General features: G+C 45.6%; 58 protein-coding genes and 1 tRNA gene (2 of these 59 running past the window's edge). 45 read left to right on the plus strand and 14 right to left on the minus strand.

What is annotated here, in order from left to right:
- Positions 1-340: the 3' end of an acetyl-CoA hydrolase/transferase family protein gene (locus tag ACMQ5W_RS05370; RefSeq protein ID WP_419024015.1), read on the plus strand. 1,064 nt of this gene lie to the left of the window's left edge; the window shows 340 of its 1,404 coding nt (coding positions 1,065-1,404); its start codon lies off the left edge, out of view; its stop codon occupies positions 338-340.
- Positions 341-430: 90 nt separating this feature from the next.
- Here the strand turns inward: ACMQ5W_RS05370 and ACMQ5W_RS05375 are convergent, their stop codons facing one another.
- Positions 431-1,375 carry an AEC family transporter gene (locus ACMQ5W_RS05375; RefSeq protein ID WP_148492997.1) on the minus strand — a complete coding sequence of 315 codons (945 nt, stop codon included), beginning with the start codon at positions 1,373-1,375 and terminating at the stop codon, positions 431-433.
- Between the two features lie 184 nt (positions 1,376-1,559).
- On the opposite strand from ACMQ5W_RS05375, the gene ACMQ5W_RS05380 reads away from it, so the two are divergent.
- Both ACMQ5W_RS05380 and ACMQ5W_RS05385 read left to right on the plus strand, forming a co-directional pair.
- Positions 1,560-2,525 carry a sodium:calcium antiporter gene (locus tag ACMQ5W_RS05380; RefSeq protein ID WP_148492996.1) on the plus strand — a complete coding sequence of 322 codons (966 nt, stop codon included), beginning with the start codon at positions 1,560-1,562 and terminating at the stop codon, positions 2,523-2,525.
- A gap of 63 nt (positions 2,526-2,588) precedes the next feature.
- A complete protein-coding gene (locus ACMQ5W_RS05385) occupies positions 2,589-3,566 on the plus strand; it encodes an alpha-hydroxy-acid oxidizing protein (RefSeq protein ID WP_419024017.1) in 978 nt (325 codons plus the stop codon).
- A 53-nt stretch (positions 3,567-3,619) separates the two neighbouring features.
- Here the strand turns inward: ACMQ5W_RS05385 and ACMQ5W_RS05390 are convergent, their stop codons facing one another.
- On the minus strand, positions 3,620-5,482 hold the full coding sequence (locus ACMQ5W_RS05390) for a helix-turn-helix domain-containing protein (protein ID WP_419024019.1): 1,863 nt from the start codon (positions 5,480-5,482) through the stop codon (positions 3,620-3,622).
- Positions 5,483-5,839: 357 nt separating this feature from the next.
- Between ACMQ5W_RS05390 and ACMQ5W_RS05395 the strand changes: the two genes are divergently transcribed.
- The 6 genes from ACMQ5W_RS05395 (at position 5,840) to ACMQ5W_RS05420 (ending at position 13,687) form a co-directional block, all read left to right on the plus strand.
- Entirely contained in the window at positions 5,840-8,218 is a 2,379-nt protein-coding gene (locus ACMQ5W_RS05395; protein ID WP_419024021.1) for a glycyl radical protein, read from the plus strand.
- Between the two features lie 20 nt (positions 8,219-8,238).
- Positions 8,239-9,174: a glycyl-radical enzyme activating protein gene (locus tag ACMQ5W_RS05400; protein ID WP_419024023.1), complete on the plus strand. Its 936-nt coding sequence runs from the start codon at positions 8,239-8,241 to the stop codon at positions 9,172-9,174.
- 34 nt (positions 9,175-9,208) lie between these two features.
- Positions 9,209-10,621, plus strand: a complete 1,413-nt coding sequence (locus ACMQ5W_RS05405; RefSeq protein ID WP_419024025.1) for a Na+/H+ antiporter NhaC family protein — start codon at positions 9,209-9,211, stop codon at positions 10,619-10,621.
- Positions 10,622-10,897: 276 nt separating this feature from the next.
- Positions 10,898-11,887 carry a C-terminal binding protein gene (locus tag ACMQ5W_RS05410; protein WP_419024027.1) on the plus strand — a complete coding sequence of 330 codons (990 nt, stop codon included), beginning with the start codon at positions 10,898-10,900 and terminating at the stop codon, positions 11,885-11,887.
- Positions 11,884-12,645 carry an SDR family NAD(P)-dependent oxidoreductase gene (locus tag ACMQ5W_RS05415; protein WP_419024029.1) on the plus strand — a complete coding sequence of 254 codons (762 nt, stop codon included), beginning with the start codon at positions 11,884-11,886 and terminating at the stop codon, positions 12,643-12,645. Before ACMQ5W_RS05410 ends, ACMQ5W_RS05415 begins: the two co-directional genes overlap by 4 nt.
- Before the next feature lie 22 nt (positions 12,646-12,667).
- Positions 12,668-13,687 (plus strand): zinc-dependent alcohol dehydrogenase, encoded by a 1,020-nt coding sequence (locus ACMQ5W_RS05420; RefSeq protein WP_419024031.1) that lies wholly within the window; start codon positions 12,668-12,670, stop codon positions 13,685-13,687.
- A gap of 71 nt (positions 13,688-13,758) precedes the next feature.
- On the opposite strand, the gene ACMQ5W_RS05425 is transcribed toward ACMQ5W_RS05420, so the two are convergent.
- Positions 13,759-14,670 carry a D-2-hydroxyacid dehydrogenase gene (locus ACMQ5W_RS05425; RefSeq protein WP_419024033.1) on the minus strand — a complete coding sequence of 304 codons (912 nt, stop codon included), beginning with the start codon at positions 14,668-14,670 and terminating at the stop codon, positions 13,759-13,761.
- Between the two features lie 1,333 nt (positions 14,671-16,003).
- On the opposite strand from ACMQ5W_RS05425, the gene ACMQ5W_RS05430 reads away from it, so the two are divergent.
- From ACMQ5W_RS05430 to ACMQ5W_RS05475, 10 genes are all read left to right on the plus strand, one after another.
- Positions 16,004-16,549: a manganese efflux pump MntP family protein gene (locus ACMQ5W_RS05430; protein ID WP_419024035.1), complete on the plus strand. Its 546-nt coding sequence runs from the start codon at positions 16,004-16,006 to the stop codon at positions 16,547-16,549.
- A 118-nt stretch (positions 16,550-16,667) separates the two neighbouring features.
- Complete coding sequence (gene rph, locus ACMQ5W_RS05435; RefSeq protein WP_148492984.1) at positions 16,668-17,375, plus strand: ribonuclease PH; 708 nt, start codon at positions 16,668-16,670, stop codon at positions 17,373-17,375.
- A gap of 44 nt (positions 17,376-17,419) precedes the next feature.
- Positions 17,420-18,019, plus strand: coding sequence for an XTP/dITP diphosphatase (locus ACMQ5W_RS05440; protein WP_419024037.1), 600 nt, complete (start codon positions 17,420-17,422; stop codon positions 18,017-18,019).
- A gap of 5 nt (positions 18,020-18,024) precedes the next feature.
- Positions 18,025-18,864 (plus strand): YihY/virulence factor BrkB family protein, encoded by an 840-nt coding sequence (locus ACMQ5W_RS05445; RefSeq protein WP_419024039.1) that lies wholly within the window; start codon positions 18,025-18,027, stop codon positions 18,862-18,864.
- Positions 18,857-19,459 carry a TIGR04100 family radical SAM protein gene (locus tag ACMQ5W_RS05450; RefSeq protein ID WP_419024041.1) on the plus strand — a complete coding sequence of 201 codons (603 nt, stop codon included), beginning with the start codon at positions 18,857-18,859 and terminating at the stop codon, positions 19,457-19,459. The genes ACMQ5W_RS05445 and ACMQ5W_RS05450 overlap by 8 nt, the downstream gene beginning before the upstream one ends.
- Positions 19,460-19,483: 24 nt before the next feature.
- Positions 19,484-20,146, plus strand: a complete 663-nt coding sequence (locus tag ACMQ5W_RS05455; protein ID WP_419024043.1) for a DUF1287 domain-containing protein — start codon at positions 19,484-19,486, stop codon at positions 20,144-20,146.
- Between the two features lie 18 nt (positions 20,147-20,164).
- Positions 20,165-21,064, plus strand: coding sequence for a diacylglycerol/lipid kinase family protein (locus ACMQ5W_RS05460; protein WP_419024045.1), 900 nt, complete (start codon positions 20,165-20,167; stop codon positions 21,062-21,064).
- Positions 21,061-21,708 carry a phosphatase PAP2 family protein gene (locus ACMQ5W_RS05465; protein WP_419024047.1) on the plus strand — a complete coding sequence of 216 codons (648 nt, stop codon included), beginning with the start codon at positions 21,061-21,063 and terminating at the stop codon, positions 21,706-21,708. The genes ACMQ5W_RS05460 and ACMQ5W_RS05465 overlap by 4 nt, the downstream gene beginning before the upstream one ends.
- A gap of 171 nt (positions 21,709-21,879) precedes the next feature.
- Positions 21,880-23,055 carry an NlpC/P60 family protein gene (locus ACMQ5W_RS05470; RefSeq protein ID WP_419024049.1) on the plus strand — a complete coding sequence of 392 codons (1,176 nt, stop codon included), beginning with the start codon at positions 21,880-21,882 and terminating at the stop codon, positions 23,053-23,055.
- Between the two features lie 18 nt (positions 23,056-23,073).
- Positions 23,074-24,207: an NlpC/P60 family protein gene (locus ACMQ5W_RS05475; RefSeq protein ID WP_419024051.1), complete on the plus strand. Its 1,134-nt coding sequence runs from the start codon at positions 23,074-23,076 to the stop codon at positions 24,205-24,207.
- Positions 24,208-24,276: 69 nt separating this feature from the next.
- Here ACMQ5W_RS05475 and ACMQ5W_RS05480 read toward each other — a convergent pair whose 3' ends face one another.
- Complete coding sequence (locus tag ACMQ5W_RS05480; protein WP_148492975.1) at positions 24,277-25,074, minus strand: ion transporter; 798 nt, start codon at positions 25,072-25,074, stop codon at positions 24,277-24,279.
- Between the two features lie 153 nt (positions 25,075-25,227).
- Here ACMQ5W_RS05480 and ACMQ5W_RS05485 point away from each other — a divergent pair, with 153 nt between their 5' ends.
- Genes ACMQ5W_RS05485 through ACMQ5W_RS05495 form a run of 3 tightly spaced genes read left to right on the plus strand, consistent with a single transcriptional unit; the run spans position 25,228 to position 26,088 of the window.
- Positions 25,228-25,425, plus strand: a complete 198-nt coding sequence (locus ACMQ5W_RS05485) for a helix-turn-helix transcriptional regulator (RefSeq protein WP_148492974.1) — start codon at positions 25,228-25,230, stop codon at positions 25,423-25,425.
- Between the two features lie 3 nt (positions 25,426-25,428).
- Positions 25,429-25,869 carry a hypothetical protein gene (locus ACMQ5W_RS05490; RefSeq protein ID WP_148492973.1) on the plus strand — a complete coding sequence of 147 codons (441 nt, stop codon included), beginning with the start codon at positions 25,429-25,431 and terminating at the stop codon, positions 25,867-25,869.
- Between the two features lie 18 nt (positions 25,870-25,887).
- A complete protein-coding gene (locus tag ACMQ5W_RS05495; protein WP_419024054.1) occupies positions 25,888-26,088 on the plus strand; it encodes a hypothetical protein in 201 nt (66 codons plus the stop codon).
- Positions 26,089-26,187: 99 nt separating this feature from the next.
- Here the strand turns inward: ACMQ5W_RS05495 and ACMQ5W_RS05500 are convergent, their stop codons facing one another.
- Together ACMQ5W_RS05500 and ACMQ5W_RS05505 are read right to left on the minus strand one after the other, a co-directional pair.
- Complete coding sequence (locus ACMQ5W_RS05500; RefSeq protein WP_419024056.1) at positions 26,188-26,337, minus strand: hypothetical protein; 150 nt, start codon at positions 26,335-26,337, stop codon at positions 26,188-26,190.
- Complete coding sequence (locus ACMQ5W_RS05505; RefSeq protein ID WP_419024058.1) at positions 26,338-27,714, minus strand: sigma-54 interaction domain-containing protein; 1,377 nt, start codon at positions 27,712-27,714, stop codon at positions 26,338-26,340.
- Positions 27,715-27,971: 257 nt separating this feature from the next.
- Here ACMQ5W_RS05505 and ACMQ5W_RS05510 point away from each other — a divergent pair, with 257 nt between their 5' ends.
- Positions 27,972-29,141, plus strand: a complete 1,170-nt coding sequence (locus tag ACMQ5W_RS05510) for a M20 metallopeptidase family protein (protein ID WP_419024060.1) — start codon at positions 27,972-27,974, stop codon at positions 29,139-29,141.
- An 84-nt stretch (positions 29,142-29,225) separates the two neighbouring features.
- On the opposite strand, the gene ACMQ5W_RS05515 is transcribed toward ACMQ5W_RS05510, so the two are convergent.
- On the minus strand, positions 29,226-30,380 hold the full coding sequence (locus ACMQ5W_RS05515; protein WP_148492969.1) for a 3-phosphoglycerate dehydrogenase: 1,155 nt from the start codon (positions 30,378-30,380) through the stop codon (positions 29,226-29,228).
- 128 nt (positions 30,381-30,508) lie between these two features.
- Here ACMQ5W_RS05515 and serC point away from each other — a divergent pair, with 128 nt between their 5' ends.
- From serC to ACMQ5W_RS05550, 7 genes are all read left to right on the plus strand, one after another.
- Positions 30,509-31,600 (plus strand): 3-phosphoserine/phosphohydroxythreonine transaminase, encoded by a 1,092-nt coding sequence (serC, locus tag ACMQ5W_RS05520; RefSeq protein ID WP_419024062.1) that lies wholly within the window; start codon positions 30,509-30,511, stop codon positions 31,598-31,600.
- A 73-nt stretch (positions 31,601-31,673) separates the two neighbouring features.
- Positions 31,674-32,885 carry a cofactor-independent phosphoglycerate mutase gene (locus ACMQ5W_RS05525; protein WP_419024064.1) on the plus strand — a complete coding sequence of 404 codons (1,212 nt, stop codon included), beginning with the start codon at positions 31,674-31,676 and terminating at the stop codon, positions 32,883-32,885.
- Between the two features lie 80 nt (positions 32,886-32,965).
- Positions 32,966-33,814, plus strand: coding sequence for a D-alanyl-D-alanine carboxypeptidase family protein (locus ACMQ5W_RS05530; protein WP_419024066.1), 849 nt, complete (start codon positions 32,966-32,968; stop codon positions 33,812-33,814).
- A 23-nt stretch (positions 33,815-33,837) separates the two neighbouring features.
- Positions 33,838-35,142: a D-alanyl-D-alanine carboxypeptidase family protein gene (locus tag ACMQ5W_RS05535; protein WP_419024068.1), complete on the plus strand. Its 1,305-nt coding sequence runs from the start codon at positions 33,838-33,840 to the stop codon at positions 35,140-35,142.
- Between the two features lies 1 nt (position 35,143).
- Positions 35,144-36,979: an excinuclease ABC subunit UvrC gene (gene uvrC, locus ACMQ5W_RS05540; RefSeq protein WP_419024070.1), complete on the plus strand. Its 1,836-nt coding sequence runs from the start codon at positions 35,144-35,146 to the stop codon at positions 36,977-36,979.
- Between the two features lie 75 nt (positions 36,980-37,054).
- The gene (locus ACMQ5W_RS05545) at positions 37,055-37,342 is read left to right on the plus strand and encodes a DUF1292 domain-containing protein (protein WP_067540874.1); all 288 of its coding nucleotides are present in this window, start codon (positions 37,055-37,057) and stop codon (positions 37,340-37,342) included.
- Between the two features lie 340 nt (positions 37,343-37,682).
- Positions 37,683-39,062, plus strand: coding sequence for an NAD(P)/FAD-dependent oxidoreductase (locus ACMQ5W_RS05550; protein ID WP_419024072.1), 1,380 nt, complete (start codon positions 37,683-37,685; stop codon positions 39,060-39,062).
- A 74-nt stretch (positions 39,063-39,136) separates the two neighbouring features.
- On the opposite strand, the gene ACMQ5W_RS05555 is transcribed toward ACMQ5W_RS05550, so the two are convergent.
- Positions 39,137-39,508 carry an iron chaperone gene (locus ACMQ5W_RS05555; RefSeq protein ID WP_419024074.1) on the minus strand — a complete coding sequence of 124 codons (372 nt, stop codon included), beginning with the start codon at positions 39,506-39,508 and terminating at the stop codon, positions 39,137-39,139.
- 261 nt (positions 39,509-39,769) lie between these two features.
- Here ACMQ5W_RS05555 and ACMQ5W_RS05560 point away from each other — a divergent pair, with 261 nt between their 5' ends.
- Complete coding sequence (locus ACMQ5W_RS05560; RefSeq protein WP_419024076.1) at positions 39,770-40,231, plus strand: hypothetical protein; 462 nt, start codon at positions 39,770-39,772, stop codon at positions 40,229-40,231.
- Positions 40,219-40,776, plus strand: a complete 558-nt coding sequence (locus tag ACMQ5W_RS05565; RefSeq protein ID WP_419024078.1) for a hypothetical protein — start codon at positions 40,219-40,221, stop codon at positions 40,774-40,776. Before ACMQ5W_RS05560 ends, ACMQ5W_RS05565 begins: the two co-directional genes overlap by 13 nt.
- A gap of 291 nt (positions 40,777-41,067) precedes the next feature.
- On the opposite strand, the gene ACMQ5W_RS05570 is transcribed toward ACMQ5W_RS05565, so the two are convergent.
- Positions 41,068-41,152 (minus strand) — tRNA-Leu (locus ACMQ5W_RS05570).
- Positions 41,153-41,411: 259 nt separating this feature from the next.
- On the opposite strand from ACMQ5W_RS05570, the gene ACMQ5W_RS05575 reads away from it, so the two are divergent.
- The 12 genes from ACMQ5W_RS05575 (at position 41,412) to ACMQ5W_RS05630 (ending at position 51,306) form a co-directional block, all read left to right on the plus strand.
- Positions 41,412-42,206: a MerR family transcriptional regulator gene (locus ACMQ5W_RS05575; protein ID WP_419024080.1), complete on the plus strand. Its 795-nt coding sequence runs from the start codon at positions 41,412-41,414 to the stop codon at positions 42,204-42,206.
- Positions 42,203-43,084 carry an ABC transporter ATP-binding protein gene (locus tag ACMQ5W_RS05580; RefSeq protein ID WP_419024082.1) on the plus strand — a complete coding sequence of 294 codons (882 nt, stop codon included), beginning with the start codon at positions 42,203-42,205 and terminating at the stop codon, positions 43,082-43,084. The genes ACMQ5W_RS05575 and ACMQ5W_RS05580 overlap by 4 nt, the downstream gene beginning before the upstream one ends.
- The gene (locus ACMQ5W_RS05585) at positions 43,065-43,781 is read left to right on the plus strand and encodes an ABC transporter permease (protein WP_419024084.1); all 717 of its coding nucleotides are present in this window, start codon (positions 43,065-43,067) and stop codon (positions 43,779-43,781) included. The genes ACMQ5W_RS05580 and ACMQ5W_RS05585 overlap by 20 nt, the downstream gene beginning before the upstream one ends.
- Before the next feature lie 55 nt (positions 43,782-43,836).
- Positions 43,837-44,097, plus strand: coding sequence for a DUF3795 domain-containing protein (locus ACMQ5W_RS05590; protein ID WP_419024086.1), 261 nt, complete (start codon positions 43,837-43,839; stop codon positions 44,095-44,097).
- Positions 44,090-44,782: a GNAT family N-acetyltransferase gene (locus ACMQ5W_RS05595; RefSeq protein ID WP_419024088.1), complete on the plus strand. Its 693-nt coding sequence runs from the start codon at positions 44,090-44,092 to the stop codon at positions 44,780-44,782. The genes ACMQ5W_RS05590 and ACMQ5W_RS05595 overlap by 8 nt, the downstream gene beginning before the upstream one ends.
- Positions 44,783-44,812: 30 nt before the next feature.
- Complete coding sequence (locus tag ACMQ5W_RS05600) at positions 44,813-45,208, plus strand: SRPBCC family protein (RefSeq protein ID WP_419024090.1); 396 nt, start codon at positions 44,813-44,815, stop codon at positions 45,206-45,208.
- Positions 45,205-46,344, plus strand: a complete 1,140-nt coding sequence (locus ACMQ5W_RS05605) for a DUF3658 domain-containing protein (RefSeq protein ID WP_419024092.1) — start codon at positions 45,205-45,207, stop codon at positions 46,342-46,344. The genes ACMQ5W_RS05600 and ACMQ5W_RS05605 overlap by 4 nt, the downstream gene beginning before the upstream one ends.
- 75 nt (positions 46,345-46,419) lie before the next feature.
- Positions 46,420-47,061 (plus strand): GyrI-like domain-containing protein, encoded by a 642-nt coding sequence (locus ACMQ5W_RS05610; RefSeq protein ID WP_419024094.1) that lies wholly within the window; start codon positions 46,420-46,422, stop codon positions 47,059-47,061.
- Complete coding sequence (locus ACMQ5W_RS05615; RefSeq protein ID WP_419024096.1) at positions 47,058-47,495, plus strand: SufBD protein; 438 nt, start codon at positions 47,058-47,060, stop codon at positions 47,493-47,495. The genes ACMQ5W_RS05610 and ACMQ5W_RS05615 overlap by 4 nt, the downstream gene beginning before the upstream one ends.
- An 84-nt stretch (positions 47,496-47,579) precedes the next feature.
- A complete protein-coding gene (locus ACMQ5W_RS05620; RefSeq protein WP_419024098.1) occupies positions 47,580-48,437 on the plus strand; it encodes an AraC family transcriptional regulator in 858 nt (285 codons plus the stop codon).
- Between the two features lie 160 nt (positions 48,438-48,597).
- The gene (locus ACMQ5W_RS05625; RefSeq protein WP_419024100.1) at positions 48,598-49,485 is read left to right on the plus strand and encodes a MerR family transcriptional regulator; all 888 of its coding nucleotides are present in this window, start codon (positions 48,598-48,600) and stop codon (positions 49,483-49,485) included.
- 93 nt (positions 49,486-49,578) lie between these two features.
- On the plus strand, positions 49,579-51,306 hold the full coding sequence (locus ACMQ5W_RS05630; RefSeq protein WP_419024101.1) for an ATP-binding protein: 1,728 nt from the start codon (positions 49,579-49,581) through the stop codon (positions 51,304-51,306).
- Between the two features lie 70 nt (positions 51,307-51,376).
- On the opposite strand, the gene phnX is transcribed toward ACMQ5W_RS05630, so the two are convergent.
- From phnX to ACMQ5W_RS05655, 5 genes are read right to left on the minus strand one after another with little or no spacing between them, the layout of a single operon-like run.
- Positions 51,377-52,162 (minus strand): phosphonoacetaldehyde hydrolase, encoded by a 786-nt coding sequence (phnX, locus tag ACMQ5W_RS05635; protein WP_419024103.1) that lies wholly within the window; start codon positions 52,160-52,162, stop codon positions 51,377-51,379.
- Entirely contained in the window at positions 52,162-53,253 is a 1,092-nt protein-coding gene (gene phnW / locus ACMQ5W_RS05640; RefSeq protein WP_419024105.1) for a 2-aminoethylphosphonate--pyruvate transaminase, read from the minus strand. Before phnW ends, phnX begins: the two co-directional genes overlap by 1 nt.
- 21 nt (positions 53,254-53,274) lie before the next feature.
- Positions 53,275-54,291, minus strand: a complete 1,017-nt coding sequence (locus tag ACMQ5W_RS05645; protein WP_419024107.1) for an extracellular solute-binding protein — start codon at positions 54,289-54,291, stop codon at positions 53,275-53,277.
- 6 nt (positions 54,292-54,297) lie between these two features.
- On the minus strand, positions 54,298-55,941 hold the full coding sequence (locus tag ACMQ5W_RS05650; protein ID WP_419024109.1) for an ABC transporter permease subunit: 1,644 nt from the start codon (positions 55,939-55,941) through the stop codon (positions 54,298-54,300).
- On the minus strand, positions 55,934-56,713 hold the full coding sequence (locus tag ACMQ5W_RS05655) for an ABC transporter ATP-binding protein (RefSeq protein ID WP_148492945.1): 780 nt from the start codon (positions 56,711-56,713) through the stop codon (positions 55,934-55,936). The genes ACMQ5W_RS05650 and ACMQ5W_RS05655 overlap by 8 nt, the downstream gene beginning before the upstream one ends.
- 161 nt (positions 56,714-56,874) lie before the next feature.
- Here ACMQ5W_RS05655 and ACMQ5W_RS05660 point away from each other — a divergent pair, with 161 nt between their 5' ends.
- Positions 56,875-56,909, plus strand: partial view of a helix-turn-helix domain-containing protein gene (locus ACMQ5W_RS05660; protein WP_419024111.1) — the 5' end (the start) only. 550 nt of this gene lie beyond the right edge of the window; the window shows 35 of its 585 coding nt (coding positions 1-35); its start codon is at positions 56,875-56,877; its stop codon lies off the right edge, out of view.

Here is a 56,909-nt window from a genome sequence, read left to right on the forward strand (position 1 = left end):
GGACTTTGTCATGGGTGCCTTTAAATCTAAGGGAGGAAAGAGCTTCCTTTGCACGCCGTCAACCAGAATCTTAAAGGATGGCAGCAAGGAGTCCTTAATCGTGCCGGTACTGCCCAAGGGCAGCATTGTATCCACACCGCGGAGCGCAGTCCATTATATCGTAACAGAGTATGGAGCAGTCAACTTAAAGGGCAGAAATACATACGAAAGAGCGGAACTGTTGATTTCCATTGCGCATCCTGACTTTAGGGAGCGGCTCATAGAACAGGCGAAGGAAATGGGCATTTGGAAAACCTCCAGTAAAGTTCGGAGTGTGTCCCAGCTGCTGTCCATCTTGTGAGGTGTATCGAGACGAGAGAATCATCAAAATAGGGGAAGAAAAAACGGCTGCTCTGGTAGACTGATAATCTGCTGGAGCAGCCGCTCGTATTTAGTAATAATAGGACATGAGGAAAACAGCGATGACCGGGATGGTGACAAGTGACGTAAAAGTGGTCAGGGAAACGATTTCGGCCAGAGTATGGCTGTTCTTTCCCTCCTGCTCGGCAATGGCTACAGGAGCTACTGCCGTTGGAAATGCAGATGCAAAGATCATGACGACTTTCACATCGGTGTATAAGAAATCCATCTGATTGACGATGAGGAATGTAATAGCCGGAATGACCAGCATTGCAGTCATGTTCGTCAGCAGGATGTATTTGTTTTTCAGTATGTTTTTGACGTTGCTGGAACCAAGCTGCATGCCGACCAGCAGCATGGACAGAGGGATGGTAGCGTCGCTGAGAGACTGAATCACATCGTCCAGCACGGCAGGCGGTTTGATGCCGGCTAACAACATGATGATGCCGGCGATGACTGCAAAGACGCAGATATTGCACATGGATTTGAGAATCCGCTTGGGGTCAATCTTCGCCTCTGCACCGATATTGAGAAGCGGAGGAACCGCTCCGTACATGTACAGATTGAGCAAGATATTGTGCATGACCATCAGATAAAAGATGTCACCGCCAAAGATGGCTTTTGTGACAGGAAAACCCATGAATCCGCTGTTGACGGTGGTAATTGCCACGATGTACATGCCACGGTCTTCTGACGGCTTAAATTTAAATATCTTTACGATCAGAGCGGAGAAGAGGGTGCTTGCAGTGAAAAAGATGACAGCACCTGCCATGGTTTGAACCGTGGCGGTGATAACGTCCGCAGAAAGCGTTTTAGAGTATATAGATGAAATAGCCATGCATGGTGCCGTGATGCAGAGCATGAGTTTGGTGATATGAGGAATCGCCTCATTGGGCAGAATTTTAATTTTGTTTGCAATAAATCCGATGAAGATCATGATAAAAATTGCAAATACTTTACCGAAGACTATAAGCATAATTTGATGTCCTTTTTATTAACATGGAATAGAAAAAGTATATCATATTTTTCCAAGAAAGACCATAAAGTTTCTATTAGAAGTCCGAAGAAAGGACAATTTGAATCCTCTCAGCGAATTGACATTCTTTGGTATCTATGATAAATTATTATTTAGTATTTTCGAGTGATTAAGGAGTATATCATTGATTTATTTAGAATATCTGGCGGCTGCCGCAATTGTGGTTATTTTATCAATAAAAGCATCTAATTATATTGACTTGCTTGACAAGAACACAAAACTTTCTGGTGCGTTTTTGGGAGGCATCATGCTTTCCGCTGTCACGTCTTTGCCGGAATTGTTTACAAGCATTTCAGCAACGGTGCTCTTAGATCGGCCAGGCTTATGTATGGGCAATATCCTGGGCAGTGATCTTTTTAATTTATTAGCAATTTCTGTGATTATCCTTATTTATTTTAAAGGGTTTTCTAAGGGAAGAGTTTCCAAGAGCTATAGAAATGTAGCCTTTTTAGTGTTTCTGATTTACATTTTTATCGGGCTGAACTTTATGAATGTCGTCAATGTGAGGATTTTGAATCTGAGTATCACATCGGTGCTGATTTTATTGGTTTATGTTTTGGGAGCAAAATATCTGGCAGTTGCTAACGATGTAGATACAGACGAAGATGCTCTGGACTATCATGCAAGCATGTCTACCAAGCTTTCCATCAAACAGATCGGCTTTCGCTTTTTTCTGGCCAGTGTGGGAATCATCGCCTTCAGTATCATCATTACTTATTTGACAGATCAGATTTCTGTCAAGCTGAATCTCGGTCAGGGACTTGCAGGCGCACTTTTCTTAGGCGTTGCCACATCACTGCCGGAGTTATCTTCGACAATCACGTTGTTTAAAATGAGAAACTATAATATCGCAGTCGGTAATATCATCGGCAGCAATTTGTTTAACTTCATCATTTTGGCAATCGCTGACGTATTATCCCTTGGCAGCGGCGTCTACGCTTATCCGGACGATAAGACCATGTCACTGTTGCTGTTCGGCTGCATCGCAACACCGCTTTTCTGGATCATGTTAAGATTTAAGAACCGGACGACACAAGGTCTTTGCTCTGTTGGCATTATCTGTTGTTACGCAGCGTTCTTGTTAGTATAAAAGCTGATATCGTCTCCGACGATATTTCCCGCATAGATGAAAGAAAGGAAGGTAGTAGTTAGTATGGAAGGATTTTGTAAAGTATGTCCAGAGTGCAATGGAAAAGGTTGTAGAAATCAGATTCCAGGTCCAGGGGCAAAAGGTATCGGTGATACAGCGATTAGAAATTATGACAAGTGGAAAGAAATCCGTGTCAACATGGATACGCTGACAGAAAAACGGGAGGTTTCCACTGCATTGGAACTCTTTGGCAAAAGCTTTGCTGTACCGGTATTTGCCGGTCCTGTAGGTGCAGTAAATATGCATTATGGGGACAAGTATAACGACCTCGAATATAATAATATTTTAGTTCCAGCCTGTAAGGAAAAAGGCATTGCAGCGTTTACGGGGGACGGCATGGATCCCGAGGTCATGAAAGCTGCCGGTATCGCCATCAAAGCAGTAGACGGCTGCGGCGTGCCGACAATCAAACCGTGGAATAAAGCTATGATCGACGAAAAGATGGACATCGTGAAAGAGGCGGATGCCTTTGCTGTCGCCATGGACATCGACGCTGCCGGCCTTCCATTTTTAAAGAACTTCCAGCCTCCGGCAGGAAGCAAATCCGTGGCAGAACTGAAAGAAATCATTGCAGGCGCGCAAGTGCCTTTTATTGTAAAAGGCATCATGACGCCAAAAGCGGCCTTGAAAGCAAAAGAAGCTGGAGCGGCGGCAATCGTAGTTTCCAATCACGGCGGACGTGTTCTCGATCAGTGCCCGGCTACAGCAGAAGTGCTGGAGGAAATTGTGCAGGCAGTAGATGGTTCTATGAAGATACTCGTAGATGGCGGAATCCGCAGCGGCGTAGATGTATTCAAAGCCCTGGCATTAGGCGCTGATGCAGTATTGATTGCCAGGCCTTTTGTCAATGCAGTTTACAAAGATGGCGCTGAAGGGGTCAAGGCTTACGTAGATAAAATAGCGGCCGAACTGGCTGATACCATGGCCATGTGCGGTGCCTACAGCTTGGCTGAAATAAACCGGGACATGTTATTCAAATAAGCAGTAACAAAAGAGCATATCCAAAATATGCTCTTTTTTAGTGTCTTTTTCTATTAAAGCAGAGGAACTTTGTTGATTACGATAATATTGATGCCGGCGCCAGCGATGGCTGCATTGATATTGAGTTTCTCTTCAATGTTCTCAATACTGACCTGTGTCTGCGGTTCTGTGCTGAGCAGATGAATCCATTCATCTGGAAGGGGGAAACTCTCAGGAAAACCCAGATGCGCCATATGTGCGAAGATTGAATTGGCATTTGACACTGCATATTTGGCGATGACATATTGGCCAGGACTGACGGGAATGCTGAAATCGACATTGAGTTCATCCATAAAAGCGTTAATCACGTCGTTGGTCTCGTATACGCCGGCACTGCGCGTAGCTAGATGTTGTATGTCGTCGTTGTAATTTAAGACTACGATGACATAAGCATCCTCAATTTCAGAATCATTCTTTATCACGTAATAATATTTTCCCCAGTAGAGCAAAGCACCCTTCATATTCTGGAGCAGGCGGTAAGCATAGAAAGCCGGTTTCGGTACTAAACACGAAGTCAGACAGCCTGAACAGCCTTTCAGAACTTTCAGAGGATTGCCTTGATCGCGCAGTCTGCAATGGAGACTGTTTTCTTTTGATGCAAAAAATGTCTGGAATATCTGGACGACGGCGGCGATAGAATCATGTCCCGATGAAATATTACTGCAGCGTTCATTTTCTGAAAGAATTGAAACTTCATATCCCAAAAATGTCAGTCTGTTGCAGATCAGAGCCGATGTGGTTTCGCTGTCACCCGGATGGACAGCGAGTACGACTTTGGAGGCATTGAGTTCATAGAGCATATTGAACAATCTTTCGCCCAGCACATTGTAATCTTCATGTGTGATGACCACTTCCAAAGAACGGTGTATCTCTGCAATTGGATCGACATCTGGAACCACGTCGACATGGAGATGAAGGTGATTGATGATTGAGGAACTATTCTCCTGGTCCGTTACAGCTGAAAGGCATCGTTTGATCAGACTGACAGCTTGATTTTCAGATAACGGGTTGAATCTTGCCGGTCTCGATGCACTGAGAATATGCGACAAAAACAACCGACGGTGTTCTTCTGGAGAATGTCCGAACCATTTGATGAAATACTTTTCGTAGTAGGATGTAGTAGAAAATCCCACATCTTTTGCAACAGCACTGATCTTACGGTCATTCTGCAAGAGCAGAATCTCCGACATTTCTATCCTCGCAAAACAGAGAAACTCCTGAAAACTGATACCCATGTAATCCCGTATGAGATGAGAGAGGTAAAATGTGCTCAGATGCTCCATTTTGGCGAGATCATTCAGAGTGATCCTGTTGGCATGGTTTTCGTACACGTAATTGATAATGCGGCTGATTCGTTCGACAATTACGGGATTGTCATTCTTGAAGTGTATGACGACATCATCTTCAAAGGCAAAGAGATTAAAATACTGATTGAGGTATTTGATGACTTCGATCATCTGGTAGATACAGGTATTTTTATAATTGAAACTTCTTCTTGAAAAATCCAGCAGAATGTGGAGGAGTTTTTTGCGGAGCGTATCCAGTTTTGGATGCTTGTCATTATTGACATAGGTCATGAAACATGCCTTGTTCAGAGTTGGAAAATACTGCGTGAAAAAACGATTGCTGACTTGTATGATGGCTACGACGTTCTCTTTCTCGGTGGCAGTCAGGCCATGGACTTCATGACCGTTATTGGTAAAAATATCGCCTTCCTTCAGAAGATAATGGGAACATACGTCTTTTGCGCGAATTTCTCCCTTGAGCACATAGACAAACTCAACATCCTGATGGTAATGAATGGGATATTCTGTAACCCTGGCAATTCTGATGTTGATTGGAAAGTCATCAAGATAGGTTGTTTTTTCAAATAGCATGCCGAATACCTCCTTAGACGTTCTATGGATACATTATATACTAGATCAGAAATCGGAGAAAAGCTTTTTTTTGTTTTTTTTAGCAAAGTAATCAGCGTTTACAGCAAAGTAATTAACGAGAATGAGCGGTTCCTTTTGATCTCCTGAAAGCCATGGGGAGGGAACTGTAAGCATGCAATCATGTGGATTTCCCCATGATTGCATTTAAAAATATTGAGATATTTCTGAATTTCCCGGAAGAATTGTCTTGAATTTCCAATCAACAACGCAATTGTAAAAATTAGCAAGGCAATTCTTGTCTGCCACGCTGAATTTATATATCATGATAGAAGATGAAAAAACGGAGGGAGGATGACAATGTTAACAGCGAGAGTGAAACGGATGAAAGAGAAGTATTTTGATACCATCCCGCAAATTACGGCAGAGAGACTGGTGCTGGCAACCCGTGCATATCAGAAGTTCGCCGGTGAAGCAGTTCCCATTTTCAGAGCCAAGGTCGTAAACTACATTATGGAAAACATGACAACGCTGATCATGGATGACGAACTGATTGTAGGCACAGCGACCAATGCGTACAGAGGTGCCAATCTGCATCCGGAATTTCAGTCAAGTTCCTGGTATATCAGTGAAATTGACGAATTCGGAGCAAGGAGCAAGGACCCATATTACATTTCACCAGAAGATAAGAAGACCATTCTTGAAACATTGAAATACTGGGAAGGCAAGTCCATGGAGGATCTGTCGGAGACAGCGATGCCAGCCAAAATTCAAGAGCTGGAGAAAGACGATATTATATGTGTAGGTCTTGAAAATGGAGTTTCAGGCGAAACGACGTGTGACCACGAAAAGATTCTCACCATCGGTCTCAAAGGATACATGGAAGAGTGCCAGCGCAACATCGACAGCATATTGCCGCAGTCGATGGAGGAACAAGCGAAGGTTGATTTTTGGAAGGCGTGCATCATCCAGTGTCAGGGACTGATTACTTACGCCCATAGAATGGCAGAAGAAGCCGAAAGAAAGGCTGCTGAATGCACGGATGAGAAGAGGCGTAAAGAACTTCTGACCATTGCGGAAAACTGCAGAGTCGTTCCTGAGAACCCACCGCAGACCTTCCAGCAGGCGCTGCAGGCAGTGTGGTTTGTACATGTGTATTTTCACATTGAAGTCTGCACCACTGCATGCGGATTCGGCAGATTTGACCAGTACATGTGGTCGTTCTATGAGAAGGACGTGATAAAAGAAAAGAATATCACAAGAGAAGAAGCCCTGGAAATGTTGGAATGCCTTTATCTCAAAACATGTGAAGTGTATGAAGTGAGAGACAGCTGGTACGCTACTGCCTTTGCAGGCTATCCTATGTGGCAGATTTTAGTCGTAGGCGGACAGACGCCCGACGGCAGAGATGCCACCAATGACTTATCCTATCTTTGCCTGGAAGCAGCAGATGAGCTGCAGGTCAAACAGCCTGTCATGGCACTGCGAGTCTGGGAAAAGACCCCTGAAGACCTGATCAAGCTGGGCTGTAGGATGATTCAGGAGGGACAGGCGAATCCGGGATTCTTTAACGATGATATCGCTATCAAAATATCACTGGGCAAAGGCAGAGGAAGTACGTTGGAAGAAGCGAGGGACTGGACTATCGTAGGCTGTATCCAGCCGGCTCCTGGCGGCGGCAGTGCCGATGGTTCACCAGATGCCGGATACGTTAACATGGGCAAGATGCTCGAGTTCGTTCTCCATAACGGCGTTGACCCTGCTACTGGCAAGCTAGTGGGACTTGAAACCGGAGACCCGAGGGAATTTAAGAATATCGAAGAATTTAAGGATGCACTGAAGAAACAGATTCTCCATCACTACGACATGATTCGGACCGGCTATAACCTGATGCAGAGCATCCATATGAACAGATATCCTGTGATTTTTGCATCCATGGTCACAAAGGGATGCGTTGAAAGCGGCAAATCTGTGCAGCACGGCGGGGCAAAGTTCTCAACTGCCGGCTTATATGTGACAGGACCTGCCAACCTGGCAGATTCCATCGCAGCAGTAGAAAAGTGCGTATTTGAAGATCAGGATCTGACGATGGATGAACTGATCAAAGCTTGTGATAACAATTTCGAAGGACAGGAAAGACTTCGGCAGCTTCTGCTCAATAAGCCTGAGAAATACGGCAACAACCAGGAACACGTAGATGGCATATACAAAGAAATGATGGATTACATCGCAGATCACGTACAAGAGTGGAACGATGCAAGAGGCGGATGGTACGCTTTCGGCATCGACTCACAGACGATGAATATTCCACACGGTCAGGTAACGGGAGCACTTCCAGACGGGAGATTGGCAGGAGAACCTCTTTGCGACGCATCTTCCCCGATGATGGGCAGAGACATGCATGGTCCCACAGCCACTGTGAAATCGGTTGCCAGCATGGTGGACGAGACATTACATGAAGGCGCGCTGTACAACCTGCGTTTTGACCCTAAGGGTGTCCAGGGTGAAAAGGGCTTGGAAATTATCGAAGGCGTGATCAAGACTTACTTTGAGGACGGCGGCCAGCACATCCAAATTAACGTCGTCGATAATGAAACTCTCAAAAAGGCACAGGAAAAACCTGAAAATTACAAGGGCCTTATGGTTCGCGTAGCAGGTTATATGGCATATTTTACAGAACTCGATAAAAGTGCGCAGGATGCGATTATTTATAGGACCCCGCATTTGTCAGAAAACTAATACGACGGGAGGATGTTTCAATGAGTCATGTGCCTGAAAGTCTTCTCGTGGGAAGTCTGCAAAAATTTTCTGTCGAAGACGGACCTGGAATCAGGACGACCATATTTTTAAAAGGCTGCCCCCTCAGCTGCAAATGGTGTCATAACCCTGAGCTGATCGACCCGCAGCAGCAGCTGATCAGATCACCAAACAACTGTATCGGATGCGGATACTGTGCCAAAATATGTCCGCAGGGAGCGGTGACAATAACCTCAGAAAAGGGCGTAGTCATTGACAGCGCCAAATGTGACATGTGTCTTGCATGTGCAGATGAGTGTTATGCGCAGGCCTTAAGGCCAGTAGGAAAAGCAATGACCATAGAAGAGATACTGCGCGTGGCGGAACAGGACAAAGGCTTCTACGATAACACAGGGGGCGGCATTACAATCAGCGGGGGAGAAATCCTCATGCACAGAGAATTTGTAAGCGAGTTGATCGATGAAGCGGGACTGCGGGGCATCAACGTGTGTCTCGATACATCTGGCTTTGGCGATTCACAGGCTTTGATGGAAATAGCGCTCAAGGAAAATGTCACAAATATCCTTTACGACATGAAGTCCATCGATGACGAGGTACATAGAGCGTACACGGGAGTCAGTAATCAGCTGATCATTGACAATCTGAAAATGTTAGCAGCAGATATACGAACGAGGGAGAAACTGATCATGAGGATGCCCCTCATCAGAGGCGTAAATGACACAGAAGATATCATAACGCGCACAGGGGAGCTCTACAGGAGAATCGGCATCAAGCTGGTAAATCTGCTTCCGTACCATAACCTTGGCATCAGCAAGAAGCGGAACATGGGCGGGGTACAAGAGGAGTTTGAACAGCCGACGGAAGCGCGCATAAGCGAAATAGAGATTTATTTTAAAAATGAAATAAATTTAAAGGTGGAAATTTTGGGTAGAGTATAAAAATTTATTGCTAGTTTAAGAGAAAGGAAAGGCTATGGACGGGACTAATTTAGGAATCATCACCTTAATTCCAGCGCTGAGTTTCTTAGCATTTGCGCTAATCACTAAGAAGTGTATCCTGAGCATCATGCTATCTGGTATGTTGGGATACATACTTTACTACAAAGCAGGTTTTTTCATGCCGATGATGGATGCCTTGCAGGAAGCCGCATGTGACGCGGACAATAACTATATTGTAATCATCTGTCTGCTGTTCGGATGCTTTGTACAGCTGCTCAGGCAGTCAAAGGGAGCGGTAGCAGTAGGCGATTTAGCTAGGAAGTATATCAAATCAGAAAAACAAGTATTATTCTTGACTTGGTTATGTGGAATTATCATCTTTATCGACGACTACCTCAGCATTCTGGTTACAGCAAATTGCGTACTTACCCTCTCTGATGAACACAAAACACCGAGAGAAATGCTCTGCTACATCATCAATACGACGTCAGCTCCTGTTTGTCTGATCATACCGATTTCGGCATGGGTCGTATTCTTCTCAGGGGTCTTTGAACAGCAGAAGGAAGCTGCGGTAGTGGGGGACAGTGCGATGAGCATTTATTACCACATCATGCCGTATTTCTTTTATCCGTTCCTCTGCGTCATCTTCGTACTCCTGGTAATTGTGGGAATCGTCCCTAAAATGGGAGGCATCAAGAAAGCCTATCAGAGAGTTGCAGAAACTGGACAGCTTTGGCCGGCATCGAGTAACATGCAGAACCAGGGTGACGAACTGGGCGAAGTAATGGGAGCGATTTCTGATGACAGTGCGAAGGAAGAGAAGGAAGTAAAACCACATCTTTGGACCTTCATCGTGCCCATGGCAGTGGTCATCATCGTAACATTATGGCTGGACGATATTCTTTACGGTGTGAGCTGCGGTATTTTTGCCTGCTTTGTACTGTTCATTCCAACCAGGATCATGAGCCTTGGCAAATTCTGCGACGCCTGTTATAAGGGTCTTGAAGATATGCTGTTCATCGCAGTCGTACTGGTCGTTTCATTGTTCTACAGGGAATCAATCGGACTGATCGGTTTACCTGACTACCTGATCGAAGTTGCAGGTCCATATATGAGTGCTGCATGGCTTCCGGCTATCGCATTTGTGCTGATCGGCCTGGTATGCTTTGCGACAGGCAATATCTGGAGCGTTCCTGCAGTGTGTACGCCGATCATTCTGCCGCTGGCGGTTTCAAGCGGCGCGAGCATCCCTCTCACACTGGGTGCGATTATTTCAGCTGCCTGCTTTGGTGCACAGGCTTGCTTCTACTCAGATGTGACCCTGCTGTCCGCCTCGGCTTGCAGAATCAATAATGTCGATTATGCTGTTGCACAGCTGCCATACATAGGAATTGTGACGGCAATCTCATTTGTCGCATATGTTATCGCAGGCTTTGTAATGTCATAAAAAACCAGTCTCGCAAGGATGTGTTAGAACCCGCTGAAAACTCAGCGGGTTTTTCTCTGCCTATTCGCTGTGTCTGTGACAGTTGCCACCACTCTTCTATGCAGAAAAACATGCGATGCAAAATAACATCAGAAAATGAAGATGACATACACTGTGCAGAAAGGGCAGTATCTGAAAAATGCCCCTTTTGATGCCATCCCATTGGGGACCTTAAGTTGGTACGTTCTTTGCAATATATTTCAGCAAATTGCTTGATAGAGAGGGAGGAAACGTATCATGGCGAAATATAAAGTAGTAATTACAGACAGAGAGTATGAGAACATCGACAATGAACTGAGAATATTGGCAGAACTGAAAGATGTAGAGGTACTGGACTACCAATACCGCGATGAGGAAGAGGTCATCAAAGTTGCAAAGGACTGTGACGCCTTGATCATCCAATATGCAAAGGCCACTAAGAAGGTCATTGATGCTTTAGACCACTGCAAGGTGATTGCAAAATATGCCACAGGCATAGATGGAATTGATATTGCTGAAGCTACGAAAAAGGGTATCTGCGTTACCAATGTCAATGATTACTGTGCTGATGAAGTGTCTACCCATGCTGCAGCATTGCTGTTAGATGTGGTGAGGAGAACGCAGGAATTTAACAGCAGAGTCAAGGCGGGACAGTGGTACCGAATGGGGATAAAGATTCCCAGTTTGAGAGAAAGTGTCGTCGGCGTGGTCAGCTTTGGCAGAATTGCCAGGGCCTATATCGATAAAATCAAACCTTTCTGCAGCCAGATATGGGTCTATGATAAGTTTGTTTCTGAAGAAGATATGGTCAAATATGGTGCGGTTCCGAAATCTTTTGATGAAATTTTGGCAGGCGCCGACTATATCTCTGTGCATGCGCCGCTGACAGAGGAGACGCATCATATGTTTCATCGAGAGGTTTTTAAGAGGATGAAACCTAGCGCCGCTTTGATCAACGTGGCCAGAGGTGCCCTCGTCAAAGAGGAGGACCTGATTTGGGCCCTTGCCAATGGAGAAATTGCCTTTGCAGCTCTGGATGTTCTCGAGAATGAACCGCCGCAAGAGGACTGTCCTCTGCTGCACATGGATAATGTAATTGTCACACCGCATACAGCGTGGTATTCGACGGAATCGCAGAAAAAACTGCAGTCAACTGTCGCAGAAGACGTGGTCAGAGTGCTGCAGGGAAAGATACCCGTCAATCTGGTGAACAAAGAATTGACATCATTGTTTGAGGTGGAAAAATGAGGTGTTTTGATCTGACAGGCAAAAAAGCTCTGGTTACAGGAGGCACGAGAGGTCTGGGCAGAGGAATGGCAGAAGGTCTGATGGAAGCAGGTGCAGAGGTGGTCATCTGTGGAACTAGTGAGAAGGTGGATATCGTCTGCGAAGAGTTTCGCAAGAAAGGTTATTGCTGCCACGGATTGATCATGGATTTGCGCCGGAGTGACCATCTGGTAGGCGCCTTTCACGAAGCAGTAAAAATGTTGGGCTGCCGATTGGATATTTTGGTCAACGCCGCCGGGGTGCAGAAGCGGAACTCCAGCGAAGTTTTCACAAAAGACGACTGGGATACTGTGCTGGCCGTTAATCTGACAGCGCCCTTCCTTCTCTGTCAGCTGGCTGCGAAACAGATGATAGAGCAGGGGAAAGGAAAGATCATCAATATCTCTTCTATGCTGGCGTTTTTCGGGGGACAGACTGTGCCGGCATATGCGGCCAGCAAAGGAGGGCTGACGCAATTCAGCAAGACGATGTGCAACGACCTGGCGGCAAAGGGAATCAACATCAACTGTATCGCGCCGGGTTATATGGATACGGATATGAACACAGCTTTAACCGATAGACATAATCCCAGATTCGAAGTAATTAAAAACAGAATCCCTCAGGGACGTTGGGGAACGGCAGAAGACCTGAAAGGCATCTGTGTTTTCCTGGCATCAGAAGCGTCTGACTATGTCAACGGCGCGGTTATTCCTGTAGACGGCGGATATCTGGTCAGATAAGTGACAGAAAGGAATTGAGATCATGAAAGCACTGGTATATACAGCACCGGGCAATATGGAACTGAAAGAATGGAAGCTGCCAGAACTAGAGCCCGGTTTTGCTAGGATAAAAGTAAAATATTGCGGAATCTGCGGCAGTGATATGGGCATCTATGCAGGAACACATCCGAGAGCCGAGGCACCGTTGATTCCGGGACATGAATTTGTCGGCATCATTGAAGAAATCAATGGCAGTAAAAGAGGATTCTGCAAGGGCGATCGAGTCGTACCTTTCCCTCTGATTTCCTGCGGGCACTGTATTTCCTGCCGCAGCGGCAGGCCTTATATCTGTCAGACTCTGCGCCTCATCGGAATCGACTTTGACGGAGGCATGGCAGAGTATGCGGTCGTTGACGAGAATCAGCTGGTAAAGGTAGACGACAGGCTGCCAGACCCTATCGCAGCGCTGATCGAGCCTTTTGCTGTGGCAGTAAGGGCTGTCCATCAGTCAAAATTTACTTTCTTAGACAACGCACTGGTCATGGGTGCTGGCCCTATTGGAATTCTAACTGCGCTGGCCCTTCGTCGCAGCGGGGCGTCAAAGATCATTCTTTCCGATATCGACGATAGAAGGATTGCCCTCTGTAAGAAGATGGGCTTTGACTGTGTCAATTCCGGGGATGTCTTTCTGCCGGACTATATAAGTGATGAGACTGGGGGTGATGGAATGGATTTTGTCTTTGAGTGCAGCGGCACGGAACCTGCAACTTATGAGGCGACAAATCTTGCCAGAATGCAGGGGACTGTCTGCATGGTGGGAATCCATAAAAAACCCCATGTATCCAACCTGCCTGAGTTGAGTTTTAAGGAACAGACTTTGGTAGCTACACGAGATTACTCGCGGCAGGAATTCGAGGGTGCAGCAAAATACGCTGTAGAAATGAAAGAAGAACTGGAGCAGCTGATTTCGCATATCATACCTTTGTCACAGGCAGAAAACGTGTTTGAATTGATAAAGAATCAAGAGGGTGAAACTGTCAAAGTGCTGATTGATTGCAGATGAGTTTTCTCGTTTTAAAACCCAGCCACATATGAACTTGTATGGCTGGGTTTTTTGATGGCGTCTGTGCATCATCACACAATTCTGTTTAATTTTCCGCCCTCGAGAAAGCTTTGAAGGTTATCGGCACAGATATCGATCACTCTTTGCCTTGTTTCCCTTGGCATCCAGGCGATATGAGGCGTTAAGATGCAGTTTGGAAGCCCGATCAGAGGATGGGGTTTCACTGGCGGCTCTATGGCGATGACATCGAGAGCGGCAGCTGCCAATTTGCCTGATTTAAGCGCAGCGGCTAGGTCCTCTTCGTTAATCAAAGCGCCTCTGGCAGTGTTTATAAGTATCGCGCCGTCTTTCAACTGACTGATAAAGTTTCGGTCAACAAATTCTTCGTTTTCTGATGTCAGAGGACAGTGCAGGGTGATAAAATCAGAGTTCATGACCGCCTCTCTATCACGGCTGTAAACGTTAATTTTCATACCAAAGGCTTCTGCAATACGGGCCACTCTTTTGCCGATGTTTCCGTAACCGATGATGCCTAGCGTTTTGCCGTCTAACAAGGTAAGCGCACCTTCATCAAAAGTAAAGTCCTTGCTTTCGTACCATCTTCCTCTTTGTACGGCGGCGTTATATCTGCCTGCCAGGTTGGTCAGTTCTAAAATCAGGGCAAAGGTGTGCTGGGCCACTGCTTCTGTGGAATAAGCAGGCACATGGCAGACTGCAATACCGTGTTCTTTGGCAGCCTGAATATCAACGTGATTGTAACCTGTCGCTGTTACACCGATAAATTTCAAATTGGGGCAATGCTCTATGATTTCTCTGGTAATTTCACATTGACTGACAAAAATACCGTCATTATCACCGATACGGGTGATGATTTGGTCGTCTTCACTACGGTCATAGTTATAAAAATCTCCAATTTTTTCGATTGGTGCCCACGAGAGATCGCCAGGATTGATAGAATAACCATCTAAAATTATTGATTTCATTGTATTTATTACTCCTTGATTCATAATACTAAATACGATGTTAAGGTTGTCCTCTAATGTGCCCTTCCTTAAATATCGCATCGTGGCAATGCTGTTAGAATTGTGGATTCATTAAATCATGACTCTTCCTTTGAAAATACAATCGAAAGCCATGATTCAATGAGTTCAACCTTGCGGCAACGCCGTAAAATCGTGAACTCATTATACCATGGCTCTTCCTTTGAAAATACAATTGAAAGCCATGATTCAATGAGTTCAGCCTTGCGGCAACGCCGTAAAATTGTGAACTCATTATAACGTGTCCAACCATAAGTCATCATATCGGAGGACACGTTTCAATAAACGCTTCCTCTCAGCAAAGCTGTAAAAGAGTTGCGTTTATTATACCACAATCTTTTACCTTGTGCGATTCTTCTATGGAAATATGATAGGGTTCTGGCGGACTGCAGCAAGTTTTGAGAAATCTAAAGAAAGTCCGCAATTGAGATTGGCAGAAAAAAAGCACGGGACATTTTTTTTGAAGCTGTCATCTGCGGACTACAAACGGGGGTATTTCGGCTAAACTAGTCCGCAATCGAGATTGGCAGAAAAAAAGTACAGGACATTTTTTTTGAAGCTGTCAGTTGTGGACTACAAACAGAGGTATTTCGGCTAAACTAGTCCGCAATCAAGATTAGCAGAAAAAAAGTACGGGACATTTTTTTTTGAAGCTGTCAGTTGTGGACTACAAACGGGGGTATTTAAGCTAAACTAGTCCACAATCGAGATTGGCAGAAAAAAAGTACGGGACATTTTAAATGGTGTATGGTGATTGCAGACTGAGTACGAGGTCATATGCAGTAATTAATACTTCTGAAGTGCTAAAAGTTTGAGTCAGCCTTAAACTTGCGGTTAACACTGGAAAATGTTATAATAAACGCTATAATCTAAACAGCTACGCCGGAAGGAAGCGTTTATTGAAACACGCCTTTCGATTTAAATGATAAAATGAGAAGTCGTGTTATAATAAACACTATAATCCAAACGGCTAAGCCGCAAGGAAGCGTTTATTGAATCATGACTCTCGATTCTATTTTCAGTGGAAGAGTCATGGTATAATGAGTTCACGATCTTACGGCGTTGCCGCAAGGTAGAACTCATTGAAACACACCTCTCGATTTAAATGATAAAATGAGAAGTCGTGTTATAATCCCGTTGCTTTCAAAATAAACTTAGTTGAGAGAGTGGTGCGCCTCGGGGAGGCGCTTTATCTGCCAGCAAGCATCGCGGTCTTTGACGTGCGAGACTTGCCAGGAGCTTTGCTCCACTTTAAATCAACTTAAGGAAGTGAAGTATGGGATTATTTGAGGTTTCGCTTATAGGAGTGGGGCTTGCTATGGATGCTGCCTCTGTGGCAATGACCAACGGAATGGTCTATAAGAAGCTTTCCATGGGCAATTACATATCAATGCCGTTACTTTTCGGTATATTTCAGGGAGTCATGCCTTTAATTGGCTTTTATGCAGGTACGCTTTTTGCGGGAATCATCATGAAATATAGCGGAATTGTTATATTTGCAATATTGGCGATAATAGGCGGCAATATGATTAAAGAAAGCCTGTCAAAAGAGAGCGGCGCAGTAGAAATAAAAAATTTGACGATGACGATTTTGATCTTTCAGGCAATCGCTACCAGTATCGATGCCTTTGCCGTAGGCGTGGGGTTTTGTGCCATCTGTGTTGATATCTTACCGGCAGTGTCGATCATCGCAGTGATTACCGCATTCATGGTAGCGGGTGCGATAGCCGTCGGCAAAAAGTTTGGTGATATATTCGAGAACAAAGCAGAATTTTTGGGCGGTATTATTTTGATTATCATAGGAGTCAAAGGCTTATTATGACAGACACAGGATGTCTGCTTTCCCCTATGGACGAATGAAAATGCGGGTCATCTGCTTTTTCCAACAGAAAATGACATTGCAAAAATAGAATAAACAGGATAGATAAAGGAGCGTTAGTATGAGAACAGATAGAAAATTTGATGAGACAAGAGCAGTGAAAATTACGGATCACTACCTGATGAGCCCGCAGGGTTCTGTTTTGATAGAAATGGGGAACACAAAAGTGATATGCACTGCATCTGTCGAAGATTCGACGGCAAAACACCTGGTGGGAACAGGGAAAGGCTGGGTCACTGCGGAATACGCTATGCTGCCAGGCTCCACAGGAACCAGGAAAAAAAGAGAAAAGGGAAAAGCTGATGGCAGATCTGTAGAAATACAACGGCTGATCGGACGCTCCCTGAGATCTGTAGTGGATATGGAAAAGCTGGGAGAGCGGACTATTTGGATTGACTGCGATGTAATTCAGGCTGACGGAGGAACCAGAACCGCTTCCATCACCGGCGCTTACGTTGCAATGGTGCAGGCCATGCAATGGATGAAGGAAGAGGGAATGATTGAAGAACTGCCAGTTACAGGATATGTGTCTGCCATCAGTGTTGGCATTGTCGAGGGAGAGAAGTTGCTGGATCTCTGTTATGCAGAGGATTCTCATGCGAAAGTGGATATGAACATCGTCATGACGGACAGCGGTGAATATATTGAAATACAAGGGACAGGTGAAGAAGCGCCGTTTTCAAAGAGCGACTTGTTAGAGTTATTAGATCTTGCAAGCAAGGGGTGCAGAAAACTTCATGAGATTCAAAATCAATTATTATGTGAATAATAAATATTTAATAGTAAGGAATTAAGAAAGAAAAAGGAGCAGTTATGGACACGATTATCGCAGCTTCGAGAAACCAACACAAAATTGTAGAAATCGAAGCGATTACGAAAAAGTTTGGAATGTCGATTATTTCCAGAGATGAGGCGGGAATACCGAAGATTGAGATTGAAGAGGATGGAGAAACCTTCGAAGAGAATTCATTCAAGAAGGCTAATGAAATCATGAAGATGTGCGGCAAGACCACCATCGCAGATGATTCCGGCCTGATGGTCGAATACCTGGGAGGAGCTCCAGGCGTTTATTCAGCCCGATTCGCTGGAGAAGACTGTAATGATACAAAAAACAATGATAAGTTGATTTCCTTGCTGGATGGGGTGCCATATAAAGAGAGAAGAGCAAAATTCGTATCTGTCATTACGATGGTCTTCCCTGACGGTACGTCTTTGACGGCCAGAGGTGAATGCGAGGGACATATCATCGATACGCCGGTTGGAGAACACGGCTTTGGATACGATCCACTCTTTGTACCCGATGGATTTCAGCGAACTTTTGCCCAGCTGCTTCCAGAAGAAAAAAATCAGATCAGCCACAGAGCGAAGGCTCTGCTGGAATTAGAACGACTACTGGAAGAAAGGAATTCCTAATTAATATGAAGACAAGATTCGCCAAGATGGTGGTTTTGGGAATTAAACAGTTCAGAGATCCGTATTACCAAGGATTTGCGGCGCAGATGTCCTTTTTTATCATGTTATCTCTAGTACCTACGATTATCGTTTTATCGCAGCTTTTAGGTGTCCTGGATATTCCCCTGGATTTTATGGATGACTGGGTCAACAAGTATGTCTCTCCAGACATGGCGGGAACTTTGAAGGACATTCTGCAGGACAGCGGCAAATCGTCTGCAGCCACATCCAATATCGTCATGATCATTATGGCGCTGTGGGCTGCATCGAGGGCCCAGTTCTCCATGATGAGGATTGCCAATTATACCTATACCAGTGGAAGAACGACAGGTAGTTTTTGGAGGGAAAGAATCAGGTCGCTGAAGACCATGGCTTTGACCTTGTTTACGCTGGCTTTTGTGGCAATTATTCCTGTATACGGCAAATTGATATTGCAGACCATATTCGGTCAAATTGTGGAAGGTACGCTGATTGACACTTTGTGGACATACCTCAGATGGCCTATCGCCGGTGCATTGTACTTTTTAATGGTTTCCTACAATTACTACGTACTGCCCAATGAAAAGCTGAAGTTTCGAGAAATCGTGCCTGGAAGTATCTTCGGCGCAGTGGGAATGTTGGTCGTGACGATGGTCTATTCTATTTATGCTGCCCAAGTGGCTAATTACAATATTATCTATGGATCTTTAGCTAGTTTTGTAGCTTTGCTGTTTTGGTTTTATTTTTTATCATGGGTACTTTGTCTGGGCATCTTGTTCAACAAAGTCTGGAAAGATACGAGAGAAGGAGGGACTCCCAATGTATGATGAAATTGGAGATGTTTTGTACGATTACGGCAGAGGTCTTTATGCCAATATTACCAATCGTTGCCCCTGCAGATGTGAGTTTTGTATCAGAACCATGACGGATTCTCTGGGATCAGCGGATTCCCTTTGGCTGAAGCGGGAACCCAGTGTCAGTGAAGTCATCGACATGCTCGCGGACTGGGACTTGTCAAAATACGATGAATTGGTTTTCTGCGGCTATGGAGAACCGATGGAGCGGCTTGAAGACCTGTTAGCCATTGCGAAATACGTAAAAGAGAATACCCATCTGAAGATCAGAATTAATACCAATGGACTTTCTGATTTGATCAACGGAAGAGAGACGGCGCCGGAACTTGCCGATATTGTCGACACAATTTCCGTCAGCCTCAACCAGTGCAGCGCAGCAAAATACGATGCACTCTGCCATCCGTCATTTGGAGAGGACGCGTTTGATGCGATTTTGCATTTTACAAAAGAGGTGCAGAAATATGTGCCAAAGGTGGCCATGTCGGTGGTCAATGTGATTCCGCAAGAAGATGCCGATGCCTGCCGCAAGATTGCGACAGATTTAGGTGTAACGCTGAGAGTCAGGTAATATGCAGGAAAGGAAATACTTGCCATGAGACATAAAAAGAAATATAGAATGAAACCGAGATTTTTTGTCATTCTGGCTGTGCTCGTCGGTCTGATTGCAGGAGGCATATTGTACTTCAACTTTCATTCTGACAGTAAGGCAGAAAACGATGAAAAATCTGCACAGCTTGATCAGGGCTATCAAATCATGTTGGCTTCGAGAATGTACATCTGCAATAAAGACCTGCGTTATGATGATAAGTATTACGCGGGAGGATATCCGCCGGAGGATATCGGCGTATGTACCGACGTGGTTTGGAAGGGTTTCCAGGGAATCGGCGTCAACCTCAAGAACCTGGTGGACAAAGATATCGCAGAGAACATCGAGGCTTATAGTGATGTGATTTCGGTAAATGCAGATCCAAACATCGACTTTAGGCTGGTGCCCACCTTGGAAGTTTTCTTCCAGCGGAATGCAGAGAATCTGACTACAGATGTTGATAATCTGCTAGCATGGCAGCCGGGAGATATCGTAACATTTGAATCCAGCCATGTGGCAATTGTATCGAGTATTAGAAACATATGGGGAAGACCGTACATCATCCAGCATGGGAAAGATCCGGCGGCGGAAGAGGATCGTATTTTTGCCTCTGACGGCATGGAGATTTCTGGCCATTTCAGGTGGCCTCTGGTCAAGAAATTGAACTAAGGGAAGGAGTAAGAGATTGTGAAAAGGGTGTTAATCATTTTGAATCCCTGTGCGGGGACAAAACAGGCAAATAAATATTTTGTCGATATCATCGATATCTTTTGCCGTGCAGGGTACGAAACTGTGGCGGCGACTACAGAAAAACGAGGCGACGGAACTGAGTTTGCGCGCAGCCGGGCAAAAGACTTTGACCTAATCGTGTGCATTGGCGGTGACGGAACCTTTAATGAGGTGATTGCAGGCGTCATCGAATCGGGAGAAGATGTGCCGATCGGGTATATTCCGGCGGGCAGTACCAACGATTTCGCCAATAGCCTGAGCCTGTCGAAGAACGTGGTACAGGCAGCGCGGGATATTGTAGGCGGTGTTCCAAGGTCTCTGGACATCGGCTGCTTCAACGGGAGATATTTTTCCTATGTTGCTTCCTTCGGAGCCTTTACCAGGGCTTCTTATGAGGCTCCACAGAGCATTAAAAACGCCCTCGGCCACCTGGCATATATTCTGGAGGGAATTAAGGACATCCCTTCGATCAGGCCAGAAAAGATTCGTCTTAAAATGGAACAGGGCGTCTATGGCGGCGACTATCTCTTTGGTGCAGTCAGCAATTCTACCTCTGTGGGCGGTATTCTGACCCTCTCTGACGAACTGGTGGATATGAATGACGGTATGTTCGAAGTGCTGCTGATCAAATCGCCGTCGAATATTTTGGAACTGAACCAGATTTTGTTGGCTCTGACTAAGCAGAACTATCAATCTCCGATGATTTCTTTTTTTAACAGCAGTGAAGTGGAGATTACGGCAGACCCATCCATGCCGTGGACCTTGGACGGAGAATATCAAGAAGGCAGTGAAGCGATTACAATCAAAAACCTGCACGGGGCGATCAAATTAATGGTTCCAGAGGACGATGAAAAATGATCGGCAGGGGAAAAAGATTAAGAGATTATAAGCACGTTTTTTTAATATTATATGTTCCCGTATATTTGATCAGCTTTTTTCTGATAGAAATGCTGGTTCCTTCTGATGGGAACTACTGGGTATCCTATTGTCCCTTAGATGATTTCATTCCATTTAATGAATACTTTATCATACCGTACTGTCTATGGTATCCGTTTCTCATTTTGACAGGAATTTATTTGCTGATCAAAGATGTGCCGGAATTTAAACGATATATGTACTGCATCATGATTGGATTTTCCTTTTGCCTCGTCTTTTACCTGTTGTTTCCCAATGGACAAGACCTGCGGCCGCAGACCTTTGCGCGGGAAAACATCTTTGTGTCAACAGTGAAAGCGATTTACGCTGCAGATACGAATACAAATGTAATTCCCAGCATGCACGTCATCGGTGCGGTTTTTGCAGCTGTCAGCATCTGCAGGACAAAGGCTTTGAGACAAAAGTGGGTCAAGGCGGCGGCAGTCATATTAGCGGTGATGATTTCCCTTTCTACTTGTTTTATCAAGCAGCATTCTATTCTCGACGTGTTTGCAGGTATCGTCGTGACGTTGGTTGTTTATGCGATTTTTAGAATATTTATAAAAATGAAGTTAAGAAAATCTTAAGAATTCTTAAGAAACTATGAACCGATATAAACGTTGAAATTTAAACGTTTATATCGGTTTTTGTTTGTGAAAGTTATGTGAAGAATCTTCAGGATTATTGACTTCACGATGCATATAAAGTATGATAATACCTGTGAGACAATTGAAAAACATGAAAAGGAAGATAGTATTATGACAAATCATTTTCAAACAGGAGTCAATACTAAAATCAAAAGGGTGTTTAAAGCAACTGCCTCAGTTTTATTGATTGCCGTCATGGCTTTCGCAATGCTGTTCGGTTCCAGCAGCTATTCATTTGCTGCTGAAGGTGCAGACGAGCTTTGGGCAATCACAATTGGAGATGAAGAAGTATTATATGTTGATTCGCAAGAAGCAGCAGAACAGGTAATAGAGGGGTTAAAAGACTATTATCTGACAAAGGGTTCGACCGTACTCGATGTACAGTTTGAGCCGCAGATCCAAATTAAGAAAGTCATCAAAACCACTGGAGATGACTACGCTGCACAGAGTGCAAATACGACAGATGTCGGAGATGCAGTTGAGCAGTTAAGTGAGGGAAAGGTTGAATACTTTGTCTACAAGACAGAAGAAGGCGATACGCTGGAATCTATCGCGAAGGACAAGGGAATTTCAGCAAAGAAACTGGTTACCCTGAACTTTGGGGAATATGATGCCGATGAGACCATCAAAGAAGGTACGTATCTGGTATTATATGCAGAAGTTCCATATGTGGAGGTAACTACAGTTGAAAAAGTAACCTCATCGAAGTCAATTGACTATGATACTGTGTATAAGAAAACCAGCTCGCTGAAGAAAGGTACTTGCAAAATCAAGACCAAAGGCGTGAAAGGTTCTAAACAGTTGGTACAGCAGGTCACAAAAGTAAATGGTGAGACGACAGATAGTGAGTTGATTTCATCAAAAGTGGTAAAACAGCCTAAGGACAAGGTCGTTCTGAAAGGGACAGGCACTGTAACAGCAAAAGCAGGGGTCACTTATGATTTTGCTGAAGGTTCTGAGGTTGTAGAATACGCAAAGGAATTTGTGGGTAATCCTTATGTCTATGGCGGAACAAGCCTGACAAAGGGTGCGGATTGTTCAGGATTCGTGTATTCTGTTTATAAGCATTTTGGCGTAAACCTTCCGCGCGTTGGTCAGTCCAGCGTCGGGAAAGCAGTCTCATATAAAAACGTGAAAAAGGGTGATATCTTGATTTACTCTGGACATGTTGCCATCTACGCCGGAAATGGAAAAGCAGTACATGCAGTAAATGAAAGATTAGGCATCCGCGTTACAAGTGTCAACTATACTGGCAGTGTAATTGCAGTCAGAAGAATTTTCGACTAAGTTTTAAAAGGATTTTTTATGAATATTTTAGAACAAATTAAATCAAAAAAATATGTAATTGCAGGGGCTTTAGTCCTTGCAATTGCTGTTTTAGCGGCAGCAGTATTCACTACTGTCAAAGCCTATGCGGAGGAAGAATATTGGGCTGTACAGATCGGCAGTAAAACTGCCTGTGTACTCAACTCCGAAAGCAGCGCCAAGAAAGTGATTAAGAACGTAAAGAATCACTACACCGCAGAAGGCGCGAAAGTAAAAGCAATATCTTGTGATCCGGCGATGAAAGTAGTAAAGAAAACCTATAAGGCGTCTAAACGGCCGAAGGTTTCCACTGTCGATGACGCCGTAAACTACATTCTCACGGGGACAAAAAAACGGCTTACTTATACCGTAAAATCTGGTGATAGTCCTTGGACGATCGCCGCAAAATACGATTTGTCTGTTAGAGAAATCTTGAACATGAATGAAGAGAAAGACTTTTCTACTCTTTATCCAGGTGATAAGCTGAAATTGTATCGGATGAATCCCATGGTGACGGTCACAGCCACGCAGCAGATCACTTCGGAAGAAACCATCGAATACGAAACCGTGACAAAAGAATCTTCCGAGGTTTTGAAAAATACCACTGTCGTCGAGCAGAAGGGTTCTAACGGTAAGAGACAGGTGACAAAAGTAATCACTACTGAAAATGGCAAGACAGTAAAGTCGAAGGTAGAGGAATCGAAAGTCATCAAATCACCGCAGAAGAGAATTGTCGTCAAAGGAACTGGTATTCTGCCGGCACCGACGGGCGGAAAAACCTATCAGGGTGATGGACAGGCAGTAGCGCAGTATGCGCTGAAATTTGTAGGCGGACCGTATGTTTACGGAGGCGTCAGCTTGACTGACGGAGCGGATTGCTCAGGATTTGTTTTATCAGTCTATAAATACTTCGGTATTACCATGGCTCACGATGCAGGTGTCATGAGAAGCTATGGAAGAGAAGTTTCCTTAGCTGAGGCGCAGCCGGGAGACCTGGTGTGCTATTATGGGCATGTAGGTATCTATATTGGCGGGGGACAGATTGTTCACGCCGTTAACGAAAGAATGGGCATTGCAGTGACTGGTACGGGATATATCGGCCCTGTGATGACTGTCAGACGCATAGTAGAATAATTTTATAGAACGCATAAAAAATGAGACGGGTTTTGCTTATACCGTCTCTTTTTTATGCGTTCTAAATTGTTAATCCAGTTTGTGCCCGCAATTGGGGCAATAATGTGTTTCTTTTTCTTTTGGTTTGGGCCTCATCTGCTCTACAAATCCGGCGGACAGAATACCAGTAGGTATAGCGACCATGCCAACGCCAAGGAAGGTCATAATCGCACCGCATACTTTACCGGCAAAGGTGATGGGGACGATGTCCCCGTAACCGACGGTGAGCAAAGTATTGATCGCCCACCAGAAACCTGAAAAGGCGTTATCAAATACTTGCGGCTGCGCCGTGTGTTCCAGGCTGTACATCATCAGTGAGGCTGCTATCATCAAAATTAGAACGATGAAGATGGAGGACAGCAGCTGCCCTCTTTTCTTTTTTAAGACGCGTCCGATGACCTGTAGCGGGTCAGAGTAGTGGTGGATGCGGAAGATGCGCAGAATCCTGATGATTCTGAACATCCGCAGGGCCACTGCAACCCGGGGAAAGAAGAAGGGCAAATAATACGGTATGCAGGATAGGAAATCAACAATGCCGGCCCAGGAAAAAATGAACTTGCGCCTGGCCCTGGCCACGGTAACGCCTTTATATAAATAAGAGGCTGTCCAAATTCTCAGGATGTAGTCCACGGTAAAGAACAGGACAGTGATACCTTCCACAAGACTTAAGATGTCTAAATATGGGCTGGACTGGGGAAAGGTTTCAAAAATTGCGATAAAGATGTTGACGGCGACGGCAAACATCAGAGCGATATCGTAAGTCCTGCTGGGAATATCGTCAATACTGCCTACTTGTATAATCGTAAAAATCCGCTTTTTCTTGTTCAATGGAAACTCCTTCTAGTGCTGTTTTATTTTATTTTACCATAAAAAGGCGGATAAAAAAACGATATTTGATGTAAAGTTAGCTTGACATAAGATAGATAAAGGTGTATAGTCTATGTAAAGTTAACTTTACATAGTGAAAAAGGGGTCTGACATATGAAAAACAGATTGGAAGAAATTCGAAATGCCCGGGGCATCAAGCAGGATGAACTGGCAAAGATATTAGAAGTATCCAGACAGACCATCAGTTCGCTGGAGAATGGGAAATATAATCCCTCGATTATTCTAGCTTTTAAAATTGCCAGGTATTTCGATAGGACCATTGAAGAAATTTTTATTTATGAGGAGGAATAGAACATGTTATGCAAATTTGGAAAACAATATAAAAAGGTATTGAGCGGAATGGTAGTATTGGGAATAGTGTCGCTCATATTCGGCATTCTTTTTGCCAGAAGCCTTTCCGACGATCAAAACAACCTGCAGATGCTGGCGGGGATGTTCACTGGTGCAGGCACTGGAATCATCGCCGTGGCAATTTTCTTTTGGATTCGGAGCAAGATTGTTTCGCCGGAGAAATTAAAGCAGAAAGAAATCGAGAAGAACGATGAGCGTAATATACAGATTTCACGGGCGGCTTTGTCGGTGGTAGCGATGACTTCGAACCTGACCTTCGCTGTTTTGGCCTTTGTGCTGATGGGCATGGGTTACATGGTTCCGGCCCTGATTATGGTGGCCTGCATTTATCTGCAAGTTGCAATCTTTCTCATCGCCAATAGAATCATCTCGCGCAAAATGTAATCGGAGTGAGGTACGCTTATGAAAAAACAAATGAGAAAAGAAATGAGAATCGGTCTGCTGCTTTTCGCCGCGACTATGGTTTTAAAAAATTTCGGCATCTTACCTGAGTTCCTGCACAGTATGTTCCTTGGCTTAGCTATCTGCTTTGAACTGATTGGTGTTTTATCTGAGGAGAAATATCGACGGCTCAAAGCATGGAAAAAATCGATTTTCAATTAAGAACAATGGTATTTTAATAAAGGGAGGCACTGACCGCTGTGCCTCCCTTTAGGTATTATATAAGAAACGGATTTCTTGCTAGATCTCAGCAAAATCGATCTAGCAGTTTCCGTCAAAGATTGCCGCTGGCATGGCATAATCATCGTCCAGAGTGTATTCTCCCTGCTTTTCTGCCTGGTAAGCCGATGACGGCTCACAGACGGATTCGCTGCCATTACTACAACCGAAATAGTTCCAAAAACATTCCATTTATAAATTGTATTTTCTAAGCTTTTGGTTGAGAGACTGCCTGGTGATGCCCAGATAATCCGCTGCAGCGGTCAGGCTTTTATGGGAGCTGACGGCCTGTAGAATCAGTTTCTTCTCGTAAGCATCCATGGTGCTCTTGAGGCTGCCTTCCCAGAGGATTTTTTCGGCGGCATCTTCGTCTTCCAGCTCCGGCTTTGTCAGATTGAACTCGGACAGGAGATAAGAAGGCAGGGAACCAATGTCGATGACATCTCCATCACAGAGATTGAAAGCACCCTCGATGATATTGCGGAATTCTCTCACATTGCCTGGCCAGGCGTAGGTCTTGAAAATCTCCATGACTTCCTTTGAAACGCCAGTGATGTGTTTGTGCATGGAAGTATTATAGAGGGAAATGAAATAATCGGTCAGCAGGGGCAGATCTTCCAGGCGGTCCCGAAGGTCGGGCACATCGATGGTCACACTGCCCAGTCTGTAGAACAGGTCAGGACGCAGGGTTCCGTCCTGGATGCACAGGGAAGGGCGCTTGTTGGTGGCCGCGATGATCCGCACGTTGACGCTGACAGGATCCACGCCGCCAATCCTGGTAATCTTCCGCTCCTCCAGCACGCGAAGGAGTTTGGCCTGTAAATTGATATCCATGGAGTTGATCTCATCGAGGAAGATGGTGCCGCCGTCGGCACTTTCAAAGATACCGGCTTTATTTTCAGCGCCAGTGTAAGCGCCTTTCACGGTACCGAAGAAGATGCTTTCCAATAGTGTGGCAGGAATTGCCGCACAGTTTTGGGAGATGAACTTCTTATTCTTTCTCTCACTTGCTGAATGAATGGACTGTGCGACCATCTCTTTTCCAGTACCAGTCGAGCCATAAATCAGCACAGAAGAAGAAGTGGTAGAAACTCTGCCAATCTGAATGCGCAGGTCCTGGGTCTGTTTGCTTCTGCCGATGATATCTTCGACGGTATAGAGATCTTTTACCTGAGGAACAGCATCGCTGTATAAGTTGATTCCAGAGACAGTGAAGTTCTTGTCCGGGAAGGTGGCGACACTGACGGCGCCGATAATTTGATTATCCTGCTTGATGGGAAAGGTGTTGTCTATAATCTGAAAGGTTTCTCCCGTGGAAGTGGTCAGCGTCTCTTGATTGTTCATAGTGGTCTCGCCTCGTTTGATTGCGGCAATCAAGGTGCTGGTCTGCGGATTCAGGGTTGGATATATTTCAAAGATGCTTTTCCCGATGGCGCGTCTCTCGTCCAAGGGGGACAAATCGGGTTTGAATTGACGTATGTAAACTACTTTTGCCTCTTGGTCGATGACGATGATGCCGTCGGCATAATTCTCCATATTGGTTATTGTGTCTAAGTATTCCTCAATCATTTGCAGTTCTCCTTCTTAATGGCAACCATTGTGTTAAAAACAGTATACCGCAAAATAGAAAAGGTGTAAATATTTTTTTACAAGATTTGGTCGTAATTTACGAGTTTGTAAAAATTAGTTTACATAATATTTTGATCTGTAATGGAGGGGGCGCTGCAACCCTTGGAAATACAAGGTTTATAAAATAAGGAGGTGATTGGCATTATTTTTGCACTATTTGTCGGTGTCGATAAAAGAATAACTGCAGGAGAGGAAGCATGAAGAACGAGTTTATAAAGGCAGCAAAACATCTAGAACCGCAAATTATCCGCGACCGGAGACACATTCATCAATATCCGGAAGTAGGCATGGAGGTTCCCAATACCTACGCTTATGTAAAAGAACGTTTAGAACAAATCGGATGTGAGACCATAGATTGTGGCAAATACGGCATTGTAACTACCATAGGAAATGGAGGGAAGACCATTTTGCTCAGGGCTGAGCTCGATGCGCTGCCCACAAAGGAAGAAACCGACATTCCATTCCGATCACAAAACGGAAACGGCCATCTCTGTGGCCATGACATACATACGGCCATGCTTCTTGGGGTGGCAAAAATTTTAAAAGATCGAGAAGAAAATCTGAAGGGCACGATAAAGCTCATGTTTCAGCCTGGTGAGGAACTGGGGATCGGAGCCAAGGTCATGATTGAGCATGGCGTATTAGAGAATCCGAAGGTAGATGCCTGTCTGGCCATTCATATGATGCCAGATGAGCGCAATGGGCACTTTTTTCTCAAGAAGGGTATCACCTGTGCCTACCTTGATGGTTTTATGATAGAGGTCACTGGCAAAGGCGGTCACGGTTCCAGACCAGAAGAAACGATAGATCCCCTCAATGTGGTGGTAGACATGTACAGCATGATTAAAGGTGTCGTAGACAGAGAAACCAGCGCCTTTAACCCGGCGGTCTGTACTATCGGCGTTCTCGGAGGCGGCAGTGCAGCCAATGTCATTCCCCAGAAAGCCGTGTTAGAAGGGACATTGCGATGCTGTGACTCAAAAATCAGAGAACGCATGATCGATCGAATCATCATCTGCGCCAACGCCGCTTGTCAAGCAGCGGGTGCAACCCACAGTCTGAAGCTGATTTCCACGCCAGGCATGTATAGCGATCCCGGACTCTGTGACGATATGAAAGACTTTGTCTGCGAAATAAATGGAGCTGAGAAAGTAGCCGAGGTGGAGCTGCCCCTTCTCGGTTCAGAGGATTTATCATACATTTCGGAGAAAGTTCCGACGATGCTGATGTGGATGGGTGCAGGAGATGTCGGTGCGCCCACTTCTCATAGTGCCGACGTGTATTTCGAAGAAAATTACCTCTATATGGGAAGTGCCACTCTGGCGTACTGCGCGGCGAAGTGGCTGGAATCATCGTGTAGAGAATAGAATGAACCTCCTGATAAATTAATATAAAGATAGTTGTATCACAAAAGCCGGCCTGAAAAGGCCGGCTTTTGCATAGATTGCGTTTTATTTTTCGTCTGGCTGAATGACTCTGACATGAAATACTTCGTCTACCTTTGGTACTGAAGTGACTGTGTCATCAGTAGAAATCAGCGCATAACCGTATTCGCCGCGGACACCGCCGATGACGGCGTTGATATTGATATCAGCGAACATAGCTGCAGCAAGTTTGACTGGATTAGGTTCGCCCTTTGTCATGATCGCGATTCTGTTGTCTCCTCTGACAGGTCCCAAAGTTACGGCTGGGAAGTTGACGGAGTTTGTAATATTGCCGTTCTCGATGTAATCCATGATTTCCTGTACAGCCATCGTCGCGCAGTTGTCTTCTGCTTCTGCTGTGGATGCACCCAGGTGGGGCAGAACGATGACGCCTTTTTTCCCGAAAGTGCCGTCTGTAGCGAAGTCTGTTACGTATTTGCCCACTTTGCCGTTTTCCATGGCGGCCAATAAATCGGCTTCAACAATCAGGGTATCTCTGGAGAAGTTGAGCAGAACTGTATCATCCTTCATCAGTGTGAATAACTCTTCGTTGAACATGCCTTTGGTGGAAGCCATGGCAGGAACGTGGATGGTTATGTAATCACAGAGTGGCAGCACATTTTTGATGTCCGGCATAAAGTCCACGCAGGAATAGAGACCGTGGGCTGATTTGACGCCGAAATACGGGTCATAGCCTACTACTTTCATACCCAGGTCCACTGCGGCGTTGGCTACCATGACACCGATGGCACCCAGACCGATGACGCCCAGGGTTTTTCCCTTGATCTCTGAACCAGCAAATTGTCCCTTGCCTTTTTCTACCGCTTTGCTTACGTTCTCTGTTCCTTCTAAAGTCTTTGCCCAGGCCAGGCCTTCAGGGATGTTTCTAGCTGCCAGAAGCATGCTGGCGATGATCAGTTCCTTGACGGCGTTGGCATTGGCTCCCGGCGTGTTGAATACGACGATGCCTTCTTCTGCACATCTGTCCAGTGGAATGTTGTTGACCCCTGCGCCGGCTCTTGCGATAGCCAGCAGGTTCCTGCTAAATTCCATTTCGTGCATGTCCTGGCTTCTCACTAAGATTCCGGAAGCACTAGAGACATCATCACAAACCGTATATTTATCAGACAGGTGAGAGAGACCTACCGGTGAAATCTTGTTAAGTGTTGCAATATTGTACATAATCAGTACCTCCTAATATTTGTAATTTAAATTGAATTATAACACTTTGTCGCTTTACTTTCAAGAAGTAAAGTGATATAATATTTTGCGTATTAAAATAAAGAGAAAAACTAATGGAGGGCGACGAAATGACAAACAATAATCGTGTATTTAACTTTTCCGCTGGTCCGTCGATGTTACCGCTGAACGTAATCGAGGATGCAGCAGCAAATCTGGCCGACTACGAAGGCTGTGGCCAGTCTGTAATGGAAATGAGTCACCGTTCAAAAGAGTTTGGAAAAATCATCGAAGATGCAGAAGCTAACTTAAGAGAAATCATGAATATCCCTGACAACTACAAAGTTATGTTTTTACAAGGTGGAGGAACTCTTCAATTTGCAATGGTGCCGCTGAACCTGCTCAGAGCCTCTAAAAAGGCTGACTACGTAGTGACAGGGTCCTGGGCTAAGAAGGCATACAAAGAAGCGACCAAGTTCGGCGATATCAAAGTCATCGCCAGCTCAGAAGAAGATACATTTACATATATTCCGGAGATTACCAAGGAAGATATCAGACCTGATGCGGACTATGTCTATGTGTGCTACAACAATACCATTTACGGTACGCACTATCCATATATTCCTGATACTGGTGATATTCCACTGGTTGCAGACATGTCAAGCTGCATCCTCAGCGAAGAGATTGACGTGAGCAAATTCGGACTGATCTTTGCAGGCGCACAGAAGAACGTAGGCCCGGCAGGTATGACCATCGTCATCATGAGAGAAGACCTCTTAGGCTTTGCCGATGAAAAAGTCCCGACTTATCTGGACTACAAGACCCATGCAGACAATGACTCCATGTACAATACCCCTCCTTGCTTTGCAATTTACATCGCTGGAGAAGTGTTCAAGAACATCAAGAACATGGGCGGCGTCGGCGCGCTCAACAGCGTCAATACAGAAAAAGCCGGTAAGCTTTATGACTATATCGATGCCAGCGACTTTTACAAATGCCCGATCAGAAAGAAAGACAGATCTTTGATGAACGTGGTATTTGTAACAGGTGATGCTGATCTGGACAAAAAGTTCGTTGCAGAAGCGAAGGCGGAAGGCATGGTCAATCTCAACGGACATCGTTCTATCGGCGGAATGAGAGCAAGTATATACAATGCTATGCCGATGGAAGGCGTAAACAAGCTGATCGAATTTATGGAGAAGTTTGAAGCTGCGAATAAATAATTAACAAAGAGAGCTTTCCTGTTTGCATCGGGAGAGCTTTTTTTAAGAACAGTGGAATAAGAAAGGAATACATATGAAATATTTGATTTTGGTTCCAGACGGAGCCGGAGATGAAAAGATAGATGCCTTAGGCGGCAAGACGCCTCTGGAAGCTGCTGATATGCCGTTTATAGACGGTCTGGCTGCAAAAGGAGAAGTAGGTATGGTGAGAACCATACCGCCTGGCGTAGCGCCAGGCAGTGACGCTGCCAACCTTTCTGTCATGGGATATGACCCGGCGGTCTATCTGACTGGGCGCTCACCTTTAGAAGCTGCCAGCATCGGCATCGAGATGTCGGATACTGATGTGGCATTCAGAACCAACATCATTACCCTTGCCGGCGATGGCGCTTATGAGGATCTGATCATCAAAGACCACAGCTCCGGGGATATCACTACGGAAGAAGCCGATGAACTGATCAAAGCAGTCAACGAGGCTTTTGCAGATGACGAGATTCAGTTTTATACGGGAACCAGCTACAGGCACTGCATGATCGTCCATAATGGCGGAACAGATTATGAGCTGACGCCGCCTCACGATGTCTTAGAACAGCGGGTAGGAGATCATCTGCCAAAAGGCGAAGGAAGCGCTTTTATCACGGATATGATGAAAAAAAGCTACGATATTTTGAAAGATCATCCAGTCAACAAGGCAAGAATCGAGAGGGGACTGAACCCCGCAAATTCTCTGTGGATCTGGGGACAAGGGAAAAAACCGCAGTTGTCTTCTTTTTACGATAGATATCAGCTGACCGGTACGGCCATCAGTGCAGTGGATTTGATCAAAGGCATTGCCATCTGCGCAGGGCTTTCCTCTGTTGACGTGGAAGGCGCGACCGGAACGCTGCACACCAATTTCAAAGGCAAGGCTGACGCCGCCATCAGAGAATTCAGAGACGGCAAAGATTTCGTCTATGTTCATCTGGAAGGGCCGGACGAATGTTCACATCAGGGCGATATGGAAGGAAAACTGCAGTGTCTTCACGACATCGACCAGAAAGTGCTGAAACCCATCGTAGAAGCGTTGCGCGAGGATGGAGAGGCTTTCAAGATTTTGGAGGTTCCAGATCACAGGACGCCTCTGGCGATTAGAACTCATTCCGCTACGCCGGTTCCCTTTGTCATCTACGACAGCAGAGCAGAAAAGGCTGAAGACACGAGCAGACAGTTCAATGAAAAATCGGGAGAATTTGGAAGTTATTATGATAGCGGTTTTGCACTTGCAGACCACTTCATATTAGGATAAAATAGAATATAGACAAAGCAGATATTGAGGAATTTTTGATTCCTCTTTTTCTGCGTTTTAGGAAAGGGAGAACAGAGAGTGTGAAAACGAAAAAAAGATTGTCCATGAAGATAGCGGCAGTGGTCTTGATATTGACCATGGGTCTGTCAACGGTCACCGCATACGGTGCGACAGTGACAAGACCGACCATTTCCGCAAAGAGCGCCGTGGTATTAGATGCAGACAGCGGCAAAATCGTCTATTCTAAGAATTCCCATTACAAGAGGGACCCTGTCAGCACCACCAAATTGCTGACCGCTTTGGTCGCATTGGAGCATTTAGAGCTAAATGACAAGGTGACTGTAACCAAGACTGCAGCCAATACGGGCGGTTCTACAGCGAATCTAAAAACCGGCGAGAAGATGACCGTAAAGGACTTGCTATATGCGGCCATGCTGCCCTCGGGCAATGACGCAGCAGTCGCCCTAGCCATCGGTGTTTCTGGCAGCAAGTCAAAATTTGCTAAGCTGATGAACAGAAAGGCCAAGGAACTGGGCTGCAAAGAGAGCAATTTCTCCAATCCTCACGGATGGAAGGCAAGCACCCACTATTCTTCAGCTTACGACATGGCCTTGATTACGAAGGCGGCTATGGAGAACAGTGCAATTAAGAAGGCCTGCAGCACAGAAATTTACAGACTGGCAAAGACAAACAAGCAGAAGTCCAGGCTGATTGCAACGACCAATTATTTTGTGGCGAAGAAAAAGTACCCAAAACTGGGCGTCTTTGCAGGGAAGACTGGAACATGGGAATGGAACAATGCCTCTCTGGTTTCCGCCTGCAAACAGAAGGGGAAAATCATGTACGCCGTCGTACTGAGAGACACCACCAGCGGGCGATATGAAAGTACAAACAAAATTTTGAAATACAGCTACAAGAAAGCAGGATGAAAGAGTAATCCATGAGCAGAATAATGAAAAGAACAATTTCATTGGTGATGGCAGTCCTGATTGTCATATCCAGCGGAAGTTCTATCTTTGCGGCAAAGGTGACAAGACCGGACATTACGGCGGCAGGCGCTATGGTGTATTGTCAGAATACGGGAGAAATCGTCTATTCTAAAAACAGTCAGAAAAAGTTAGAGCCGTTCAGCGTTACCAAGTTGATGACCGTACTGCTGGCAGTACAGAACCTTCCCCTCGACAAGGAGGTCACGGTATCGGCAGAGGCAGCCAGCCAAAGAGAATCCTCCATCAATCTGAAAGAAGGAGAGGTTCTGACGGTAGAGGACTTGATTTACGGTGCCCTTCTGCCCTCGGGCAATGATGCCGCCTATGCCTTAGGCGAGGCTGTATCCGGTGATATGGAGACCTTTGTCTCTCTGATGAACAAGACAGCGAAGAACATCGGCTGTAAGAGAACCCACTTCACCAATCCAAGCGGCATGCAGGCAAAACGCCATTATACCACCGCGTCTGATATGATGGAAATTATCAAGGTGGCGCTCTCCAACGACATCATCAGAAAAGCTGCCGGCTCCACCAAGTACACCATCGAGAAGACCAACAAAAGCAAAAAAAGAGTTTTACATACCCATATCAATTTTCTAAAGGATAAAGACTCAGGCGTTTACGCTGGCAAGACAGGATACTGGGATGATTACAACTGCAGTATCGCTCTAGGCTATAAGAAGGACGGACTGAGCCTCTTTATCATCGTACTGGGAGATACTGTTAAACAGAGAACCAAAGACGTGAAGAAATTGATTCAGTATGCCACGGCCAAGGTCGAAGGCTATAAGGTCATCGGAAGCGGCAAGGAAAATGGCAATGTCCGCATCAAACACGGCGCAAAGACAAGCGTGACAGCTTATACCGCGGAGACGGGTTATGCTTATCTGCCAAAGGAGGCATCAACAAAGCTGGTCACCACAAAGACCGTGATGCGCAGCGACGTTGAAGCGCCTGTCAAGGCAGGAACAGTTGTAGGAACTTATCAAATTTATGTGGCTGACGAGCTGGTCAACGAAGTAGATCTTGTGATAACAGAGGATATTGAGCAGGGGTGGTTCCCTTCTTATCTGGGCATTTCTAACTTTGCGACTATCATCATCTGCGTGGTCGTCGTCTTGCTGCTGACCTTGTTTCTCTCGATTGCTATCGCAAAAGCCAGATATAGAAGACGCAAGAAAATGCTGAAGAAACAACGCATCATGGAAATAGCCATGGAAGAGATGAGAAGAGAACAGGAACGAAAGGAAAGAGATTGGCGATTCTAACATGTTTGACATCAAAGAGAACTTAAAAAAACTCCCGGATTGTCCGGGAGTTTATATGCATAAAGACAAATTGGGGCAGATTATTTATGTAGGAAAGGCGATTTCCTTGAAGAACAGGGTGCGCCAGTATTTCCAAAGCGCGGCGAAAACAAATCCCAAGGTCAGGGCAATGGTTGCAAATATTGCAGAGTTTGAATACATCACCTGCAGTACAGAAATGGAAGCCTTGATTTTGGAATGCAATTTGATAAAAAAATACATGCCCAAGTACAACGTATTGCTGCGTGACGACAAGACCTACCCCTATATCGTGGTTACGACTACAGAGGATTTTCCAAGAGTATTGAAGACCAGAATCATCGCGAAAGACGGCAACCGATATTTCGGTCCCTACAGTGACGCAGGCGCTGTCAACCAGATTGTGGATTTATTGGCCAACATTTATTCGCTGAAGCGATGTGCCGCGAAAGAATTTCCCCTAAATCACAGACCGTGCCTCAATTACCATATCAATCAGTGCAAGGGTGTCTGCGTAGGCAAAATCAGCAAAGACGAGTACAGACAGTCTATCGAGAAGGTACTGGAGTTTCTCAGCGGAAAAGAAAAACCTCTGCTGCGAAGTTTAGAAGAAAAGATGCGGGAAGCTTCAGAGAAGCTGGAGTTTGAAGAAGCGGCAAAGTACAGAGATTACATTTCATCGATCAAGACCATTTCTGAAACCCAGAGGGTAACCATGATTCACGACAAGGATCTGGATGTGGTGCTGCCTGTCAAAGATGAGCAGAATTCTTTTATTGCCCTGTTTACTGTGCGGGACGGTAAGCTTTCTGGCCGTGAGACTTTCCAAATTCAGACTGATGAAAATGACAATCGGGATGAGATGGTGGCAGAGTTTATCAAGCAGTATTACAGTCAGTGGGCGGTGGTTCCGCCGGAGATTTTGGTGGAAAGTACGCCGCCTGATATCGAGCTTTTGGAGGAATTTCTCAGCAGAGAGGGGCGTAAGGTTAAAATTTTCGTTCCTCAGAAAGGCGAAAAGAAGGCGCTGCTGAGCCTGGCACAGAGCGACTGCATCGAGATGGTGAAAACCTTGTCTGAGAAGGCAAAGTCTAATCAAGAAAAACAGAATGCCATCAGAGCAGAAATCGAATCGGTCATCAAGCAGGCAGGTTACACGCCGGCAGACAAATCGGCTTACAGAATTGAATCTTACGACATTTCCAATACCAACGGCGTAGATTCTGTCGGCGCGATGATCGTCTTTGAAGGGCTCTCGCGCATTCGGAAGGATTACAGGCGTTTCAAGATTAAAACCATCGAAGGACCCAACGACTACGGAAGTCTGCAGGAAATGATCTATAGACGTTTCAAGAGGGCAAAAGCCGGAGATCCTGCCTTTATCAAAATTCCCGACGCTATTTTTATGGATGGAGGCCAAGGACAGGTGACCGCGGCTCGAAAAGTTTTGACCGCCCTGGGGCTGGACATCCCCGTTGTGGGCATGGCAAAGGATGACAGCCACAGGACCCGTGCCATCGTTTTTGAAGACGGACGAGAAATCCCCCTCAGAGAAAGAAACCTGCTTTTCAAGTATGCAGGAACCATTCAGGAGGAAGTGCACCGCTTTGCCATCGATTATCACAGGAGCCTTCGCAACAAAAACGCTATCCACTCGGTGCTGGATAACATATCGGGGGTAGGACCGACGCGCAGAAATGCTCTGCTCGGGCATTTTCAGACCATAGAGGCGATTAAGAAAGCGTCTGTGGATGAACTTGTAAAGGTACCCGGCATCACAGAATCTGTGGCAGAAAATATAAAAGAATATTTTAGTTGATAATTTTTCATAATAATGGTATATTAGTAAGATAACAAAGAAATTAATGAGAGTTAATGAAAATGGAGGATCAATATGGCAGATAACAAGAACAACATGCAGGATGAGGCAGATATCATCACTTTAGAATTTGATGATGGAACTGAATTAGAATGCGAAATCATGGGTGTTTTTGATTATAACGGAAAGGACTATATCGCCTTAATTCCGCTGGACGATTCTGATGACGTTTATATCTACGGATATAACGAAGTTGGGGAAGACGAATTTGAGCTGGTTGATATCGAAGACGATGAGTTATTTCAGAATGTTGTACAAGAGTTTGACGCTATCATGGCAGAAGACGATGGCAGCGTGAACTAATTAGATATGAGACAACCAATCCTGCAGCCGCTGGCTGCAGGATTTTTTCGTTGACTGATTTTTCTTTACGATAAAAGACCTCATCTGACGATGAGGCCCTTTACCTGCGATATTTAATATTTAATTAAGAAAGAACGTTCAAAAGTTTGCTGTAACCCTATCACCCTTTTGACAGTTTCATTATAGCGAAAGTATGTGTTGATTCTGCGAAGGAATATTATCAATTTTGTGACAGAAATATTAAGAAATCTTAAGATGAAAAAAGGAGTTGTTTTTTATAAGGAGATGCGATAAAGTATATACCGTGGGTGACACAAAAAAAGTAGAATGGAGAATTTGTGTGAAAAAATATGATATCATTATCGCCGGCGCTGGCGCCAGCGGTGTTTTTATGTCTTATGAACTGACAAAAGAAAAAAACCAGGCGAAAGTTTTGATGTTGGATAAAGGCGCACCTCTTGAAAAGAGAATCTGCCCGATCAAAGCCGGGAAGACGCAGAACTGTATTAAATGCAGTCCGTGTCATATCATGAACGGATACGGCGGTGCGGGCACATTATCTGACGGAAAGTATAATATTACAAACCAGTTCGGGGGAGACCTGCACAGATATGTAGGTGCCGCCCAGGCGATGGATTTGATGGAATATGTGGATAGTGTTCTCTGCGCCATGGGTGGCAGTGATGCGAAGCTTTACTCCACAGCGAACTCAGATCTGAAGACCAGATGTCTGCAGAATAACCTGCACCTGCTTGAGGCAAAGGTCCGCCATCTGGGAACAGATAGGAATGTACAGATTCTAGGAAAAATCTTTGATTATATAAAGGAAAGAATTGATACACAGTTCTATACGACCATTGAGGATGTGACAGTCCTGGAAGATGGAACTTTTCAGGTTCAGACAGACAAGGGTGACTTTGCCTGTGATAGACTGGTTCTCGCTACGGGCCGGTCAGGCTCAAAGTGGATTGCCAAGGTCTGCGATAAGCTGGGTATTGAACAGAAGAAGAACCGCGTCGACATCGGCGTGAGAGTAGAACTTCCAGCGGAAGTTTTTAAAGATATTACGGATGCTGTTTATGAAGGCAAAATCGTCTATAAGACGGACAGGTATAACGATATGGTCAGAACCTTCTGTATGAACCCCTATGGCGAAGTGGTGTCAGAAAACACCAATGGTATTGTGACCGTTAATGGACACAGTTACGCTGATGCAAGTCTTCATACTGAAAATACGAATTTTGCTCTCCTGGTATCCAATAAGTTTACAGAACCTTTTGAGGATAGTAATGAATACGGCGAATCCATCGCACGATTGTCGAACATGCTGGGCGGCGGCGTCCTCCTGCAGAGATTCGGAGATTTGGTGAAGGGGCGCAGAAGCAGTGATCGCAGAATGGAGAAGTGTTTCACCCGTCCGACGCTGGCGGCAACACCTGGCGATCTCAGCCTTGTTATTCCAAAGCGTCAACTGGACAGTATCATCGAGATGATTTACGCCCTGGACAAAATTGCTCCAGGAACGGCCAATGAAGATACGTTGCTCTATGGAGTAGAAGTAAAATTCTACAACTCCAAAGTGCATGTAGATAAAAATCTGCAGACGAAGATTCCGGGACTGTATGCCCTTGGTGACGGCTCCGGCGTGACACACTCCCTTTCCCAGGCGTCAGCCAGCGGAGTATATGTTGCACGAATTCTAGCAGAACAGTATAAGTAACGATTTACAAATGGGGAGCGCCTTTCACTGAAAGACAGCTCCCTTTCCACGTTTTTTATTGAAGAAGATTGTCTTTATTTTCGCCAAAAAGAACTGTAATCCGCCTTTTCTTCTATATTATAGCGGATTATTTGTGCTAACAGGGAAAAATCAACGTCCTGATTCCACTTAATTCTAAAGAGATTGGAAGTGTGGCTGTAACCTGCGTTGACAATCTCCTCGGCAAATTTCTCTATACCCGCCTTTTCCGGCGAGATTGAAAAGTGCTGTTTTGCTGCACTGAATCCAACGATAAAGGTGCCGTGATCGGTGAACATCGGCTGATTCCACGCGATTTTCGCTTCCAGGTGAGGGAAACTTTTGCTGACCCAGTCTAAAACGTCTGTCACCTTGGCACGATGTTGATCATCTGATATCGATGTTAAATAATCTGTAAAAATATTCATACAGTTATTATTACCTGAACCGCTGAATAGAATTCACTAATTAATAATCACATCACGGGATATTCCATCCGCATCATCTGATAACAACATTCCAATTCCTCTATAAATACTAGCCTATTTTTTGAAAGGGTTTTGAGCTTGTAGTAAAAGGCAGACCGGAACAACTCACCAGTCATGGTCATAAACTAATATTAGGCATTTGATATGCATACGGTTAGCAGATGCGTATAGAGAGGAAGGATATCGACATGAATATAAATAATGACAATAGCAATTGTGAGAATGGGAAGTTTCGAAAAAATGGTTGTGGCTGCTTCTATTGCGGATATTGTCCAGGACCACAGGGTGAACCCGGACCGACAGGAGAAGCCGGACCGCAGGGTGAGCCTGGGCCGACAGGAGAAGCCGGACCGCAGGGTGAACCCGGACCGACAGGAGAAGCTGGACCGCAGGGTGAACCTGGGGCGACAGGAGAAGCCGGACCACAGGGTGAACCCGGGCCGACAGGAGAAGCCGGACCTCAGGGTGAACCCGGGCCGACAGGAGAAGCCGGACCACAGGGTGAGCCTGGACCGACAGGAGAAGCCGGACCACAGGGTGAGCCTGGACCGACAGGAGAAGCTGGACCTCAGGGTGAACCTGGACCGACAGGAGAAGCTGGACCTCAGGGTGAACCTGGGCCGACAGGTACCTTTGATCCAGGAGATGTTTTGTTTTATATAAATGGCAATGGCGGACCAATACCCATTAGATTTGGAGAGGATTTAAACTTTATATCTCCAAACTTAAATATTTTCTTATCAGACTATCCGGCGACTGTCGAAATTGATGGCAAAGCAATGGAAACTGCGTTTGGCGGCCTATACTCCAACACTGTTCAATCATTTGATTTTTCTGCAAGCGATCAAATTGAACAAATACAGTTCAATAATTATATGCCTTCATTCAATGTTGGGACAAATCAAAATGAATTACAAATCTATATACCCGGAGAATATGAAATTAACTATATGATCCGTGTAGCCCCAGTTGAAACGCCAGATCAGACCATTTCTGCGGGAGTACGACAGGACGGCAATTTCATTGATTCCACATTGCAATATAGCCCGCTTTCCACAACTGAAAACACTATTTTGCAAGGAAGCATCATTGAATTTCTCAGTGGCCAAGTTGATTTGGCGTTTTATTCCACAGGCGTTGCAGCCTTCGATCTGGCATTGCGTACAAATGCTACATTTACAATAAAACGCATTTCGCCACTGCCGTAAAATAAATCTTGCAAGGTTCGCTGTGGTCGAGGGTTCGAATCCCTCGATTATATCCGCAAAAAATAAAAAGACGAGCGTGTGCTCATCTTTTTGTTTTTGGTGCGGTCAAAGGGATTTTGCAGATGCTGCGCCTCTGCCGTGCTGCGCCGCCCTATACGGTTGGCTTGCACCACAGCCTATTCGCCTGTCCGCAGGACAGCCTCATGGGACGGCTGTGCCCTTTCGGGTTCGAATCCCCAATTGATAGCCGCAAAAAAAATAAAAGACGGGCAAAACCCATCTTTTATTTTTTGGTGCGGTCAAAGGGATTCGAACCCCCATGAGTCGCCTCACACGGACCTGAACCGTGCGCGTCTGCCAATTCCGCCATGACCGCATATTGAATTGTTGTGTTTCATACGACTCTTACTATTATACACATTTGAGAAAAGATTTCAAGCATAAAATGACAACTTTTTTACAAGTTTTTGAAAAAGTACAAGAAGAAGGGTTTGCGAGTTATGCAAAAATGACTGTTTTGATTTAAATTTTTAAAATGATGTCATATTTTGGAACAATTTGCAGAACGCTTCTCCTAAAAAACAATTGTATATGACGCAGGGTCATATATTATAATATTGCGTGGGAGGTGCTTTATGGAAAGAGAACTTATGACCATTGGAGAGTTGGCAAAACGCATGGGCGTTACTGTGCGAACCCTTCAATATTACGATAAAGAAGGGATTCTGAAGCCTTCTGCTTTTAGTGAAGGCGGGCGCAGACTGTACGCAGCAAAAGATATGATCAAACTGCATCAGATTTTGTCTTTCAAATATCTGGGATTCTCTTTGGAAGAGATAAAAAACCACATACTGCCTTTGGATACGCCAGAGGAGATGGTGTCGTTGTTGCTGCAGCAGCAAAAAGCCGTGCAGGAGCAGATTGAAAATCTGCAGGAGGCGGTGCAGTCCATAGAGGCTTTTCGCATAGAAGTAGAAAATATCAAAAGTGTGGACTTTAAAAAATACGCAGAGATTATAGAACTGCTGAGAATGGGTAATAGTGTTTACTGGGTTTGGAAGTTCTTTGATGACACCCTTTCTGATCATATCAAAGAACGTTTTAGCGATGATCCAGACTCAGCTGAGAAGACCTATCGGACCTATCTGCATTTATTAGACGAGGCTTGCCTGTTTGTTCGACGAGGCGAATCGCCAGAAAGTGCGAACAGCATGGCGTTGGCGGAAAAGTGGTGGAATATGATTATGGACTTCACTGGTGGTGATATGACTCTGCTTCCTAAGCTGGAGTCTTTTAATAGCGATAAGACAGGGTGGGATAAAGAATTGGCGCAGAAACAGTATGAAGTTGACGATTTTATAGGTAAAGTGCTGGACTGCTATTTGAAAAAACAGGGGATGCATATCCCGGAAATGGAAGTAGAATCATGAGCTATGCAATACGGGTGGAAGGCTTGCAGAAGAGTTATGGCAGTAAAGAAGTCCTGAAAGGAATCTCTTTTGCTGTGAACAGCGGAGAGATATTCGCTTTGCTTGGCATAAATGGAGCAGGAAAAACCACCACTTTAGAATGTATCGAAGGGCTTAAAAAATATAATGGGGGAAACATCACTGTAAATGGCAGATGCGGCGTTCAGCTGCAGTCTTCTTCTCTGCCAGGCAACATAAAAGCGGGCGAAGCTTTGACTCTTTTTTCGAAATGGCAGAAGACCAAAGTGAACAGCGACTATGTGAGGCGTCTTGGCGTAGAGCCATTTTTACAGAAACAATATACACAGCTTTCCACAGGTCAGAAGAGAAGGCTGCACCTGGTGCTGGCCCTCTTAGGAAATCCTGATATCGTTATTTTGGATGAACCGACAGCAGGACTGGATGTAGAGGGACGCGTTGCCATACATAGAGAAATCCGCAAACTGAAAGAACAGGGGAAAACCATCATCCTGGCTAGTCACGATATGGCCGAAGTAGGGGAGCTCTGTGACCGCATCGGTATTCTCAAAAAAGGAGAGCTGGCTTTTTTGGGAACGCCGTCGGAACTGACGGAGACAGCGAGGAACGGATTCCTGCTGAAGGTCGGTTTGAGCAGGCCGGTGTTGTTCGATGGAATATCAGAACTGAGAGCAGAAAGCCAGGATGGCTGCGATTATACATTCCAGACAGAGAATCTGGAGGATACTTTGTCGCTGCTGATTGAAACAATCAAAAAGCAGGGTGCCTCTATGCGTGACATTCATGTAGAGCGGGCTGGGATAGAAGCAAGATTTTTAGAGATTGCCAAGGAGGAGCCAGATGAAAGCGATGCTGTATGAGATTTTTCTCCATATGAAATTAAATGTGAGAAGCAAGGAACTGTTGGTACACTACTATATCGTACCGTTTATTTTTTATGTCCTCATGAGCAGCGTATTCACGTCGATCATGCCCGATGCCCATCTGACCTTGATCCAGTCTATGACCGTCTTCAGCGTGACCATGGGAGGCGTTATGGGCTCACCCTACCCCCTGATCGAGTTTTATGGCAGTGAAATCAAGAAGGCATATCACGTGGGCAATATTCCTCTCTGGACCCTGGCGGCAGGTAACTTCCTGTCCAGCCTGGTACACATATTTGCCATGAGTCTGGTCATCTTTTTTACTGCTCCCATATTCTTTGATGCGGTGGTCCCGAAAAATCTGGCTGAATACTTTTTGATGCTTCTGTTAGTCATCGTCGTCAGCCTGTGTGTCGGCCTGGTGTTCGGTCTGTATACCAAAAGTTCATCTAAAGTGGGCATGGCTACACAGCTGGTATTCATGCCTTCTATGATCATGTCCGGCATCATGTTTCCTGTTACCTTGCTTCCAGACAGTCTGCAGACCATTGGAAAGGTTTTGCCGGCGACCTGGGGATTCGAAGCGATGTGTACAGAAAACCTGCAATTTGGCAGCTATTACCCGCTTTTGATCATTATGGCGATAACCCTCGTCCTTTCTCTTTGGAAGCTGCGGAAAATATCCATTGATTAGCTGCTTCTGATAGGCTATGATGTAAATAACAACGAAGATTCAGGAGGTAGAAAAAATGTACGAATCGAGATGTGGCATTGCATGTAATAGCTGTGATCAAAAAGAAGAGGTGGGGTGCAAAGGCTGCCTCAATATGGAACTGCCGTTCTGGGGCAGCGAATGCCAGGTGAAGTCCTGCTGCGAGAAGAAGGAGCTCCATCACTGTGGTGAATGCGATGACTTTCCTTGCGAGATGGAAGAGACAATGGGAGCGGAGATGGGATATGATCCGAAACCGAGACTAGAGAATTGCAGGAAGTGGAAAACAAATGCATAAAGAGGGAATTACATATCTGGAGAAAAATCGCTTGCTGCATATCGCCATGCTGGAATCAGTCAGACGGGGTATGGCGCAGGTGATTCATGAAAGCGAACACGGCGTGCTGATGCTGGATCAGTCCAGCAACGTGCATATGGTGTCTGCTGATTGTGATGAGTATGGAAGATATCTGGTGGACGAGATCAGAGATCCGTATCAAATCGTGGTCTGCCAAGAGACTCTGTCAGGCTATGCCGAAGAAAAATTTGCATTACATGATGTATTCAAATGCAAGAAGGTCGCTTATTGGAAATGCGAAAAGGTTCCTTTTCAATCTGAATTGAAAATCGTCAGACCCAATGAGACCTATTTGCAGATCATCAAAGAAAACTATCATACCATTCCAGAAGCTGAAATTGATGAAATCAATCGCCGGGGAAATCTGTTCTGTGCTTTTCACAGAAATGATTTCGTCGGCTTTTCTGGTAATCATCTGGATGGAAGCCTGGGACTTTTAGAAATCTTCCCGAGCTTTCAGAGGCAGGGCTTCGGTGAACAATTAGAACGATTTATGATCAACTTTATCATCGAAAAGGGGGACACGCCTTATGGTGAAATCGTCATCGGCAATGAAGCTTCTGCCAAACTGCAGCAAAAACTGGGATTTGAGATTTCAAAGGAGACGATCACCTGGCTGTTGTAGCAGGAGACAGAACAGAAATGGAGGTAAACAATGGCGACAGCAAATATCAAAGTGACTTTCCAGGTGGAACTGGAAAAGGTTTGGGAAGTCGTGACAGATCTGACAAATTATCAGTGGAGAAGCGATTTGGCAAAAATCGAGGTTTCAGAAGACGGAAAATCATTCATAGAGTGCACTAAAGATGGCTTTGCGACGACTTTTACCATTACGGCTTTTGAACCGGGGAAACGCTATGAGTTTGACATGGAGAACCAGAACATGAAGGGACATTGGACAGGCCTGTTCAAAGAAACGCCGGATGGCACGGAAATCGACTTTACAGAGGATGTCACGGCGAAGAAGGCTCTGATGAAGCCTTTCGTGGGCGCCTATCTGAAAAAACAACAGAAACAGTATGTGGAAGATTTGAAGGGATTTTTAGAATGATTGAGATTTTGTTCGGGGAAAGTGAAGCTGGCAGTATGAAATTTGCTAGATCCATGGAGAAACGAGGATCCGCTGACCAGGTAGTGGAGCTCTCTTTTGATCTGGACGTGGGCGATATCAGCGGGGAACTTTGTGGTGAGGCCCGCAAAGCGCAATGCCTGAAGAAATATAGTGCGGCCAGGTGGAGAGACTGCGACACCATTGAACAGCAGAAGGAAAAGTGGAACTCCTTGCTGGAGCAGGTGGAACAGTTCAAGACTTATGCGGCCAAGGGCGAAGCCATGCGGATCTGGTATTCCACTGCACCTTACTCCATGTGCGGTTTTTATCAGGTCTGTCTTATGCTGACAGAGTACGACTGTCCCGTATCTGTAGTCAAAATGCCAGAGTACGTGGTTCGCAGTGATCAGAACATGGTGATCTATCAAAGCTGGGGCGAGGTGGTTCACACAGATATGCTGGACTTTGCAAAGGATGAAAAGCCGCTGGGCAAGATGGAAGTGGGGTATTATGCAGATCTGTGGAAAGAATTGGTGAAAGAGAACGCTCCACTGAGAGCGGTGGTCAATGGCAGATTGATCAGCGTGCCTGCAGACTTCTATGATTTTATGGTGGAAGGTGGAATCGGGGAACGGCCTTTCAGAGCGGTGGAACTCGTGTCCTACGCTTTTAGATATCAGATGGGTGTTTCTGATGATTTGTTCCTGGAAAGCGTTCAGCATTTGATCGACAATGGCCGCCTGGTCGTGGTGGACGATGAGGATATCGAGTGGGACGGTGCGCGTCTGCTGCGGCGGGCTGAAACCATGGTCAGCTGCTGCGGTCTGGACTGTCTGGAATGTGAAGCCTACGGCAAAACCTGCCAGGGCTGCGACAAGACAAAGGGCAAACCTTTCTGGCTGGAGAGTACAGGCGACGAAACCTGCAGGGTCTATCGCTGCTGTGTAGAGCGAAAATCTTTCAGTCACTGTGGCAAGTGCATGCTTCACAAGTATATCAAAATGGAACATCCGGAGGAGCCGTTCATGGCATCCTGCGATCGTTACGCCAGGAGCGGCCCGCAAATGTCCGAAGACGAAAAAGAGCAGCGACTCGAGAAGCAGCTTATGCGACTCAAAAAGCTGCTGCACCAATAACACCTTGCAATCATGACATACAGCTGTCATGTATTTTGTCGTATGATATTCCCATAATAACCACGGAGGTGTAAGATGGCTTTTGATTACAAGAAGGAATATAAGGAATTTTACATGCCGCCCAAGAAGCCGACCATTGTAGAGGTGCCGGAGATGAATTTTCTGGCGGTGCGGGGCTGCGGCAATCCCAATGAAGAGGGCGGTGCCTATCAGGCGGCAGTAGGACAGCTTTATGCCGTTGCCTACACGATCAAAATGAGCTACAAAGGAGAACACAAGATTGACGGATTCTTCGAATATGTGGTGCCGCCCCTGGAAGGTTTTTGGTGGCAGAAGGATGTGCAAGGCGTGGACTACAGCAATAAAGACAGTTTTCAGTGGATTTCCGTCATCCGGCTGCCGGATTTTGTGAGCCGGGAGGATTTCGACTGGGCGGTCAGAACAGCGGAGGCGAAGAAAAAGCTGGACTTCGCCAGTGTGGAATACTTCACTTACAAAGAGGGACTTGCTGTCCAGTGCATGCATATCGGTCCTTACGACGATGAGCCTGAGACTGTGGCTGCCATGGAGGCTTTTGCCGAGTCCGAGGGATATGAGACTGATATTAGAGATGAGCGCTATCATCACGAGATTTATCTCAGTGATCCGAGAAAATGTAATCCCGCCAAGATGAAAACGGTAGTGCGCCATCCGATCAAAAAGAAGGCCGTAAGATGAACATAGAGGAACTGGTAAAAATCTTATACAGTAAGAATTCCAAAGAGGCCTATGAGGCATTGAAAGTGCTGCTGGAACGCAGCGAGCAATCTGATGAACTCTACCCCTATTTTGATCAATTCGTCGCTATGAGCGAGGATGCTGACTCCTACATCAGGACCAGGGGATTACTGCTCATCGCTGCCAACGCCAGGTGGGACGAAGACAACAAGATTGACGAGTGCATCGACCAGTTGTTAAAGCATATTTTGGACGAAAAACCGATCACCGCCCGGCAGTTCATCAAAGTTCTGCCAGAGATTGCTGTATATAAGCCGGATTTGACGGCGGACATCAAAGAGGCGCTGCGCTGGGCGGATACGGAAATCTATGCCGATAGCATGCAGCCTTTGGTATATAAGGATATCCAGGCGGCCTTGAAGAAAATCACCTGACGACCTCTCTTTATTCGATTGCTGAGGGAGAGGAGTTCTCTCGGAAAGACTGCTATACTTTGATCATGAACTGAGGTGACGAGAATGGAATTATTAGAAAACTGGAACAGGGCTATCTCGTATATGGAAGACCATTTGGAGGATCAAGTGGATATGGAAAAAGCGGCTGCTTTGGCCTGCTGCTCACTCTATCACTTTCAAAGAATGTTTTCTTATATGACGGACATTACGGTAAGCGAGTATATTCGCCGCAGAAAGATGTCTATGGCAGCGGCAGAGCTGCAGTCAGGACAAGTGAAAGTTCTGGATCTGGCTTTGAAGTATGGTTATGAGTCACCAACTGCTTTTAACCGTGCTTTTAAGAACATACACGGTATTGCACCGTCCCAGGCTAGGCGCGAAGGCGTCGTTCTGAAAACCTATCCTCCGATCAGTTTTAAAATAACGATCAAAGGAGAATATGAGATGAACTACAAAATTGTAACAAAAGAGGCCTTTCGAGTTGTAGGTAAGAAAACCCACTTCACTGGAGGTATCGATGAGTCTTTCGAGAAAATACCGGGAATCTGGATGCAGGCTGGCAAAGACCAGATCATTTCCCAGTTATGCGAAGTGATGAATCCGGAGATTCCCGGAATCATGGGAATCTGTACTTCTGCCAAGGATGAGGAGTTTGACTATTATATCGGCGTCGCTTCTAAGGCGCCGGCGCCTGCAGGCATGGAAGAATTGCAGATTGAGGCAGGAAACTGGGCGGTCTTCCAATGTATCGGCGCCATGCCCGATTCGATTCAGAATCTGCAGAAACGTATCATAACGGAGTGGCTGCCTGGTGCGGGATATGAATATGTCAACGCGCCGGATATAGAAGTGTATTTTGAAGGGGACCAGAGCAGTGCAGACTATGTCTGCGAAGTCTGGATGCCAGTGGTTAAGAAATAGTGAATTGACAAAGGACGGGCATGTTCGTAAGAGACATGCCCTTTTGCAATACGATGATTTCATGGTGAATTCGCTATAATTAAGAAAAGATGGATTTAACCCTTGACCTGTACCCTGCGTACAGGTCTATACTTGATGCAGTGAGGGGAGGCGGCACGCCATGAAAATCAATGAAGTGACGAGAGAGACCGGTCTCAGCAGACGGGCGGTCAAGTATTATGAAGAGGAAGGTCTGCTGTCGGTGAAGAAAGACCAGAACGGTTACAGGAATTACAGCAGCGAGAATCTCAAAACCCTGAGAGAGATTTCGGCTTATCGAAAGCTGGGCATCGGTATCAAAGAGATTAAGCGTCTCTTGCAGAAAGGGGATAGAGAAATCCTTCGCCAGATTTACGAAGAAAAGCGAAAGCAGTTGGGGGAGAATCAGCGAGAATTAGAAGCTCTGGCTGCTTATATCGAAAACGAGGACATCGACACTCTTTCGCAGGAGCTGGATTATGAGACCATCGCAGACGCTCTCAGAGATATGGTTCCGGGTGTTTATGGGGATTACTTCATGTATCATTTTCTGCCCTATCTGCAGATCAAAATGACGACACCTGAGCAGAGAGAAGCCTATGAGGCTATCATCGATTTCTTTGATGATTTGGAGGTGAAAATCCCATTTCTCTTGAGAACGGTCAGTTTTTTAACCTGTAAGCTGTCTAAGCAGGATGCGGAACACATGACGAAGAGAATGGATGCCCAGATGAAGCGTTATATTGACATGGCAGAAGAAGACTATGAGAAGCTGCGGGAGCAGACACGAAAAAACGTGAAGATGAAGAACTCTCTGTTTTATAGATATCATCCTGCATTTGTATCTCAGCGAAAGTTTATGAAGGGGCTGCAGGACTGCGGGTATAACGATATCTTTATTCCTAATATGATAAAGCTATCGCCATCTTATAAGCTTTATCACGAGGCTTTGACGGCAGTAAACGATAGAATCTGTACGGATCTGGGGCTGTACTACGACTCGAATTTTCAGTTGGTAATGAAGAAATAGATGGTTAAAATAGACAGAGACTGGCAGACTATGGTATACTATTTAAAATAGAAAATGATACTATGAAAGTGTGTGCAAGTTATGTTACCAGCAATGAAACAAAAGAAAAAAGTCAGTCTGATTTTTATATCTGTGCTATTACTCTGCACAATCGTGGTCTTCAGTCTGTTTTCTTATTTTTCTGTGGGAAAACAAAATGGGACAGCCAGGGTTGTCAATTACACAGGTATTGTCCGTGGTGCTACGCAGCGGCTAGTGAAACAGGAACTGAATGGACATCCTAATGACCCTTTGATTGACCAGTTAGATGATATCATTGAGAATCTCCAAACCGGCCAGGGGCCATATGACCTGATTCAGCTGCAGGATCAGTCTTTTCAGCTGCAGTTGGAGCAACTGAAAGAACAGTGGCAGGATCTTAAAGCAGAAATTCACAAGGTGCGTCAAGGGAGCGGTGAAGAAGGGCTGTACGAATTGAGCGAGAACTATTTTGCTTTGGCAGATCAAACAGTCTCCACAGCAGAAATTTATGCAGAGAATAGTCTGCAGACTTCGCGTACCTGGTTCCTGATTCTCAACTTTACGATGTTAGTCCTGATCATCTTGTTCTGGTCTCTCAACGTTCGTCAGAAGAAAATGAGCCGAGAACTGGAGCTGGCAGAGCTGGCCAGTAACGAGAAGAGTGCTTTCTTGTCTAAAATGTCTCACGAAATCAGGACGCCGATGAACGGCATCATTGGCATGACAGAAATTGCGAAGCTTTCAGTCTCAGACGAAAAAAAGGTCTCTGAGTGCTTGGATAAAATCGATTTTTCTTCAAAGTATCTGCTGTCTCTGATCAACGACGTCCTCGATATGTCCAGAATCGAAAGTGGGAAGATGGAAATCGAGGAAACGGAGTTTGATCTGTCTGCCCTCGTTGAGGGCATCCGCACCATGTTCAACGCAAAGGCACAGGCGGAAGGAATTGAGTTTCTTGTCACCAGTGATATAGATGATATCAAGATTGTGATTGGAGACGATTTGAGGATGAACCAGGTCCTGCTGAACGTCATTTCTAATGCTATGAAATTTACGCCAGAGGGCGGCAGCGTGTCTCTCCACTGCGCTTGCAGCAAAATCGACGATGCACAGGCTCTTGTGCGTTTTATCATCAGAGATACAGGAATCGGCATGAGCGAAGAGTTTATGGCGCACATGTTTGAACCTTTTGAACAAGCCAAAAATATCTCTAATAAACAATATAAAGGAACTGGATTGGGATTGCCAATCAGCCACAATTTAGTGCAGATGATGCACGGGGAAATCAAAGTGGACAGCACGGAAGGCAAGGGAACGGTCTTTGATATCACTCTTCCGTTGGGCATCTCCTCGAAGCGTGAACTGCCTAACCAGAGGTCGGTTTCTGAAGCGGACATGGATACTTATCACTTTGTGGGGAAACGAATTCTGATTGCGGAGGATAACGAAATCAATGCGGAGATTGTAAAGAAGATGCTGGAATATACTGGTGCAGACATAGAGCACGTGTGGAATGGAAAGGAAGCTGTCGAAGTCTTCAGAAACGCCGCTGAAGGATATTTTGATCTGATCTTGATGGACATGCAGATGCCGGAGATGAACGGCGGAGAAGCAGTGAGAATCATTCGTCAGCAGAGCCGGAAGGACGCAGGGCTTCCGATTATCGCCCTTACCGCAAATGCTTTCAATTCCGATATGGAGCAGGCGCTGGCAGGCGGTATGGACGATTATCTGACAAAACCGATTGAGATGAAAAAATTATACAGTACCATTGGGTCCTGGCTGCAGAGATCAAAATGATTGCATAATATAAAACTCCATCTGCCGAGGGGCTCGATGGAGTTTTATATTATATGAATTTGACGATGGGCTATTGTCTTTCGATCTGGTCGATGAGATTTGGCAGACTGCGCATATTGTCGATGACATAATCAGCGCCACAGTCCTGATAGATTTTGGCAACCTGGGCGCTGCGGACACTTTTTTCTTCTGTCGAGAGCGCTCCGTATTCGGCTTCTGACAGAGCCATGACAGAGCTTCCTTCAACGACTCCGACGGAAATCAGGCCGGCATTTTTTCCTTCTTTGATGTCCGCTACGGTGTCTCCGACTTTGATGGCGGCAGAGACGCTGGTAATCTGCAATGCTTCCAGATTCTTGAAAATCATAAAAGGATAGGGACGTCCCATCTTGCTGACTGAATCAGGGGAGAACCAGGCGTCTGGCTGATATCCTCGTTTTGCCGCTTCTGGTACGACGATGGACATCATTTCATCTGTATAACCGGTGGTAGAGCCGATTTTGATATCCCGTTCCCGCAGGGTCTTCACGGTGTCTAAAACGAAGGGCTTTGGCTGGGCAAAATCCTGCAGAATCTCCATGATGCCGCTTTCGCTTTTTTGATAGACAGCGTCCACATCTTCCAGGGTCCACTCCCGGCCGTGGGTGACAGCCCAGGCTTTCTGAATGCGGGGCATCTGCATCATGGTGTGGATATGGTTCCACTTCAGCATACCCATTGGGGCGCGGACCTCGTCAACTGTAGGCGTAATGCCAAATTCTTCAAAGGCCTTGATAAAGGCTTGAACCGGGGCAAAGGAACCGAAGTCCACAGTAGTTCCCGCCCAGTCAAAGATCACTGCTTCTATTTTTTTCATTATTTGTCCTCCATATAGTCTGCAAAGATGCCGCAGAGTTTCTCGATGTCCTCCGCGTATATTTCCCCAATGTTGCCGATACGGAAAGTATCGGCGTCAGTAACTTTTCCCGGGTAGATGGCATAGCCGCGCTCTTTGATATAGGCGTACATGTCAGCAAAAGAGAAGTCGCAACGCTGTGGGAAATAGAAACTGGTGATGATAGGGCTCTGATGAAGTGCGTCGATATAGGTCCTGAATCCCAGCTGGCCCATGTTTTTGATGAGCAGATGATTGTTTGATCTGTAGCGCTGTTCTCTGGCAGGCACCCCGCCTTCTGCTGCAAGCTCCTCTAGGGCTTTGGCAAAGGCCAGGACCACGTGGGTAGGGGAGGTGAAACGCCACTTTCCATCCTTTTCCATGGCTTTCCACTGCTCGTAGAGATTCAAAGAAAGACTTCTGGCTTTTCCTTCACAAGCTGTCAAAGCGGATTTTTTCGCAATGATAAAAGAGAAGCCGGGAACGCCTTGTACGCATTTGTTCGCAGAGCTGATGAGAAAGTCGATGCCAAGGTCAGATACGGGAATGTCGATTCCGCCAAAACTGGACATGGCATCGACGATGTAGGTTTTGCCTGCTGCTTTTACGACTTTGGCGACGGCAGCGATGTCGTTGAGGATGCCAGAAGTCGTTTCACAGTGAACCATAGACACGTGAGTGATGGAGGGATCAGCAGCGAGAATGTCAGCGATGGCTTTGCTGTCAGGCACTTCGTCGTAACTGCAAGTGTACAGCTGATAAGGAAGCCCTGCATAACGGGCGATGTCGGCCATGCGCAGACCATAAGCGCCATTGGCGATGATCAGTAATTTATCCTGTGCGCCTGTGACACTGGTCAATACAGACTCAACGCCGAAGGTACCGCTGCCCTGCATGAGGACAGCCGTATAATCTTCGGGCGATACGTGGGCCAATTGAAGGAGTGTCTCTCGAATAGACTGGGTAATCTGTTTATAGTCGTCATCCCAGGTGCAGTGGTCCACCAGCATTTCTTGTTTCACAGTTTCTGTAGTAGTCAGGGGACCAGGTGTTAATAGTTTGTATGTAATCATTTTTAATATCTTCCTTTTTGATTATTTTGATAGTGCTTCTTTTGCCGCTGCGGACAGGGCTTGGTGCTTCTCCAAAAGTGCGACGGTCAGCGGTTCTTTAAACTCTTTGGAGTTCTTTGAAACTGCGTTGTCGTCAGCTTTTTCACCGTTATACAGTGGAACCGGGTAGTATTCCATCAGCTTGCTGCGGCCATTTTCGACGATGCATTTGACCATTTCCATAGCGAGTTTGTTGGTATCATCTCCCTTGTCTATGAGACCGATGCCTTCAGTCAGGGTAAAGTTTCCTTCCTTCGGGTCCACAAAGTCCACTGGCAGGCCTTCCTCCTTGTCAGCTACTGCCTGATGACGAAGACCAAATCCGATAGCAACTTCGCCTGCGCGGACTTTTTTAATCGGACCAGAACCGGATTGTTCCATGTGAGCGCCTGCGTTAGCGTAAATGTCTTCTAGGATATTCTGCGCTTCCTTTTCTCCATAAGCATCTACCAGGGCCTGCACCATGAGCCAGGCTGTGGAAGAGCCTTCGATATCGACGACAGAGATGAACCCTTTATAAATCGGCTTTGCAAGGTCTTTCAAGGATTTTGGCGTAGGCAGGTTGTTTTCTTTCATCACCTCGGTGTTGAGAAGAATCGCTCCCTGATTAGCTAGGAACGGCGCGTAATAGGAAGGGACTTCTTTGATTGTGTCCACGTCAAAGTCCAAATCTTTAAACATGGTGTTCTGCTCCTGGGCACTGTCCATATAGTACGTGCTCATGGTTACAATATCTGCTTCAATGTCCGTGCCTTCTGCCAGAAGCTTTCCTCCAAGCTCAGAAGTGCCAAAGCTCTGAAAGAGGAACTTCCCCTCATAGCCATTTTCGTTGAGCGTATCTGTCATAGCAGCTACAGCCTCATCATCGGCATTGGAGTAGATGACCACCTGAGCATCCTCTTTGGAGCCGCAGCTTACGAACATGGTGAAACAAAGGGCCAGTGCGGCGGTAAATCCGATAACCGCCTTGAACTTACGAGTAAACTTTTCTTTAAACATGGTTTGTTATCCTTTCTTAGTTGTTTTTCTTTTGATATATGCGGGCAGCTTGAATAAGCCTTTCGCAGCGATGTTGGTAGCCAAGATCAAAATGGAAAGCACGAAGATTTCGTTGAAATCGGCAAAGTGCTGCAGTTCTTTGATCTTTGTAGTGATGACCATGGTGCGGGCACCAGCGATGAAAATGACTGCGCTGACTGTGACCATGGCGTTGATGAAATAGTAACTCCAGACTTCCATGAGGGTGGTGAAGGTGTTGGGCGTGATGATGCGTATCACTGTCTTAAACCAGCTGTCACCCATGAGTTTGGCAGTATTCTCCCAGGATGCGTTCAACTTTTCCAGGCTGTTTTTCATCATCAGATAGGGAGATGAGAAGAAGTGAACGATGTTACATATAATGATGATGAAAAACGTGTTTTGAATCGACGTACCCTTAAATGCGAGAAGGAAGGCCACGCCCAGCACCATGCCTGGAATGGTATTGGTAACTAAGGCGACGCTGTCCAGTATTTTTCCCAAGGAACGGCTGAACCTGCTTCTGGCCGAGATCAGAGTCGCCCCGTAGACGACTAGTGTGCCGAAGGCTGCTGTAAGAACAGATACGAGCAGAGAGTTTTTGTAAACTCCCACCAGCGCCTCGTCGCTGAGAGCCGCTTTGACATGATCCGCGGTCGGTGTCAGGGCATATGGCCAGCTCTTGGCAAAGGGTACTACGAAAATAACTGCCAGTATCAGGATCACTAGGCACAGTATGAGAAGACTGATGCCGCAGGAGATACCATCTCTGACTCTATTTTTAGGAATCTCAATAGTTGAGATTTTGTTGTATCTGATATTGTATCTCTCCAAATAGGTGAGCAGGGCGATGCTGATGATGGAAGGCAGCAGCATCATGACCGCTACGGCGGAGCCTGTATGAAAATTAGGCAGGCTGCCTAGCATTTCGTTGTACAGCATGTTGGCGACCAAATCCATGTTTCCTCCAACAGAAGTCGGAATTCCATAGTCCGTAAAACTGAGGAAGAAGGACTGGATAAAAGAGGCCGCGAAGGTCCCCAGCAGGGGGGTAATGATGGTCGTCATAAAAGAGCGGAATCGGTTATCACCCATCGCGCGGGAAACGATCATGAACTTTTTATCGATATATCCCATGGTATTGTTGATCAGCATGAAAGAAATCGGCAGGGTGTAGATGACATATCCGATTAAAAGTCCGCTGTATCCATAGATCTCAAAGAGCTGCCGGCCCAAAAGCATGGTAACAAGTCCCTGCTTGCCAAAAGAATAGATGATGGCGAAGCCATATGTAATGGTGGGCAGAAACATGGGAAGAATCGCCAAGGCAGCGATGATCTCCTTGATGCGCTTATGGATATTGGTGTAGTTGATGGCGTAGGCCAAGATGAAGGCCAGTATTGTCGTGAGAGCGCCGCTGAGAGACGATACGACAATGCTGTTTTTCAGCGCGTTCCCGAAGGCCGGTTTTGCAAAGATCTCTCCATAAAATCCCGTAGTCAGCCCCTGACCGCTGGTGAGGGACTGAATGGCGATCATCGCCATGGGAAATACGAGAAATATGCCAAAGATGACTGCCAACAGGAGAAATATGAATTTCGGCTCCAGTGTGCCTTGTCTTTGTTTAGCCATTGACTGCTTCGCCTCCTGCGGCTGCCAGCCCATGGTTGAATAAAGCGAGGATGTTATTTCTCTTGATCTCCAACTGTTTCAGGATGAAGCTTTTCACGAAATCATCCTTCGGACTCTGAATGATTTCCTGCGGTTCGGCGTATTGCAGAATGCTGCCATTATTGATGATCATCACCTTGTCGGAGAGACTCAGTGCCTCTTCCGGATCGTGAGTGACGATGATGGTGGTCAGGTTGAATTCTTTCGCTATTGTCTTGATCTTTTCTTTTATGGATTCTTTGATGACACCGTCCAAAGCGCTGAGCGGTTCGTCTAAGAGGAGGATTTTCGGCTTCATGACCAGGGTTCTGGCGAGGGCGACCCGCTGCTTCTGTCCGCCCGATAACTGCTCTATTTTCTTGTTCAGGTGTTCAGAAAGCCCCAGCAGGCTGATCAGTTCTCTGACTTCCGCATCTGATGAAATGTCAGGCTTATTGCGCAGTCCATAAGTGATGTTCTGGTAAGCGTTTAGGTTTGGAAAAAGAGCGTAGTCCTGAAAGACAATATTGAAGCCTCGTTCTTCCATGGACACTTCGGTGATATCTTTTCCGTCAAAGCATATCTGACCGCAGTCACAGTCGGTGATGCCGAGGATGATATTGAGCAAAGTGGTCTTTCCGCTGCCGGAGGAGCCTAGTATGGAAACAATCTCTCCGTCCTGGATGTCCAGATTGACGTCTTTTAATATAACGGTCCCATCGTAAGATTTTTTTATGTTCTTTAATGTCAGCATGTATCTATCTCCTATCTTCAAATTCTGGCTCAGTATAGCATGCCAATGTAAAATCCTCTTTCGCAAAAGAGTTAAAATTTTGTAAAGTGTAAAACTCTACGGTGGGTGGATTGCCTGGCATGTGAATTTGGGATATACTAAAGCAGATGGGAGGTGAATTTATGAATTATGAAAAAGTAGGCAGTGTAATCTATCA

This window comes from Emergencia sp. (assembly GCF_048465375.1).
Lineage (GTDB): Bacteria > Bacillota > Clostridia > Peptostreptococcales > Anaerovoracaceae > Senimuribacter.

Excerpts from the sequence above, each read along its gene's own strand:
- ACMQ5W_RS05375 (WP_148492997.1), bottom strand. The coding sequence starts at position 1,375 with ATGCTTATAGTCTTCGGTAAAGTATTTGCAATTTTTATCATGATCTTC.
- ACMQ5W_RS05385 (WP_419024017.1), top strand. The coding sequence starts at position 2,589 with ATGGAAGGATTTTGTAAAGTATGTCCAGAGTGCAATGGAAAAGGTTGT.
- ACMQ5W_RS05390 (WP_419024019.1), bottom strand. The coding sequence starts at position 5,482 with ATGCTATTTGAAAAAACAACCTATCTTGATGACTTTCCAATCAACATC.
- ACMQ5W_RS05395 (WP_419024021.1), top strand. The coding sequence starts at position 5,840 with ATGTTAACAGCGAGAGTGAAACGGATGAAAGAGAAGTATTTTGATACC.
- ACMQ5W_RS05400 (WP_419024023.1), top strand. The coding sequence starts at position 8,239 with ATGAGTCATGTGCCTGAAAGTCTTCTCGTGGGAAGTCTGCAAAAATTT.
- ACMQ5W_RS05405 (WP_419024025.1), top strand. The coding sequence starts at position 9,209 with ATGGACGGGACTAATTTAGGAATCATCACCTTAATTCCAGCGCTGAGT.
- ACMQ5W_RS05410 (WP_419024027.1), top strand. The coding sequence starts at position 10,898 with ATGGCGAAATATAAAGTAGTAATTACAGACAGAGAGTATGAGAACATC.
- ACMQ5W_RS05415 (WP_419024029.1), top strand. The coding sequence starts at position 11,884 with ATGAGGTGTTTTGATCTGACAGGCAAAAAAGCTCTGGTTACAGGAGGC.
- ACMQ5W_RS05420 (WP_419024031.1), top strand. The coding sequence starts at position 12,668 with ATGAAAGCACTGGTATATACAGCACCGGGCAATATGGAACTGAAAGAA.
- ACMQ5W_RS05425 (WP_419024033.1), bottom strand. The coding sequence starts at position 14,670 with ATGAAATCAATAATTTTAGATGGTTATTCTATCAATCCTGGCGATCTC.
- ACMQ5W_RS05430 (WP_419024035.1), top strand. The coding sequence starts at position 16,004 with ATGGGATTATTTGAGGTTTCGCTTATAGGAGTGGGGCTTGCTATGGAT.
- rph (WP_148492984.1), top strand. The coding sequence starts at position 16,668 with ATGAGAACAGATAGAAAATTTGATGAGACAAGAGCAGTGAAAATTACG.
- ACMQ5W_RS05440 (WP_419024037.1), top strand. The coding sequence starts at position 17,420 with ATGGACACGATTATCGCAGCTTCGAGAAACCAACACAAAATTGTAGAA.
- ACMQ5W_RS05445 (WP_419024039.1), top strand. The coding sequence starts at position 18,025 with ATGAAGACAAGATTCGCCAAGATGGTGGTTTTGGGAATTAAACAGTTC.
- ACMQ5W_RS05450 (WP_419024041.1), top strand. The coding sequence starts at position 18,857 with ATGTATGATGAAATTGGAGATGTTTTGTACGATTACGGCAGAGGTCTT.
- ACMQ5W_RS05455 (WP_419024043.1), top strand. The coding sequence starts at position 19,484 with ATGAGACATAAAAAGAAATATAGAATGAAACCGAGATTTTTTGTCATT.
- ACMQ5W_RS05465 (WP_419024047.1), top strand. The coding sequence starts at position 21,061 with ATGATCGGCAGGGGAAAAAGATTAAGAGATTATAAGCACGTTTTTTTA.
- ACMQ5W_RS05470 (WP_419024049.1), top strand. The coding sequence starts at position 21,880 with ATGACAAATCATTTTCAAACAGGAGTCAATACTAAAATCAAAAGGGTG.
- ACMQ5W_RS05475 (WP_419024051.1), top strand. The coding sequence starts at position 23,074 with ATGAATATTTTAGAACAAATTAAATCAAAAAAATATGTAATTGCAGGG.
- ACMQ5W_RS05485 (WP_148492974.1), top strand. The coding sequence starts at position 25,228 with ATGAAAAACAGATTGGAAGAAATTCGAAATGCCCGGGGCATCAAGCAG.
- ACMQ5W_RS05490 (WP_148492973.1), top strand. The coding sequence starts at position 25,429 with ATGTTATGCAAATTTGGAAAACAATATAAAAAGGTATTGAGCGGAATG.
- ACMQ5W_RS05495 (WP_419024054.1), top strand. The coding sequence starts at position 25,888 with ATGAAAAAACAAATGAGAAAAGAAATGAGAATCGGTCTGCTGCTTTTC.
- ACMQ5W_RS05500 (WP_419024056.1), bottom strand. The coding sequence starts at position 26,337 with ATGGAATGTTTTTGGAACTATTTCGGTTGTAGTAATGGCAGCGAATCC.
- ACMQ5W_RS05505 (WP_419024058.1), bottom strand. The coding sequence starts at position 27,714 with ATGATTGAGGAATACTTAGACACAATAACCAATATGGAGAATTATGCC.
- ACMQ5W_RS05510 (WP_419024060.1), top strand. The coding sequence starts at position 27,972 with ATGAAGAACGAGTTTATAAAGGCAGCAAAACATCTAGAACCGCAAATT.
- ACMQ5W_RS05515 (WP_148492969.1), bottom strand. The coding sequence starts at position 30,380 with ATGTACAATATTGCAACACTTAACAAGATTTCACCGGTAGGTCTCTCT.
- serC (WP_419024062.1), top strand. The coding sequence starts at position 30,509 with ATGACAAACAATAATCGTGTATTTAACTTTTCCGCTGGTCCGTCGATG.
- ACMQ5W_RS05525 (WP_419024064.1), top strand. The coding sequence starts at position 31,674 with ATGAAATATTTGATTTTGGTTCCAGACGGAGCCGGAGATGAAAAGATA.
- ACMQ5W_RS05535 (WP_419024068.1), top strand. The coding sequence starts at position 33,838 with ATGAAAAGAACAATTTCATTGGTGATGGCAGTCCTGATTGTCATATCC.
- uvrC (WP_419024070.1), top strand. The coding sequence starts at position 35,144 with ATGTTTGACATCAAAGAGAACTTAAAAAAACTCCCGGATTGTCCGGGA.
- ACMQ5W_RS05545 (WP_067540874.1), top strand. The coding sequence starts at position 37,055 with ATGGCAGATAACAAGAACAACATGCAGGATGAGGCAGATATCATCACT.
- ACMQ5W_RS05555 (WP_419024074.1), bottom strand. The coding sequence starts at position 39,508 with ATGAATATTTTTACAGATTATTTAACATCGATATCAGATGATCAACAT.
- ACMQ5W_RS05560 (WP_419024076.1), top strand. The coding sequence starts at position 39,770 with ATGACAATAGCAATTGTGAGAATGGGAAGTTTCGAAAAAATGGTTGTG.
- ACMQ5W_RS05575 (WP_419024080.1), top strand. The coding sequence starts at position 41,412 with ATGGAAAGAGAACTTATGACCATTGGAGAGTTGGCAAAACGCATGGGC.
- ACMQ5W_RS05580 (WP_419024082.1), top strand. The coding sequence starts at position 42,203 with ATGAGCTATGCAATACGGGTGGAAGGCTTGCAGAAGAGTTATGGCAGT.
- ACMQ5W_RS05585 (WP_419024084.1), top strand. The coding sequence starts at position 43,065 with ATGAAAGCGATGCTGTATGAGATTTTTCTCCATATGAAATTAAATGTG.
- ACMQ5W_RS05590 (WP_419024086.1), top strand. The coding sequence starts at position 43,837 with ATGTACGAATCGAGATGTGGCATTGCATGTAATAGCTGTGATCAAAAA.
- ACMQ5W_RS05595 (WP_419024088.1), top strand. The coding sequence starts at position 44,090 with ATGCATAAAGAGGGAATTACATATCTGGAGAAAAATCGCTTGCTGCAT.
- ACMQ5W_RS05600 (WP_419024090.1), top strand. The coding sequence starts at position 44,813 with ATGGCGACAGCAAATATCAAAGTGACTTTCCAGGTGGAACTGGAAAAG.
- ACMQ5W_RS05605 (WP_419024092.1), top strand. The coding sequence starts at position 45,205 with ATGATTGAGATTTTGTTCGGGGAAAGTGAAGCTGGCAGTATGAAATTT.
- ACMQ5W_RS05610 (WP_419024094.1), top strand. The coding sequence starts at position 46,420 with ATGGCTTTTGATTACAAGAAGGAATATAAGGAATTTTACATGCCGCCC.
- ACMQ5W_RS05615 (WP_419024096.1), top strand. The coding sequence starts at position 47,058 with ATGAACATAGAGGAACTGGTAAAAATCTTATACAGTAAGAATTCCAAA.
- ACMQ5W_RS05620 (WP_419024098.1), top strand. The coding sequence starts at position 47,580 with ATGGAATTATTAGAAAACTGGAACAGGGCTATCTCGTATATGGAAGAC.
- ACMQ5W_RS05625 (WP_419024100.1), top strand. The coding sequence starts at position 48,598 with ATGAAAATCAATGAAGTGACGAGAGAGACCGGTCTCAGCAGACGGGCG.
- ACMQ5W_RS05630 (WP_419024101.1), top strand. The coding sequence starts at position 49,579 with ATGAAACAAAAGAAAAAAGTCAGTCTGATTTTTATATCTGTGCTATTA.
- phnX (WP_419024103.1), bottom strand. The coding sequence starts at position 52,162 with ATGAAAAAAATAGAAGCAGTGATCTTTGACTGGGCGGGAACTACTGTG.
- phnW (WP_419024105.1), bottom strand. The coding sequence starts at position 53,253 with ATGATTACATACAAACTATTAACACCTGGTCCCCTGACTACTACAGAA.
- ACMQ5W_RS05645 (WP_419024107.1), bottom strand. The coding sequence starts at position 54,291 with ATGTTTAAAGAAAAGTTTACTCGTAAGTTCAAGGCGGTTATCGGATTT.
- ACMQ5W_RS05650 (WP_419024109.1), bottom strand. The coding sequence starts at position 55,941 with ATGGCTAAACAAAGACAAGGCACACTGGAGCCGAAATTCATATTTCTC.
- ACMQ5W_RS05655 (WP_148492945.1), bottom strand. The coding sequence starts at position 56,713 with ATGCTGACATTAAAGAACATAAAAAAATCTTACGATGGGACCGTTATA.